Raw genomic sequence first — 54435 nt, forward strand, 5'->3', positions numbered from 1 at the left:
GCTGCACGGCGGCTGGACCATCGCGAAGGCGCTGCTGGGCTTCGAGCGCATCTTCCTCGGCAGCCCCAAGCAGTCGCAGTACGCGCTGGGTCAGCTCGCGCGGCTGGCGCAGGCGCGGCGCCTGTTCGCCGACCCGGTGTTCGCGCAGCGCTTCGCAGCGCTGCGGCTGGACGTGCTCGACCTGTCGGCGGCGTACACGGGCTTCGCGAACATCGTGCGTGCGGGCAAGCCGCTGCCGGCTTCGGTGTCGCTGCTGAAGATCTGGGCCAGCGAGACCTACCACCGCATCGGCGCGCTGCTGGTCGAAGCGGGCGACGAGCAGGGCGCCGTGGCCGGCGACCAGGTGCTCGACGGCCAGACCTTCAACGTGCTCGCGCCGCTCATCGGCTCCACGGCCGCAATGATCTACGGCGGCACCAACGAGATCCAGCGCAACATCCTCGCGCGGCAAGTCCTCGACCTGCCGGCGTGAGCGACGCAGCCGCCAAAGCAATTCATAACAGGAGACAACGCTCATGACCTCGATCGACTTTTCGCGCCGGCAATGGGTGGCCGCGCTGGCGGGCAGCGCGGCGCTGGCCGCCGTGCCCCATCGCGCCTTCGCGCAGCAGTCCTTGCCGTCCCTCATCAAGCTCGTGGTCGGCTATTCCGCGGGCGGCCCGGTGGACGGCGCCGCGCGCCTGCTCGCGCCCGCGCTGAGCCAGGCACTCGGGACGCAGGTCATCGTCGACAACCGGCCCGGCGCCAGCGGCTCGCTCGGCGGCGACGCGGTCGCGAAAGCACAGCCCGATGGCGCGACGCTGTTCTTCGGGGCGAGCCCGACCATCACCATCAACCCGAACGTGCAGCGCCACATGGCCTTCGATCCGATGAAGGACCTGACGCCCATCGCGCCGCTGGTGGACTACACCAACGTGCTCGTGGTCAACAACGAAGTCCCGGTGCACAGCGTGGCCGAGCTGCTGGCCTATGCGAAGGCACGGCCCGGCAAGGTGTTCTATGGCTCGGCGGGCGTGGGCGCGTCCAACCACCTGAGCGGCGCGCTGCTCGAGAAGATGACCGGCGTGCAGCTCACGCACGTGCCCTACAAAGGCAGTGCGCCCGCGCTCGCCGACGTGATGGCCGGCACCGTGACCATGATGTTCGACATCATCGCCACCTCGAAGCCCTTCATCCAGACCGGCAAGGTGCGCGCGCTGGCCGTCACCTCGCGCCAGCGCAACCGCATGCTGACCGAGGTGCCGACGATGATCGAATCGGGCGTGCCGGGCTACGACGTGGGCGGCTGGTTCGGCCTGTACGGTCCGGCGCGCATGGACCCGGCGCTGGTGGCGCGCATGAACGCCGCTGTGCAGAAGATGCTCGCGCGCGAGGACATCGCGAGCCGGCTGCGCGAGCAGGGCTACGACGTGTGGTCCGGCGCGGCCGACCTGCTGGCGGCCAAGGGCAAGTCCGACCGCCAGCTCTGGGCGACCGCGTCCAAGGGCATCGAGGCGGAATAGCCGATGCGCCGCATCCACAGCCTGCTGGAAGAACGCGCGACAAGCACGCCCGATGCCGTTTTCCTCTTCGAGCCTGCGGGCACGACGACCTATGCCGCGCTGCAGGCGATGGTCGACGTTGCCGCGCAAGACCTGCTGGCCGCCGGCGTGCGGCCGACCGACCGCGTGGTGCTGGTGGCCGAGAACTGCGCGGCGCACATCGCGCTGCTCATGGCCTGCAGCCGCGTCGGTGCATGGTCGTGCGGCGTGAATGCGCGCATGTCGCCGGGCGAGATCGCTGCCATCGTCGAGCGCGCCGATGCCCGTGTCTGCTGCTTCACGGCCGCCGCCTCCGAAGCCGCTGAAAAGCATGCGCAGAGGGCCGGTGCAACGGCCGCGGCGCTCGGTGGCGTGATGCGCTCGGCCGTGCGTGCCGAAGCGCGCACCGAGCCCGATCCGGCATTGGCCGACACGGCCGCCATCATCTTCACTTCCGGTACCTCGGGCACGCCCAAGGGCGTGATGGTGTCGCACCGCGGGCTGCTGCACTTCGGCCGCGTGTCGGCCCAGGTGCGCGCCCTGGGCGAGCGCGACCGCGTCTATGCCTTCCTGCCGATGACGCACATCTTCGGCATCGGAACGGTGTTGATGGCTGCGCTCACGGGCGGCGCGGCGCTGGTGCTGCGCGGCAGCTTCTCGCCGGCCGACGTGCTGCACGCGCTGGCGCACGAGCAGGTGTCGAACCTGCTCGGGCCGCCGACGATGTATGCGCGGCTGCTGGCGCACATCGAGGCGGAGGAGGCCGCGCCGTGCTTTCCGCAACTGCGCTACGTCTACACCGGCTCCGCGCCGCTCGACCCGGCGCTCAAGCAGCGCGTGGAGCAGCTGTTCGGGCAGCCGCTGCACTATGGCTACGGGCTGTCGGAGTACGCGGGCTCGGTGTTTCTCACACGCACCGAGTCGCCGCGCGCCGACACCGCGGCGGGGTATGCGGTGGAGGGGGGCGAGGCCCGTATCGTGACCCTCGACGGCAACGACGCCGCACCCGGCGCCACCGGCGAGATCTGGCTGCGCGGGCCCGGCCTCATGCTCGGCTACTTCCGCGACGCCGCCGCCACGGCGCAGGTGATGCGACCCGGCGGCTGGTATGCCACCGGCGATCTCGGCCGCTTCGGCGAGGACGGCGCGCTGTTCGTGGTCGGGCGGCTGAAGGAAATGATCATCCGCTCGGGTTTCAACGTCTATCCGGCGGAGATCGAGGCCGTCGTCGGCCGCTTCGACGGCGTGCACCTGTGCGCGGTGGTCGGCGTGCCCGAGGCCGATGGCAACGAACAGGTCGTCGCTTTCGTCGAGCTAAAGGCCGGCGCGGTGCTCGATGAAGCGGCGCTGCGCGCGTACCTCGTCGAACACCTGTCGCCCTACAAGCGCCCGGCCCGCATCGAGGTGATCGATGCAATGCCCACCACCGCCAACGGCAAGCTGCTCAAGCGCGAACTGCAGGCGCGCTGCGGGCCGGCCGCGGGCTGATTTCAGCTGAAGATCGCGGCCTGCGAAGGCCTGGAGGTAGGGGCCGGGCCCTGTGCCGGCGCCATCGTAGGCACGCTCCTACACCCGGGGGGGGAGGTGGGGCCGATACTTGTTATTCCCCCTCGTTTCAGGAAGTACCCGTGACCGTGCCGATGAACCCGACGCCCGTGGCCGCTGCGAAATGAAGTCCTCGCCGAGTGCGCGCAGCTGGATTGCCGCCGGTGTGCGCCACGAATTGCTCACGCGCGCGCTGCCCGCCCTGCGGCACGACATGGCGGCACCTGTCTCGGTGGTCCGCATGGCGCTGCTGATGCTCAAGCGGCAGGTCGGCGCAGCCACCATCGACGCCGCCGCCTGCGAAGAGCGCGTGGCGCTGATCGACAATCAGGTGTCCGAACTGGTCGAGGCCATCCGCTCCCTGCGCGACTGGGAGCTGGCCACCACGGATGACGGCATCACCCGCAGCGCGCTGGTGGCGCAGTGCGTGGCCCTGATGCGCTCTGCCTTCGACCTGCACGGCGTGACGCTCGATGCGGACGCCTCGCTGGACCCGCAGGAAGACGAGCATCGCTGGCCCGCCGCGGCTGCGCTGCGCTACCTGTTCCTCGGTGCGCTGGGCTACCTGCACGACGGCGCGGCCGAGGCCGGGGCGATCCGGGTCGAGGCGGACGGCGCCAACGCACTGCGCCTCACGGCCCTGCCGCGCGAACCCGGCGGCACGCATGCCGTGCTCGACGCGCACCGTGCGCCGCGTGCGCTGGCCATCGACGCCGTCGCATTGCAGAACCTGGCCGAAGACCTCGGCTACGCCGTGGCGTTGGAAGGCGACAGCGTGCGCCTCGTGCTCGCGACCGGCAACTGAGCCTTTCCGCGTTTGCGCGCCGCATGGCCGCGCCGCTGCGCGCGCAGGAAGGCCAGCAGCCGCCGCTCGGCCGCATGCAGCCCGCGCGAGGGCTTGGTGGTGCGGTGCGCGGCGATCTTCTCGAACAGCACACCCGTGGCCTCGTCGCCATCCGAGAGCGCGCTGCCCAACGCCAGCACCGCCGGATGCACGTAGGCCTTCTTGCAGACCGCCGGCGTGTTGCCCAACTGCCTGGCGACGGCAGCCAGGATGTCCTTGGCGCTGTAGCGGCTGCCGTCGGCAGCGACGCGGCCCGGTTCGCAGGCCAGCAAGGTGAGCTCCAGCGCCTGCACCGTGCCGTGCCAGGTGCGGAAGTCCTTGGCGGTGAAGCGCTCGCCCTGCGCGGCCTCGGCCAGGTAGTCGTTCACGTCGGTGGACGAGATGCCGCGCAGTTCGCCGTCCTCGTCCTCGTACTGGAACAGCGCCTGCCCCGGCAGCTGCTGGCATTGCCGCACCACCCGGGCCACGCGCGGATCGTCGAGCTTCGCCTCGTGCATCACGCCGCTCTTGCCCCGGAAGCGCAGCCGCAGCGCCTGGCCCTGCACGGCGGCGTGCCGGCTGCGCAGCGTGGTGAGGCCGTAGGAGCCGTTGCTGTTCGCGTATTCCTCGTTGCCCACGCGCAGCAGCGTGGTGTCGAGCAGGCGCACCACCGCCGCGAGCACCTGGGTGCGGCCGGGCGCCTTGCGGCCTTTCGTCGACCGCAGGTCGCGCGCCACGCGGGCGCGGATGCGCGGCAGCGCGAGCGCGAAGGCTTCGAGGCGATCGAACTTGGTTTCGTCCTTCATCGAGCGCCAGTCGGCGTGGTAGCGGTACTGCTTGCGCCCGCGCGCGTCGATGCCTGTGGCCTGCAGATGGCCGTTGGGCAGCGGGCAGATCCACACCTGGGTGTAGGCGGGCGGGATGGCCAGCATGCGGATGCGCGCGATCTCGTCCACGTCGCGCAGCCACTGTCCATTGGCGTCGCGGTAGCGGAAACGCTCGCCGTGCTTCAGGCGGCGGATGCCGGGCATGCCGGGGTTCACGTAGACGAGGCCGTTGGCGATGGGCGTCGGCTTCGAAGGCGGCTTGGCAGGAGGGGAAGAGGCCGGCATGGGGTTTGCGTGGTGGCGTGACATCGCGCTTTTGCCAGCATCGACAATCGCCGGTTGTAGGACGCCGCAAGCGCCCTCGGTGCGGCAGGCGCGCTTGTGCGCCTGCGCCGCCTTCTTCTTCTTTCCTCTTGAACGGGTTCCAGAATGACTTCTTCCAGGTCCACTCTTTTCACCGCCCGCTGGCTGGCGGTGCCTGCCGCAGCGCTGTTGTTCACGGCCTGCGCGTCCACCACTTCCACTCCGACCGCCTCGGCCCCGGGCGCGCCCGTGAAGGTCAAGGTCTTCGTCGCCGCCATGTTCGAGATCGGCCAGAACACGGGCGACCGCGCCGGCGAGTTCCAACATTGGTACGAACGCTACTGGAAGGGCGCCAAGCCCATTGCGGTGCCCGGTGCGCTGCAGCCTGTGTACTGCAATGCCGACGGCGTGTGCGGCGCGGTGCTCGGCATGGGCAAGGTCAACTCGTCGTCGTCGATGCAGGCGATCCTGCTGAACCCGCAGTTCGACTTCTCGCAGAGCTACTACGTGATTTCCGGCGTGGCCGGCACGCCGCCTTCGCGCGGCACCATCGGCGAAGTGAGCTGGGCCACCTGGCTGGTCGACTACGACCTCGGCCACCGCTGGGCCCCCGAGGAGAACAAGCCCGGCGAGCCGACATTCATGCCGCGCAAGGGCTACGAGGAGTACCGCCGCTTCAAGCTCAACCCCGACCTCGTGAGCTGGGCCATGAGGCTCTCGGCCGACACGCCGCTCAAGGATTCGGACGGCGCGCGCAAGTACCGCCTGCGCTACCCCGACGCCGCGGCCCGCCGCGCGCCTTTCGTCGGCACCGGCACGCACATGACTGGCGACACCTTCTTCCATGGCCCCGGCATGTCGAAGCAGGCGCAATACATCGCCGGGCTCTACGGCGCCGACGACTACGTCATCACCGAAATGGAAGCCGCCGCCATCACCCTCGTGATCAAGCGCACGCACGGCACCGACCGCGTGATGAGCCTGCGCGGCGCGGTCAACTTCGACCAGGGCAGCCCGAAGGAAACCACGCTGCAGCACCTGGACCCGGCGCCGGGCGAAACGGCCGGCGGCTTCGCGGAGACGGTGGAGAACATCGAGCTGGTGGGCTCGCGCGTGGTCGATCACATCGTGACCAACTGGCCGAAGTGGCAGGGCGGCGTGCCGAAGCCCTGAGCGGGTTCAGGGCCGTGAAGGCTTCAGGTGCCATGTCACCGTGAAGTCGAACGGCGTCCAGCGGCTGACGGTGACGCCTGCCTGCCGCAGCCCGCGGCCGGTCCAGGTGTTGCAGGTCTCGAAGAGGTGATAACCGCCTTCGGCTTCGTAGAAGGCGTCGTCGTCGCCGTAGTGCGCGCCGGCGATGGGTGAGGCATGGCCCGAGGGCAGGGCGGCGCGCACGTAGCCGACCAGTTGTGCGTACTGTGCGTGCGAGAGCGGCAGGCTGTAGGCCCCGCGCGCCAGCTGTTCGCGCCGCAGGTAGCCCACATGCATCAGCGCGCGGTTGCCGCCCGACAGCGCCCCGAAGGCGCGCGCCGCCGTCAGGTCGCCCCAGGTGGGCGTGTTCAGGTAGAACTCGCGGTCGCCCCAGCCGATGGCGATGAATTCGGCATCGGGCGGCGGCGCCCTGAAGTCTTTCAGCGGAAACACCTGCAGCCAGTCGATGGTGGCCGAGCGGATCGGGAACACGTAGTCGGTGTGCACGCCGTTGCTCAGCACCCAGGCCTGTACGTCGCCCGGTGCATCGCCCGCAGGCCTCGCATTGGCGGGCCAGAACACCAGCGCGCAGGCCACGATCAGGTAGAGGCCTGTCAGCGCGGCGAAGCCCAGCAGCGTGAAGGCGATGCGGCGCAGCCAGCGTTTCGCCATGGCGCCGTCAGAACAGCGACGCGGTGGTCGACGCGGGCTCCGGCGTCGCGCGGTGCGCACCGGTCCCCGTGGGCGCGAGCGCCTCAGGGCTGCCCGCCTTCGCCAGCGCGCCCACGCGCACGCCCAGGAGGCGCAGCGGGCGCTCCAGCGGCACGCGCTTGAGGCACAGGCCGCCCGTGTGGCGGATGGTCTTCGCGTCGGACGTGAAGCGCTCGATGGTCTGGTCGCGCGTGGCGATCTTGAAGTCGTCGTAGCGCAGCTTGATGCCGATGGTCTTGCCCACGTAACCCTTGCGCTGCAGGTCGGCGGCCAGCTGCTCGCACAGGTGGGTGAAGATCGCGCCCAGCTCGGCGCGGTCGCGCACGGCGTGCAGGTCGCGGTCGAAAGTGGTCTCGCGGCTCATCGACACGGGTTCGCTCTCGGTCACCACCGGCCGGTTGTCGCGGCCCCAGGCCACCTCGTGCATCCACGCGCCCGTGGCCTTGCCGAAGGTGGCAACGAGCCAGTCGCGGTCGCGCGCCGCGAGCTGGCCCACGGTCTCGATGCCGAAGCGCTTGAGCTTCTCGTCGGCCTTCGGCCCGATGCCGTTCACCTTGCGGCAGGGCAGCGGCCAGATGCGCGTTTCGAGGTCGTGCTCGTAGACCACCGAGATGCCGTTGGGCTTGTTGAACTCGCTCGCCATCTTGGCGATGAGCTTGTTGGGCGCCACGCCGATGGAGCAGGTCAGGCCGGTGGCGTCGAAGATGGCGGTCTGGATCAGCCGAGCCAGCGAGCGCCCGCCGTCGCGCTGGCCGCCGGGCACGTCGGTGAAGTCGATGTACACCTCGTCCACCCCGCGGTCTTCCATGAGCGGGGCGACCTCCAGGATGATGTTCTTGAAGGCGCGCGAATAGCGCCGGTACTCGTCGAAGTCCACCGGCAGGATGATGGCCTGCGGGCACAGCTTGGCGGCCTTCATGAGCCCCATGGCCGAGCCGATGCCGAACTGCCGCGCGGGATAGGTGGCGGTGGTGATCACGCCGCGGCCCGTGTAGTCCTTCAGCAGCGGAAAGGCCGCGACCGGAATGTCGGCCAGCGTGCCGCCCTCGGGCAGGTCGCGGATGGCCTCGTCCACGCGCCGCCTGCCGCCGCCGATCACCACCGGCAGGCCCTTGAGCTGCGGATAGCGCAGCAACTCGACGGACGCGTAGAAGGCGTCCATGTCGAGGTGGGCGATGCGGCGCATCGGCGGGGATGTCGGGGGCTCGGAACTCACGTTGACGATTGTCTCGCGCTCCGGCGGTGTTCGCCTGCCGGGCGACCGCGTGCAAGAATGCGCCCGATTGCAGATGGACCCTCCGATGGCATGGGAAAGGGAAATGGCATGGATGACGAAGTCGAAGGCTTGAGCATCGCGCTGACGCCGGTGCAGATGGCCGCGGTACTGGGCGGGCAGGACGTGCCCGAATCCGCGAGCTGGAGCAACCGGCTCTGGGGCACCGTGGGGCTGGTGGGCGGTGTCGTGGAACTGGTCGGCGCCGGCGTGCTCTGCGTCGCACCCGAACCCACGATGGTGACCAAGGCCGGCTGCGTGGTGCTGGGCGTGCACAGCTTCGACACCATGGCGACGTCGGGCCGCCAGATCTGGACCGGCACGCCGCAGCGCACGGCCACCGCCGTGACCGCCAGCTCGGCGGCCGAGGCGCTGGGCGCTTCGCGCGACACGGCCGATGGCATCGGGCTTGCGGTGGATGTGGCGGTGCCGCTGGTCGTGGCATCGGCGCTGGGAGCCGCACGCATCGTCGCCGTGATGCGCGGCGGCCGCATCCGGCTGGCCGAGCACGAGGCCGCAGCGGGATCGAGGCTGGGCGGCCACACCATGGCGCGGCATGTCGGGCAGACCGACGCCCAATTGCTGGCCAGGGTGCGAACCGCCACCCGGCCGGGTCCCAGGGCCGTGTCCACCTTTGGCGACCTTGCCACCGCGGAGCGCGCGATCACCGAGACGCTGCGTGTCAACGCCGCCGCGGTGCGCGCGTGGTCGCGCGGGGCGGCCGCGGGCAGCAAGTCGCCGGAGCTGGAGCACGTGCTGAGCTACGTGGTGGGGCGCGGCGTGCAGTTCGGCAGCACGGCCGTCAATGACCTCTCCGGCGTGCGGATCATCCTCAAGATGGAAAGCTACAACGGCAAGCCGTTCTACATCCTCACGGCCTATCCGATCTGAGCGCCGCGGCGCGGCGCAGCAGGCCTACGGGAAAGAAGGGGCTTCGCCCGTCGTCCACACGTCGGCGCCGAGCTCGCTTGCAAGACGGGCCACGAGCTTCGCGGTGCGCTCGCGCAGCGGGGCAATGCGGGCCTGCAGGCCGGCCCTGGGCAGCGCAACGGCCTGGCCGGGTTCTTCGGAATCGGGGTCGCTTTCGCGGATGTAGAGCGTGCCGTTGCGAGCCCAGACCTCCACCGCCCAGCCCTGGTCCTGGTCGTCGTAGATATTGCCCTCGTCGTGCCCGGCCACGGCGACGAGGAAGTGGTCCATGGAAGAGAAGGTGTCGTACCAGGGGAAGGACAGGTGCACGTCCGCCTCCTCGTTGTCGAGCCGCAGGTCCATCCAGAAATACTGGCGTACCTGGTGGAGTTTCAATGCGTGCTGCCGGGCCAGCGCGGCCACCTGGCCGTAGTACGCGGCAAGCTCCGCCTCGTGCCCGATGGCCTCCGAGGTGCGCACTCGCAAGCGCTCGGCGCGCTGGAATTCCGGCAATGCGAGCGGCTCGGGCCGCTGGTACGGCGCAGCGTTGAACGCGTCCCACAAATGAAATGCGATCTCGGGCTCCAGCGAGTTGATCGGCTTGGCATCGGCGAACCAGGGTTCCACTTGCGCGCTCCTCTGAATGGTCGAGCGGACGATGTTAGCCCGCGTCGAAGGTCGTGTGCCGCGCGTTGTGCGGCACACCGCGAGTGCTATCTCTCCTCGGGTGGCGTGGTGCTGTCGCCGGCGTCGGGCGGTGCCATCTCGCGCATCAGGCGGTCCACTGCTTCGTCGTTCATCGGCTCGGCCGGCGCGAGCGCGGTGGGCGAGGTGCGCAGCCAGCGCGTGGTGGCCGGCAGCGCCATCACCAGCGCGGTCACGGTGGCCAGCACCGCCAGGTAGGGCGCCAGCGCCCGTGCCACCGCGGCCACTGGCGGACGCGGCGCGGCCTGCCCGCGCGCCAGCACCAGCGCATAGCCGAAAGGCGGCAGCAGGAAGCCGGCCTGCAGCACCAGCAGGGTGAGCGTGGCGATCCAGGCCGCGTCGTCGAGCTGCGCGAGCACCGGCGGCATCACGATGGGCACGATCAGGAAGATCAGCTCGAAGGCGTCGAGCACGAAGGCGCATGCCAGCAGCACGGCAAGCACCACCAGGAGCCCGACCATGGGATGCCCCTGAAGCGCCAGCATGAGCCGCGCGATCAGCCCGTCGGTGCCGAAGCCGCGCAGCAGCAGCGAGAAGGTGGTGGCCGCCGCCAGCAGCGCATACAGCGCGCCGGTGAGCGCCATGGCGTCGTCGAGCACCTGCCACAGCACCGGTCGCGTGAGCTGGCGCGACACCACGCCCCAGCCGAGCAGCAGCACGCAGGCGGCGGCCGCGCCCTCGACCGCGCGCACCTTGCCCAGCGTGACCAGCAGGAGCAGCGCGCCGATCAGCAGGGGCACGAGCAGCAGCGTCCAGCCTTCGCGCCAATCCATAGGCTCGCGCGGCGCCACGGGTCGGGGCTTGCGCCGTGCGCCGAACCACGCGACCGCGAGCCAGCCGAGCAGCAACGCCGCCGCCGGCACCAGCGCCGCCTGCAGGATGTCCTGCGTGTTGACGATGCGGTTGGCTGCGCCGGCGGCAGCCGTGGGCAGCGCCAGCGCGCGCGCCATGTTCACGCCCTCGGTGTGGGCGCGCAGCATCGCGTCGCCGAGCAGCAGCAACACCAGCGAGGGCGGCACGATCACGCCCAGCGTGCTGGTCACGGCCACGAGCGCGGTGCGCCGTGCCGCGGGCAGGCCTTCGCGTGCCCAGCCCTTGCCGGCGGTGCGCGCGAGCATCAGCAGGCTGGCGCCGACCGAGCCGTTCATCGGCGCGAGCATCAGGCCCAGCACCATGCCGGCCAGCTCGGGTGCCGCGCGTGGCGCGACGAAGGCCAGCGCCTTGCGCAGGCCGTTGTACAGATGCTCGGCCAGCGCCAGCCGGTTGAGTAGCGCGCCCACCAGCGCATAGAGCGCCAGCGCCTGCAGCAGATCGTGCTCCAGCAGGCCGACGATGCGCCACGGCAGGTTCTGCAGCAACGCGACATCGAACGCGCCCAACGCCAGCCCGGCCGCTGCGCCCAGCGTGCACACGCCGAGCAGCACGGCATAGGTCGGCCAGCCGGTGGTCATCATCAGCGCCAGGGCCAGCGCGAGCAGGGCGAGTCCGAGCCAGGCCATCTATTGCCCGGGCAGTCGACGTTCGTGCCAGAGGTCGAGCACGCTTTGCACCGCCAGCAGCACCGCGAGCAGCAGCAGCGCCACCTTGATCATGAAATAGCCGGGGTTGAAGGTGTCGGGGAACAGTTCGAACGCGGCCACCGCGCGCAGCACCGGCACGGTGCCCGTCGCGATCAGGAACAGTGCCCACGGCAGCACGCACAGCGCCGCGCCGATGCGGCGCAGCCGCGCATAGCGCCCGGCGGTGTCGGCGGCCAGGTCGGGCCGCGCCACCAGATGCGCGCCGCGGCGCCCGGCATGCCGCAGCGCCACGGCCACGTACAGCGCGAACAGCCACTGCGCGAGGTCGTTGGCCTGCGTCGGTCCGTTGCCCGAGCCGGCAAGGTCGCGCAGCGGCCATTGCGCGAACAGCAGCAGCGCGATGGCGATGGCGAAGGGCATCGCCGCGCGGTCGACCCAGTCGAGCCCGCGCGGCACCGGTGGCGCGGGGCGGGTCTCTGGTGTTTCGGCCGGTGGCGTCATGCGTGGCGATCCTGTTCCCCGAACCTGACTTCCACCTGTGGGCGCCGCGGGTCATGGCTTGCGTGGTGGAGCATGCCGGTGCCATCATCCGCGCCATGCAAACCGTCGCCTCCATCCTCTGGCGCAGGCTCGATGTACCCGGCCACGACGCCTGCCGCCTCGAACGCAATGCTTCGGCCTGGCAACTCGATGGTGCGGCCGTGTTCCGGCTGGAAGACGGCCGCAACGGCCAGCTGCACTACCGCGTGCGATGCGACCTGCACTGGCACACCCAATGGGGCACGGTGCGCGGCTGGCTCGGCGATTCGGCCGTCGACCTGTCGATCGCCCGTGACGCGCACGGCCGCTGGAAGCTCAACGACGAGGCGGTGCCCGACCTGTCGCACTGCGTCGACCTCGACCTGGGCTTCACGCCCGCCACCAACCTGCTGCAACTGCGCCGGCTCAACCTGGCGAAGGGCGAGGGCGCCGATGCGCCGGCGGCCTGGGTCGACCTCGACGGCGGCGGCGTGCTGAGCGAGCTGATGCAGCGCTACGAGCGGCGCAGCGACACCGAATATGCCTACGAGGCGAAGCGCTTCGACTATGCGGCGACGCTGGGCGTGACGCAAGACAGCTTCGTGCGCGACTATCCGCGGCTCTGGGTCGCCGAAAAGTAATGCCGGAGCGCGAGTCGCGGTTCGCCTTCTCGTCGTCAGCTGGCGAAGCGCCTGCGGTATTCCACGAGGCTCACGCCCAGGCGGCGGCCGAACGCGCGCCTGAAGCCGTCCACGTTCGCATAGCCCACCGCATCGGCCAGCCGCTTGGCCGGCAGGTCTGACTCCTCGGCCAGGCGGCGGGCGGCGTCGATCCTCGCATTCTCGACAAACTCCGCCGGCGTGGTTCCGGTTTCGCCGCGGAAGATGCGCGCGAAGTTCCGCTCGCTCATGCCGGCGCGCAAGGCGAGGGCCGGCACGGACAGGTCGTCCTTGAGGTTCGCGAGCACGTGGTCCTGCACCTCGCGCATGTTGGAGCGCTCCGAGGTCTGTGCCGCCAGGTGGGCGCTGAACTGGCTCTGGCCGCCGGGCCGCTTGAGGAACATCACCAGCTGGCGCGCCACGCTCAGCGCGAGGTCGCGGCCATGGTCTTCCTCCACCATGGCCAGCGCGAGGTCCATGCCGGCCGTGACCCCGGCGGAGGTGAAGAGCTGGCCGTCCCTCACGTAGATCGCGTCCGCCTCGACGCTCGCTAGCGGGTAGTCCGACGCGAGGCGGCCAGCGAGCTTCCAGTGGGTTGCCACGCGCTTGCCGTCGAGCAGGCCGCTGGCGGCCAGCACGAAGGCGCCGCTGCACACCGAGCCATAACGCCGCACGGTGCGGGCCTGACGCCTGAGCCAATCCTGCAGTTGCATGTCGGTCGCCATGTCTTTCACGCGGGGGCTGCCCGCAACGAGCAGGGTGTCGATGGCGCCGCAATGCGTGGCCACCGTGGAATCGACACCCAGCCGCAATCCGCCGCTGCTCTTGAGCATGCCTTCCCCGGTGCCGATCACCTGGACCTGGTAGGCGCGCGGTTTGCCGAGCTGCTGCGATGCCTCGGCGAAGACGTCGGCGGGCCCGGCCACGTCGAGCAGCTGGAAACGGGGGAAAGCGAGGATGGCGACGCGCATGGCAGACAAGGCCCCGGGATTGGCGGAAAACGCCGTGAGTTGGCAAAAACGACGGTGGGAGTCTGGCGGAAAATACAAACTAATGCAAATCCAGACAAGGGCGTCCGACATGCAAAACCAAGCTCTGAATCCTTCTTCACCGGCCATTGCGTCGATCGCGCCTCGCGCGCAAGCCTCCGTGCGCAATCTCCCGGTCAACCTGTTCGCCTCGGTGATGGGCCTTACCGGACTGGCCCTCGCATGGCGGCTCGCGCACGACAGCCTGGGTGCGCCGGCCATCGTCGGCGAGACCGTCGGGGCGTTCGCGCTGGGCGTCTTCGTGCTCATCTCGATGGGCTACCTGGCAAAGCTCGTGAGGCACCCGCAGGCGGTGCAGGCGGAATTCCACCACCCCGTGGCGGGCAACTTCTTCGGCACCATCGCGATTTCCATCCTGCTGCTGTCGGCCGTCGTGGCGCCGTACAGCGCGCCCCTGGCGCACCTCGCGTGGACCGTGGGGCTGCTCGCGACCCTGGCACTGAGCTTCGTCGGCCTGTCGAGGCTGCTGAAGGGGCAGGTGGATGCCTCGCTCGCCGTGCCGGCCTGGATCATCCCGGGCGTGGCCACGCTCGACATTCCCGTCACCGGCGCGCACATGCCGATGGCATGGGCGCCCGAACTCAATCTGGCCGCCGGCGCGGTCGGCGCGGTGCTGGCGCTCGTGCTCTTCACGATGATCATCGGCCGGCTGGTGCATCGCGACCCGCTCGCTCCCGCCATGGAGCCGTCGCTGATGATCCTGGTGGCGCCCTTTGCGGTGGGCTTTCTCGCGTACACCAACATCGTCGGCGAGATCGACCGCTTTGCCTCGCTGCTCTTCTACTTCGGCCTCTTCATGTTCGCGGTGGTCGCGCCGAAGGTGTTCCGCCGCGGCGCCACGTTCTCGCCGAGCTGGTGGGCGATCGGCTTCCCGTTGGCCGCGCTCGCCAATGCCGCGCTGAAGTACGCCGGGTCGCGCGCGAGCGAGCCGCTCTGGGTGATTGCCGTGGCGCTGCTGGTCGCGCTCAACCTGGCGCTGGCGGTTCTCACGGTGAAGACCGTGCGGATTGCGCTCAACGGGAAGCTGTTCGCCTGAGCCTCAGACATGGGCGTTCGCCCCGCGCGCAACGACCATCCAGCAGGCCGCAGTCAGGCGGACCTCATCGCCGTGCACGTAGGGCTCGAAGGCGGCGTGCACCGTGTCGATGACCTGCACGCGCGTGCGCTCGTCAGCCTGCTGAAGGGCAAGGCCGACGGGACCGAGCCGGCTCAGGTAGCCGGGCAGCGCCGTCCCGGGCATCGTGCAGGGCACGTCGATGGGCTGGATGTCGATGCCGGCCCAGCCGCTCTCTTCGAGGATCGCCTGGACCCGCTGCCTGTCCGCGAAGGCGAACTGGCCTGGCGCGTCCGGCCGGCGGGCAGGGAGGTACGGCAGCAGTGGTGCGGCGGCGCGCTCCGCGGTCGTCATGAACGGGTTCTCCGCCGCACTGCGCCAGGCGATGAACCGCAGTTCGGCGCCTTCTCTCGCGGCCCGCAGCAGGTTCGCGAAGCCCTGCACGGGCTCGTCGAAGAACATGACGCCGAAGCGCGACATGATGCGGTCGAAGCTCGCGGGCTCCAACGCGTGGGTCTGCGCATTGGCGCAGATGAAGCGTGCCGGCGTGCCTTCGCGTTCGGCGCGGATCCGGGCGGCGGCGATCATCGGCTCCGAGATGTCGATGCCGACACAGCCGCCTTCGCTGCCCTGCCGCCGCGCGACGGCGAGCGTGGTGCTGCCCGTGCCGCAGCCAACGTCGAGCACACGGCTCGCGGGGTTGGCGGACACCGCTTCGACGAGCAGGTCTTCGAGCGGCTGGAACAGGCGATCGAGCGTGGCCTGCGCGTCGACCCAGGCGCGCCCGGCCAGGCCGTTCCAGAGCCTGGCCTGTTCGTCGCCGGGCTGTTGTGTGGCTTCCATGGTCGTTTCCTTGTGCTTGCCTTCGAGAGGCGGAAACCGCACTATGCAAGTTCAAGTCGACTTGAGGTCAAGAGGGTGATGAAGCATCTGGATATCGGCGAGGTCGCGCAACGCTCCGGCGTGCCCGCCTCCACGCTGCGCTACTACGACGAAAAAGGCCTCGTCGCCTCCACGGGCAGGCAAGGCCTGCGCCGCCTGTTCGATCCCGGCGTGCTGGAGCGGCTCGCGCTGATCGCGCTGGGGCGTGCCGCCGGCTTTTCGCTGGACGAGATCGCGCGCATGTTCGGGCCCGACGGGCAGCCGCGCATTGACCGGGTGATGCTCACGGCCAAGGCGGACGAACTCGACCGCACGATCCGCAGCCTGAGCGCCATGCGCGACGGCCTGCGGCACGCCGCTGTGTGCCGCGCGCCCAGCCACATGGAATGCCCGACCTTTCGCCGCATCCTCGAGGCTGCGGCGTCCGGGGCCATCGGCGGGCGAAGGAAGAAGGCCCCGAAGTAATCAGGCCGCGTTCGCCATCAACGACAGGTCGCGCGCCGCCTGCAGCATCAGCTCGCGCGCGCGGTCCAGCGACGGGATCGCATGGCGGTCGATGCGCCGGATGTACGGCGTGGTGAGCACCGCCAGCGCATGCCCGTGCGGGCCGAAGATGGGGCACGAGATGTCGATCACGCCGAAGTACTGCAGGCTCTCGCGCTGCCGGTAGCCCGTGGCGCGCACGGCCTCGAGCATGTGCTCCAGCTCGTCGGGCGGGATCTGCACCTCGCCGTCGAGCGCCACGTGCTCGGCCACCATCTGCCGGCGCCGCTCGTCCGATTCGCAGGCCAGCAGCACCTGGCCCGAGCCGGTGTCGAGCAGGTTCACGCGCGTGCCGGGCCGCACCGTCATGCTGCTCGCCGCCGGGCTGTTGACCTGCGCCACGATCTGGACGTTGCCCCGGTCGTACACGCCGAGGTGGCAGGACTGCTCGGCTTCCTTCACGTAGCGGTCCATCACCGGCAGCGCCTGCGTGACCAACCGGTGGTTCGGCGGGTAGCGGTGCGCCAGGTCGAACATCTTCAGGCTCAGGCTGTAGCGGTCGCCGGCGAGCGAACGCAGCACGTACTGGCGCGCCACCAGCCGTTCGAGCATGCGGTAGATCTCGCTCGGGCCACGGTCCAGCGCTTTCACGATCTCGCCGCGCGTCAGGCCCTCGGGTTGGTCCGCCAGCAGTTCGAGGATGTCCAGGCCCTTGTCGAGCGCGGGTGCGCGGTAGCGGTCCTGGTCTTCGGTCGGCTTGCTCAAGATGTCTGGATGGATAGATTTGTTCACGTATGAATTTCAACAGCAGACCTATCTTTTTGCAAGTTTGGTTCTACGGGTAAGCACTCATCAAGTGGGCTTGACGTCAAAAATTCGTCTGTAAATACTATGTTCACAAATGGACTAAGAGGCAAGACCTTCGGCAGGACTCCCGCTGCCCGCGACCCACATGATTCAGCGCATCGACTCGCATCAGCATTTCTGGCGGCCCGCGCGCGGCGACTACGCGTGGCTGCGTGCGGACGTGCCCGCCCTGGCGCCGCTGGTGCGCGACTTCCTGCCCGAGCATCTCGTGCCGCTGCTGCAAGCACATGGCATCGGGCGGACCGTGCTGGTGCAGGCGGCCGACTCGGAAGCCGAAACGGATTTCATGCTCGAACTGGCCGCTGCACACGACGTGGTCGGCGGCGTGGTCGGCTGGGTCGACCTGAGCCGGGCCGAGTCCGTCGCCTCGCTGGAGCGAATGGCGGCACAACCCAAGTTCAAGGGCGTGCGGCCGATGCTGCAAGACCTGCCCCAAGACGACTGGATCGCGCACGCGCCGCACCCCGACGTGCTGCGGGCCATGGTGCGCCTGGGGCTGCGCTTCGATGCGCTCGTGACGCCGCGGCACTTGGCGCCGCTGCTGCAGTTCCTGCGCGAATGGCCGCAACTGCCGGTGGTGATCGACCATGCGGCCAAGCCGCCCGTGGGCAGCGCCGATGGCGAAGCCGTCGCTGCGTGGCGCCGTCAGATGTGCGAGATCGCGGCGCTGCCGCAGGTCTGCTGCAAGTTCTCGGGCCTCTGGACCGAGGCGCCGCCCTCCATGCACCGCGATGCGGATGTCGTCACCTACGCCGTGCGGCCGCTGTGGGAGCACCTGCTCGAATGCTTCGGCCCCGATCGCCTCATGTGGGGCAGCGACTGGCCAGTGCTCACGCTGGCCGGCGACTACGCGGGCTGGATCGCCCTCAGCGAGGCCTGCATCGGCAGCCTCGCGACCGGCGAGCAGGCCCACGTGTGGCACGGTACCGCGCAGCGCTTCTACAACCTGCCATTGCATCGGGAAATCCCATGACGCAACCCATCGTCGTCCTGCGCGACCTGAGCAAGTCCTTCGCCGGCGTGCGCGCGCTCGACAAGGCGCAGTTCGACCTGCTGCCCGGCGAGGTGCATGCACTCATGGGCGAGAACGGCGCGGGCAAGTCCACGCTGATGAAGGTGCTGGCGGGCGTCTACCGCAAGGACTCGGGCGAGGTGCTGCTCGACGGCCAGCCCGTGGACATCTCGAGCCCGCGCGCGGCCCAGGCGCTGGGCATCGGCATCATTCATCAGGAGCTCAACCTGATGAATCACCTGAGCGCCGCGCAGAACATCTTCATCGGCCGCGAGCCGCGGGGGCGCCTGGGCCTCTTCATCGACGAGGAAGCGATGTGCGCCGAGACGCAGCGCATCTTCGAGCGCATGAACCTGCGCCTGGACCCGCGCACGCCCGTCGGCGAGCTCACCGTGGCCAGGCAGCAGATGGTGGAGATCGCCAAGGCGCTGTCCTTCGACTCGCGCGTGCTCATCATGGACGAGCCCACCGCCGCGCTGAACAACCAGGAGGTGGCCGACCTGTTCCGCATCATCGGCCAGCTCAAATCCCAGGGCGTGGCCATCGTCTACATCTCGCACAAGATGGACGAGCTCAAGCGCATCGCCGACCGGGTGACCGTGATGCGCGACGGCCAGTACATCGCCACCGTGCCGATGGCGGCAACGCCGATGGACTCGCTCATCGCGATGATGGTGGGCCGCCAGCTCACCGAGGTGGAGAACGACTTTCCCGACACCACGGGCAACGAGATCGTGCTCGAGGCGCGCGGCATCACGCGCGGCACGATGGTGCGCAACGCGAGCTTCGTGCTGCGCCGCGGCGAGATCCTCGGCTTCGCGGGCCTCATGGGCGCGGGCCGCACCGAACTCGCGCGCGCCGTGTTCGGCGCCGACCGCATCGACGCGGGCGAGGTGTTCGTGCACGGCAGGAAGGTGCACATCAAATCGCCCGAAGACGCGGTGGCCTGCGGCATCGGCTACCTGTCGGAAGACCGCAAGCATTTCGGGCTGGCCACCGGCATGGACGTCGAGACCAACATCGCGCTGCCGAGCATGAAGAAGTTCTTGTCGATGGGCCTGTTCATCGACCAGGGCGCCATCGAGGCGGCCGGCGAGCGCTACGTGAAGCAGCTCAGCATCAAGACCCCCTCCGTGCGCCAGCAGGTGCGGCTGCTGTCGGGCGGCAACCAGCAGAAGATCGTGATTGCCAAGTGGTTGCTGCGCGACTGCAGCGTGCTGTTCTTCGACGAGCCCACGCGCGGCATCGACGTGGGCGCCAAGGCCGAGATCTACCGCCTGCTCAACGAACTGGCCGCGCAGGGCAAGGCCATCGTGATCATCTCTTCGGAGTTGCCCGAGATCCTACGCGTGAGCCACCGCGTGCTGGTGATGTGCGAAGGCCGCATCACCGGCGAACTCGGGGGGCGCGAAGCCTCGCAGGAAAAGATCATGCAGCTCGCCACCCGGCGCGAAGCTGCCGCCACCGCATGACGACTGGAGACAACCCCTTGACGACCCCCACCGCCACCACCGCCGCGACGACCACCGATGCACCGGGCTTCTCGCTGAAGGCGCGGCTCTTTCGGCCCGCCACGCGCCAGAAGCTGCTGGCCTTTGCCAGCCTCATTGCGCTGATGGTGTTCTTCAGCTTCGCGTCGCCGCAGTTCCTGCAGACCGACAACCTCGTGAGCATCCTGCAGTCGACCGCCGTGAACGGCGTGCTCGCCATCGCCTGCACCTTCGTCATCATCGCCGCGGGCATCGACCTCTCGGTGGGCACGCTGATGACCTTCTGCGCCGTCATGGCCGGCGTGGTGCTCACCTACATGGGCATGCCGCTCGCGCTCGGCATCGCGGCCGCGATCTTCTTCGGTGCGCTGGCCGGCTTCGTCTCGGGTGTGCTGATCGCCAAGCTCAAGATCCCGCCCTTCATCGCGACGCTGGGCATGATGATGCTGCTCAAGGGCCTGTCGCTCGTGATCTCGGGCACCAAGCCGATCTACTTCAACGACACGCCTGACTTCCCGGCGATCTCGCAGGATTCGCTCATCGGCTACTTCATTCCGGCGCTGCCGATCCCGAATGCGGTGCTGATCCTGTTCCTGATAGCAATGGCCGCGAGCCTCGTGCTCAACAAGACCATCCTCGGGCGCTACACCTTCGCGCTCGGCAGCAACGAGGAGGCGGTGCGCCTGTCGGGCGTGAACACCGACTTCTGGAAGATCGTGGTGTACACGGTGAGTGGCGGCATCTGCGGCATCGCGGGCCTGCTGATCGCCTCGCGGCTGAACTCCGCACAGCCCGCGCTCGGGCAGGGCTACGAACTCGATGCGATTGCGGCCGTGGTCATCGGCGGCACCTCGCTCAGCGGCGGCACCGGCACCATCGTCGGCACGATCATCGGCGCCTTCATCATGAGCGTATTGACCAACGGCCTGCGCATTCTCTCGGTCGCGCAGGAATGGCAGACGGTGGTCACGGGCGTGATCATCATCCTGGCCGTGTACGCGGACATCCTGCGCCGCCGCGGCAGCAGCAAGCAGTGAACCACCCGGATTTCCACAACCACAGGAGACTTCGCATGATCCAGAGAAGAGCAGTCGCAACCACGCTCGGTGCAGCCCTCATCGGCCTGTCGGGATTCGCACAGGCACAGCAGGCGCAGGAGATCTACATCCCGCTCGTGTCCAAGGGCTTTCAGCACCAGTTCTGGCAGGCCGTGAAGTCGGGCGCCGAGCAGGCTGCCAAAGACCTGAAGGTGAAAGTCAGCTTCGAGGGCCCCGAGACCGAGGCCATGGTCGACAAGCAGATCGACATGCTCTCGGCCGCGCTCGCCAAGAAGCCGCAGGCCATCGGCTTCGCCGCGCTCGACAGCCAGGCCGCGATTCCGCTGCTGAAGAAGGCGCAGGCCGCGAAGATCCCGGTGGTGGCGTTCGACTCGGGCGTGGACAGCGACATTCCCGTGACCACCACCACCACCGACAACAAGGCCGCCGCCGCGCTCGCCGCCGACAAGATGGCCGAGCTCATCGGCAAGAGCGGCGAAGTCGCGCTGGTGGTGCACGACCAGACCAGCCGCACCGGCGTCGACCGGCGCGACGGCTTCGTCAACCGCATCAAGTCCACCTACCCGAACATCAAGATCGTGAGCGTGCAGTACGGCGGCGGCGACCAGTTGAAGTCGACCGAGATCACCAAGTCGATCCTGCAGGCCTCGCCCAACCTCAAGGGCATCTTCGGCGCCAACGAAGGCTCCGCCATCGGCGTGGTCAACGGCGTGAAGGAGATGAAGCGCAACGGCAAGGTCGTGATCATCGGCTACGACTCGGGCAAGCAGCAGAAGAACGCGATCATGGAAGGCAGCATGGCCGGTGCCATCACGCAGAACCCCGTGGGCATGGGCTACAAGACGGTCGAGATGGCGGTGAAGGCCATCAAGGGCGAGAAGCTGCCGAAGGTGGTCGACACGGGCTTCTACTGGTACGACAAGACCAACATCGCCGACCCCAAGATCGCCTCTGTGCTGTACGACTGATCGCCTGCCCGCGAAGACCCCATGACCATTGTTCGCTCCATGCGCGTGCTCGACGTGCGCTTTCCGACCTCGCAGCATCTGGACGGCTCCGATGCGATGAACCCCGACCCGGACTACTCCGCGGCGTATGTCGTGCTCGAAACCGACCGGCCGGGGCTCGAGGGCCACGGGCTCACCTTCACCATCGGGCGCGGCAACGAGATCTGCTGCGCGGCCATCGAGGCGATGCGCCATCTGGTGGTGGGGCTGGACCTGGCATGGGTGGCGGAGGACATGGGGCGCTTCTGGCGGCACGTTACCTCCGACAGCCAGCTGCGATGGATCGGTCCCGACAAGGGCGCGATCCACCTGGCGACCGGCGCCGTGGTCAACGCGATGTGGGACCTGTGGGCCAAGTTCGAAGGCAAGCCCGTGTGGCAGCTCGTGGCCGACATGAGCCCCGAGGAACTGGTGCGCTGCATCGACTTTCGCTACATCACCGACTGCATCGGGCCCGATGAAGCACTGGCGCTGCTGCGCGAGGCCGCCGCTGGCAAGGCCGAACGCGTCGCCACGCTGCAGGCCGAGGGCTACCCCTGCTACACCACCTCGGCCGGCTGGCTCGGCTACTCCGACGAGAAGCTGCGGCACCTCGCGCAGGAGGCGGTCGACGCGGGCTTCAACCACATCAAGCTCAAGGTGGGCCGCGACCTGCAGGACGACATCCGCCGCCTGCGCGTGGCGCGCGAAGTGCTCGGGCCCGAGCGGCACCTGATGATCGACGCCAACCAGGTCTGGGAGGTCGGCCAGGCCATCGACTGGGTGCGGCAGCTGGCGTTTGCCAAGCCGTGGTTCATCGAGGAGCCCACCAGCCCCGACGACGTGGAGGGCCATCGCAAGATCCGCGAGGGCGTCGCACCGGTGAAGGTGGCCACGGGCGAGATGTGCCAGAACCGCATCATGTTCAAGCAGTTCATCATGCGCGGCGGCATCGACGTGGTGCAGATCGACGCGTGCCGGCTCGGCGGCGTGAACGAGATCCTCGCGGTGATGCTGATGGCCGCGAAGTACAAGCTGCCGGTGTGTCCGCACGCCGGCGGCGTGGGGCTGTGCGAGTACGTGCAGCACCTGTCGATGATCGATTACCTCTGCATCTCGGGCACGCGCGAAGGCCGCGTGGTCGAGTATGTGGATCATTTGCACGAGCACTTCGTCGAGCCCTGCGAGATCCGCAACGCGGCGTACATGCCGCCGAAGGGTGCGGGCTTTTCGATCACGATGAAGCCGCAGTCGCTCGAGCAATACCGTTTCCGCGGATAGAGAAAGGCACCGCGCAACATGGACCTGAATCTGAAAGACAAGGTGGTGATCGTCACCGGCGGCGGCAGCGGCATCGGTGCAGCCATTTCGATGACGCTGGCGCAGGAGGGCGCGGTGCCGGTGATCTGCGGGAAGAATCCGCTCGACGCACCGTTCGAGGAGGCGCTGCTCGCCCTGCAGCCGCGCGCGCGCTTCTTCCAGTTCGAGCTGATGGAAGAGGCCGCCTGTGCCAAGGCCATTGCCGACACCGCCGCGGAGTTCGGCCGCATCGACGGCCTGGTCAACAACGCGGGCGTGAACGACAGCGTGGGACTGGAGGCGGGGCGCGAAGCCTTCGTCGGTTCGCTCGAACGCAACCTCGTTCACTGCTACGTGATGGCGCACTATTGCCTGCCGCACCTGAAGGCGAGCCGCGGCGCGATCGTCAACATCTCGTCGAAGACGGCCGTGACGGGGCAGGGCAACACGAGCGGCTACACCGCGGCCAAGGGCGCGCAGCTGTCGCTCACGCGCGAGTGGGCTGCATCGCTGTTGGAAGACGGGGTTCGCGTGAATGCGGTGATTCCGGCCGAGGTGATGACGCCGCTGTATCAACGGTGGATTTCCGCATTCGACGAACCCGACCGAAAGCTCGCCGAGATCACCGACAAGATTCCGCTCGGCCGCCGCATGACCACGCCGCAGGAGATTGCAGACAACGTCGTGTTCCTGCTGTCGGAGCGGGCCTCGCACACCACCGGGCAATGGGTGTTCGTGGACGGCGGGTATACGCACCTGGACCGGGCATTGACCTGATCTATTTCCTGATTCGACCGGAGCGACCCATGCGCCACTTCCTGGCTCTCGATTTGAAAGACGATCCTGCATTGATCGCCGAATACGAGGCTTATCACCGCGACATCTGGCCCGAGGTGCGAGCGCATCTGCATGCGCACGGTGTAACGGGCATGGAGATCTACCGGCTCGGCACGCGAATGGTGATGTCGATGGAAACGGACGATGCGCGCTACGACGCCCGGGCCATGGCGCTTGCAACGCGGAACAATCCAAAGATTCGGGACTGGGAAGAACTGATGTGGAAGTTTCAGGCACCCACGCCCTGGACACCTGAAGGAGAGAAGTGGACGGAGATGGCCAGGATCTTCTCGCTGTAATCAAAAGATTCAAGTTTTGATTCCGAGGAACTTAATAATCTTTCCCGCCGCTTACATTTGGTCGGCACAATGCCGCCATGCCAAATATCGCGTCCATCCTTAAATCCGAAATCTCCCGCGTCGCCCGCAAGGAAGTCCGCGCGGAAATCGAAACCCTCAAGAAGGCATCCGTCCATCACCGATCCGCCATCGCCGCGCTGCGCCGGCAGGTGGTTGCGCTGGAAAAGGAGCTGCGCAACGTTGCCAAGGGCACCGCCCGTGGTGCACGTGCAAGCGAGCCCGATGAAGAGGGAGACGGCGGGCCGAAGCGCCGGTTCAGCGCTGGCCGATTGGCTGCGCATCGCACGAAACTCGGTATTTCCGCCGCGTCTTATGGACAGCTGGTGGGTGTGTCCGGCCAGACCATCTACCACTGGGAACAGGGCAAGGCCCGCCCGAGGGCTGCGCAGCTGGAGAGCCTGGCTGCCGTGCGCGGGATGGGTCGGCAGGAAGTGGCGCAGCGGCTGGAATCCAACTAGCTGGCTGGCCCTTTCTTCAGGGCTCGGCAGGTCACGGTCACCGAATAGGCTTCAGGGGCAGCAGGCGCAAGCCATTGCGGGAGGCTCAGAAAGTGCCCGGCAGCAGGATGCTCGAATCGACCTCGTCGATGTTCGTGCGGCCACAGAAGGCCATCGTGATGTCGAGCTCCTTGTGGATGATCTGCAGCGCGCGCGTCACGCCTTCCTGTCCGTAGGCGCCCAGCCCGTACAGGAAGCTGCGGCCGATCATGGTGCCGCGCGCGCCCAGCGCGCGGGCCTTGAGCACGTCCTGTCCGCTGCGGATGCCGCCATCCATCCACACCTCGATCTCGCTGCCCACGGCCTCCACGATGGCCGGCAGCGCGGCGATGGACGAAGGCGCGCCATCGAGCTGGCGCCCGCCGTGGTTCGACACGATGAGCGCATCGGCGCCGCTGCTCGCCGCGAGGCGCGCATCTTCCACGTCCATGATGCCCTTGAGGATCAGCTTGCCGCCCCAGAGCTTCTTGATCCACTCGACGTCCGCCCAGCTCAGCGCCGGGTCGAACTGTTCGGCGGTCCACGACGACAGCGACGACAGGTCCTTCACGCCCTTGGCATGGCCCGCGATGTTGCCGAAGGTGCGGCGCTTCGTGCCCAGCATGCCCATGCACCAGCGCGGCTTGGTCGCGAGGTCGATCAGGTTCCTGATGGTGGGCTTGGGTGGCGCGGTCAGCCCGTTCTTGATGTCTTTGTGGCGCTGGCCGAGAATTTGCAGGTCGAGCGTGAGTTGCAGGGCCGTCACATTGGCCGCCTTGGCGCGCTCGATCAGGCGCTCGATGAAGTCGCGGTCTTTCATCACGTAGAGCTGGAACCAGAACGGATGCCGGTCGGTGTTGGCGGCGATGTCTTCCAGCGAGCAGATGCTCATGGTCGACAGCGTGAACGGAATGCCGAAGGCCTTGGCCGCGCGGGCGCCAAGGATCTCGCCGTCGGCATGCTGCATGCCGGTGAGGCCGGTGGGCGCGATGGCCACAGGCATGGCGGTTTCCTGGCCGACCATGGTGGTGCGGGTGGAGCGGCCTTCCATGTTCACGGCCACGCGCTGGCGCAGCTTGATCTTCTGGAAGTCGCTTTCGTTGGCGCGGTAGGTGCCCTCGGTCCATGCGCCGGAGTCGGCGTAGTCGTAGAACATCTTCGGCACGCGCCGCTTGGCGATCACCCGCAGGTCTTCGATGCTGGTGATCTTGGAAAGGTCTGACAAGGGCTGTCTCCTGAGCGGTTCTTGTGGGGGGCGAAGCGAATCGGCCATTATCTTCAGGCACCCCGACACGCCATCTGAAAAAAGCCGGCCCCGCTGCTGAAAAAATTTCAGTTCAGTCGCGCAGCGCCTCGCGCAGCCATTCGACGAAGGTTGCGCACTCCCGGCGCTCCATCGCGCCGGGCCGCCAGCACAGGAAGTAGGCGTTGGGCGAGGGCACGCTGCGCGGCGACAGCCGCACGAGCCGCCCGCTGTCCAGCCATGCGCTGCCCAGCCGCAGGTGCATCAGCACCACGCCGAAGTCTTCGGCCGCCGCGTCGAGCGCCAGCCCCAGGTCGTTGAACTGGTGGCCCGTGGCCGGCTCGGGCAGGCCCACGCCGCAAGCCTTGAACCACGTGCGCCACGACTCCAGCGGCGTGCGCAACAGCTGCGCGCGCAACACCTCGGCATCGGTGGCGAAGCCGTCGAAGGGACCGTGGCGCTTCAGGTAAGCGGGGCTGCACACCGGCGAGACCTCGTCGGCCAGCAACTGGAAAAACTCGCGGTCGTGAAAGGGACCGGTGCCGAAGCGCAGCTCGATGTCGGCTTCCTCGACCGTGGTGTTGCGCACCGGCGTGGTCACCTGAAGCATCAGCTCGATGTTCGGATACGCATCGCGAAACCGTGCGAGCCGCGGCAGCAGCATCTGGCGCGAGAAGGTCGGCGTGACCGCCACGCGCAGCCGTCGCACCTGCGACTCGGGCTCGCGGCCGGGCACCTGCTGCAGCGCTGCGATGGCCTCGCGCACGCGCGCCAGGTAGGCCATGCCGTCGGCGCTGAGGCCGAAGTCGCCGCCCACGAAGAACTTGAGGCCCAGCAGCAGTTCGAGCTGGCGGATGCGATGGCTCACCGCGCTGGGCGTCACGCTGAGTTCGTCGGCGGCCAGGTTCACGCTGCGAAGGCGCGCGACAGCCTCGAAGGCCTGCAGGCCCTGGGTCGAGGGGAGACGCGGAGAAACCATCTTTTGTTGGCGGAGGGAGGGGGTTAGGATGGTAGCGAACGCTCTCGGTCACTCCTGGCGGACTCGCTTTGCCTCGCGTTGCCGGCTCAAAAAGATTCCAACAACAAGGAGACAAGCGCATGGTCTGGCAACAGGTTTACAACCCGTTCGGCAACATGATCGTATCGACGGCACTGGCCGCGATACCGGTGGTGGTGATGCTGGTGTGCCTCGGGCTGCTGCACGTCAAGGCGCACTACGCGGCGGGGCTGGGCCTGCTGAGCGCGGTGGTCATCGCGGTGTTCGCATTCGGCATGCCGGCCGACATGGCAGGCAAGGCGGCCTTTCTGGGCGGGCTCTCCGGCCTGCTGCCCATCGGCTGGATCGTGCTGAACATCATCTTCCTGCAGCAGCTCACGCAGCAGAACGGCAGCTTCCAGATATTGCAGGACTCCATCGCCGGCATCACCGAAGACCGGCGCCTGCAGCTGCTGCTCATCGCCTTCGCCTTCGGCGCCTTCTTCGAGGGCGCGGCGGGCTTCGGCACGCCGGTGGCCGTCACCGCCGCCATCCTCATCGGGCTGGGCTTCTCGCCGCTGGCGGCCTCGGGGCTCTCGCTCATCGCCAACACCGCGCCGGTGGCCTTCGGCGCATTGGGCACGCCGGTCATCACGCTGGCCAAGGTGCATGGCTACGACCTGATGGCGGTCACCGCGATGATCGGGCGGCAGCTGCCGTTCTTCTCGCTGCTGGTGCCGTTCTGGCTCATCTGGGCCTTCGCGGGACGCAAGGGAATGATGGAGGTGTGGCCCGCCATCCTGGTGACGGGCGTGTCCTTCGCGGTTCCGCAGTTCCTGGTGTCGAACTACATCGGGCCGGAGCTGGTGGACATCATCGCGGCCATCGTGTCGATGGTGTGCCTGGTGCTGTTCCTGCGTGTGTGGAAGCCGAAGAAGATCTGGACCTCGGTGTCGCTCAAGGGGCACGAGACCGACGGCGGCGAAGCTGGTCCGGCCGTGACGCCCACGAAGCATGCGAGCGCGGCGGTGATCCGCGCCTGGACGCCGTGGCTCATCCTCACCGTGTTCGTGTTCATCTGGGGCCTGCCGGTGGTGAAGGCCTGGCTCAACGGCATCTTCGCGCCGAGCTTCCCCATCGACGGTCTGCACAACATGATCGAGAAGGTGGCGCCCGTGGTGCCCAAGCCCACGAAGGAGGGCGCGGTGTACCAGTTGCTGCTGCTCTCGGCCACGGGCACGGGCATCCTTGTCTCGGCCATCGTGGGCGGGCTGATCATGAAGTACAACCCCATCCAGCTCGTGGCCGCCTACGGCCGCACGCTGTGGCTGGTGAAGTTCTCGCTGCTCACCATCGTGCTGATGCTCGCGCTGGGCACGCTCACGCGCTACTCGGGCCTCGACACCACGCTGGGGCTGGCCTTTGCCAACACCGGCATGTTCTATCCCTTCTTCGGCACACTGATGGGCTGGCTGGGCGTGGCGCTCACGGGGTCGGACACGGCATCGAACGTGCTCTTCGGCGGCATGCAGAAAGTGGCGGCCGACCAGCTGGGCCTGAGCCCCAACCTCATGGGCGCGGCCAACAGTTCGGGCGGCGTGATGGGCAAGATGATCGACGCGCAATCGATCGTGGTGGCCTCCACCGCCACGCGCTGGTTCAACCACGAGGGCGAGATCCTGCGCTACGTGTTCTTCCACTCCATCGCGCTGGCCTGCCTCGTGGGCCTCTACGTGACGCTGCAGGCCTACGTATGGCCGTTCACGGCGATGGTCGTGAAGTGATCGAATCGCCCAGCGCCTGAAGCAGCCGGCGCAGGTCGCCGACCGCTTCGCGCGCCCCCGCCGCATCGCCCATCTGCGCCTTGACGATGGCGCCGTCGACACCCAGCGCGGCCGCCTGCGCGATGGCCATGCGCCGCGGCCCTCCAAGCGCTTCCGGCAGCAGGCCGGCGATCACCTCGACCATCTCGCGCTTGTGACCCCGCGCGATGTCGCTGGCGCCCGCCACGCTCGTGCCCACCTCCACCACCGAGTTGATGAACGCGCAGCCGCGGAACACCGGGTCGGCGAACCACTCGGCCATGACGTCGGCCAGTATCTCCAGCGCCTGACTGTCGCCGATGCGCCGCTGCGCCCCGCGGCGGCCGAGCGCATCGACGAACCACGCCATCCACAGGCCATGCCGGTGGTCGAGAAAGGCGCGCACCAGGTCGTCTTTCGACGGGAAGTGCCGGTAGAAGGTGACCTTGGTGACGCCCGAGGCGGCAATGACGCGGTCGATGCCGGTGGCGCGGATGCCGTCTGCGTAGAAAAGGTCGTGCGCGGTGAGCAGGATGCGCTCGCGTGCGGGCAGTGCGGAGATGTCCATGGCGCGATTGTAGGCATGTAGACAGGTCTGTCTACATGTGGCACATTGCGGCGCATTCCCTTCACCACAGCACTGAAAGATCTCCATGGAATCCCGCCCGCCGCTGCCGCCCTTCACCCTCGAATCCGCCACCCGGAAGGTGCAGGCCGCCGAAGACGCCTGGAACTCGCGCGACCCCGTGCGCGTGAGCCTGGCCTACACGCCCGACACCGAGTGGCGCAACCGCGCCGAGTTCGTCAACGGCCGCGAGCAGGTGGTGGAGTTCCTGTCGCGCAAGTGGGTGCGCGAACTCGACTACCGGCTGAAGAAGCAGCTGTGGGCCTTCACGGACAACCGCATCGCGGTGCGCTTCGAGTACGAATGGCACGACGACGCGGGCCAGTGGTATCGCAGCCATGGCAACGAGAACTGGGAGTTCGCGGAGAACGGGCTGATGCAGAGGCGCTTTGCGAGCATCAACGACCAACCCATTGCCGAGTCGGATCGCAAGTTCCGGTGGGCACGCCTGTTGCTTGCCTGAGCCCATTCAACAGGAGACCGCATGAACCGCAACGACGTCACGGAAAAAATCATCACCGTCAAGGTAAGCAAGGGCATCCAGTGGGCCGACGTGGCAAAGAAGGTCGGCCTCTCGAAGGAGTGGACCACCGCCGCCTGTCTAGGCCAGATGACGCTCGACGAGAAGCAGGCCAAGGTCGTAGGCAAGATCTTCGGCCTCACTCCCGAGGAGCAGAAGTGGCTGCAGGTGGTGCCCTACAAGGGCTCGCTGCCCACGCCCGTGCCGACCGACCCGCTGATCTACCGCTGGTACGAGGTCGTGAGCGTGTACGGCACCACCATCAAGGAACTGATCCATGAAGAATTCGGCGACGGCATCATGAGCGCCATCGACTTCAGCATGGACATCCAGCGCCAGGCCGACCCCAAGGGCGACCGCGTCAACGTGGTGCTGTCGGGCAAGTTCCTGCCGTACAAGACCTACTGAACGTACACCGCCGGGTGCGGCCTCTGCGCACCCGCCGGCCGCATCGTGCGGGCCGTGATGCCGTAGCCCTCGATGGCCCCGGCGATCGATCGCGCCACCGCATCCACGGGCACCGCGATGCGCCGGTTGGTGCGCATGCGCTCCCGGGCGTACGTGGCGGCGATGCGCTCTGCCAGCGGGTCGCCGGGGCCGTTCACGTCGGGGCTCACTACCGTCACGTGCAGGCGGCCGGCATGCTCCTGCCGCAGGCCTTCGGAGATCGCGTTCACCGCGTACTGCGTGCCGTGGTACACGGCCGAACTCGGCAACACGCCCTGCATCGCCACCGGCGCCACGTTCACGATGTGGCCCCAGCCCTGCTCCTGCATCGCCGGCAGCACGGCCGCGATGCCGAGCAGCGCGCCGCGCAGGTTCACGTCGATCATGAGTTCCCACTCCTCGATCTTGCGGTTCCACAGCGGCGACATCGGCATCACGCCCGCCGCGTTGACGAGCACGTCGATCTGCTCGTGCGTCTCGAGGGCGAACTCGGCAAAGGCTTCCATGTCGGGCCGATGCGTCACGTCGAGCCGCTGGAAGCTCGCGGTGCCGCCCGTGGCCTCGATCTCGGCCGCGAGTGCCGCGAGCCGGTCGGTACGGCGCGCACCGAGCACCACCTTGGCGCCGCGCCGCGCGAGCAGCCGCGCGGTTGCTTCGCCGATACCGCTGCTCGCGCCGGTGATGAGAACGACTTTTTCCTGGATTGCGCTCATGATGAAACTCCTCGTGCTGGTCGGTTGCCGTGGGGCGCACACAGAAGAGGGTGCACCGGGCATGGAGAGAAGTTTCGCGTCCGAGGGCCCCGAGGCGGTATCCGAATCGAACTCGGTTTTTGCCTGATCCTGCAAAACGCAAGGGCGGCGGGCACTTCCTACGGCGCGGCGTAGTGCTTTGGCTTTCGCGATGTAGCCACTGTGGCTTCTTGCTCAATCCGCCGGCTGTCGCGCAGAGCGGGCGGTGCTTCAGGGCTGCGCGGCGAGGATCTCGACCTTGGGCCAGCGTCGCGCGAATTGCTTCTGCTCCACGCGCTGCCGGTACGTAGCGGCATCCGCGCGCACGGGGTTGTGCCGAACGCGCAGCCCGAACAGATCTTCCAGGCCGTGCGGCGCCAGCACGCGGATCGAGTCGTCGGCAGCCAGGGACACACCGACGCAGGTCGCGAACTCCGGCCATGTCGCGATGCCTTCCTCCAGCGAGGTCAGCGCGGCCACGACCTGTCCAAGGCTTTCCCGAAACCAGTGATGCACATGCGCCTGGTTGGTCACTTCCCAGCGATGCTCCGGCATCCGCATCGACAGCTGTTCCTGCAGGGCGGCCTCACCGAGCCGCGGCGGCTCGTCGGCATTGAAGTACACGACGTCGATGTCTTCCAGGGCCGAGGGCTCGCTGAATCCATGAAGCGAATCCCAGACCAGGCTGCGCACTGCCCCCGCACCGATGCACCACGCGCCGAGGTCCAACTCGCGCACCGCCGCCAAGGCGGCCATCAGACAGGGCGCGCCGCGCACCAGTTCGACGAGTCGCTGCGCGTGGCCGGGTGAAGAGGTGCGATGCATGGGCCGGCGACTGTAGCTCACCGCGGCGTGTGCGCTGGCGCCGATCCATCGATCGGAAGATCTTCACGCATCGTGCTGGTGCATCTTGAGCCGAATCCAAAAAGCGAGGATGCTCGGCCGATGGAAAATAACCCCGATCCCTCGAGGCGCCCGCAGATCTACCTCGCGGGACCGGACGTCTTTCGTCCTGACGCGAGAGACCATTTCGTTCGGCTCGCCGCGGCCTGCGACGCACTCGGCCTCTGCGCACTGCTTCCGGCCGACGGCAACGAGGAGCCTGCGCCCGAAGCTCCGGAAATGCAGATCTGCAAGGCCAACATGCAGCGCCTTCGCAGCGCCGACGGCGTCGTCGCCAACCTCGCCTGCTTCAGAGGGCTGGAGCCCGATTCCGGCACGGTGTTCGAGGTGGGCGCGGCGGTCGCGCTCGGGATTCCGGTGGTGGCCTACGGCGTGCCCGATGGGAGCTATGCGGACCGCGCGCGGGCGGCACTGTCGTGTGAAGCCGATGCGAACGGCGTGCTGCGCGAGAGCGGCTCCGGTATTGCCGTCGAAGACTTCGGCCAGCCGCTGAACCTGATGCTGGCCTGCTCGATCCACATCGAGCCGACGCCGGAAGCGGCGTTGAAGAAGATGGGTGAGGTGTTGGCTGTCCTCCGTGCGACAAAGGCTGGAAACTCCTGAGCGAAACTCCGGCCGCCAACCCCTAGGATGACGTTCCCCTTTCACCGGAGCACCGCATGCCGACCACCGAGACACACTTCGAATTGACCGCCAACGACGGCGTCACGGTGGAGTCCCATCGCTGGCAGGGCGCGACGCAGCGCGCGGTCATCCAATTGGCGCACGGCATGGGCGAACATTCGCTGCGCTATCGGCACCTGGCGGACGCGCTGGTGCAGGCCGGCTACGTGGTGTATTCGAACGAGCATCGCGGCCACGGCAAGGGCGCCTCGGCGCGCGGCGAGCTGGGGGAGTTCGGCCCGCGCGGTTTCGCCGGGCTGGTGGACGACATGGCGCTGCTGAGCCGCCACGTGCGCGGCGTGCATCCGGGCCTGCCGCTGATCCTTGTGGGCCACAGCATGGGCTCGTTCGCCACGCAGTACTACCTCCTCGAGCACAGCGCACTGCTGGCGGGCGCGGTGCTCTCGGGCACTTCGGCGCTCGACTTGCTGGGTGCCGCATTGCAGTCCGGCTTCAAGCTGGAAGACATGAACGCCGCATTGCCGGACGTTCGCACGCCCTTCGACTGGCTCAGCCGCGATCCGGCGCAGGTCGATGCCTACATCGCCGATCCGCTGTGCGGATTCACGGTCTCGGCCGAGGGCCTGGGGTCGATGTTCGCGAAGCTGGCCGAGCTGGCGCCGGACGCGATGCGAGGGCGCATCCGCCCCGAGCTGCCGCTCTATCTGTTCGTGGGCGACCAGGACCCGGTCAGCAACAAGGCCGAATGGTTCTACCCGCTGGTGCAGCGCTACCGCGAGGCGGGGCTGCGCGATGTGTCGTGCCACGTGTTCGGCGGCGCGCGCCACGAGGCGCTGAATGAAGTCAATCGCGATGAGGTCGAGGCGGTGCTGCTCGCGTGGATCGCACGGGTGGTGGGCAAGGGCTGAGCGCCGTTGCCGTCACCCCGTTGGCTGCTGCTACTTCCTGCAGTCGCCGCCGACGGACACGGTGCCGTCCTTGCACTCGGTGAGCATCGGCTCGCCCGGCCTGGGTGCCGGGGCGGAGCCTGCGCCGGACGCGGGCCCGGCGTCCTTCAGGTAGACGATCTTCTTGGTGCCGAGCTCGCAGCTGCCCACCACCTGCCCGTTCGCCGATGCGTTGGCATCGACGACGGTGACGGTGAAGCGCGCCACGCCGGCCGCAGCGATCTTCGACTCGATGCCGGTGCGCAGGGCCTCGCAGTCTTCGGCCCCGTGGGCCGCGCCAGCCAGCAGGGCGAGCGCGGCGGGGAGCATCGTGAACCAAGGCTTCATGGCTGCCACCCGCTCGATGCCCATCAGCCCTGGGCCGACGCCAGCGCCGCGTTGAGCGTGGGGCTCGGGCGCATCACGGCTTCGAACTTGGCGGGGTCCGCCAGGTAGTAGCCGCCGATGTCCACGGGCTTGCCCTGCACAGCGGCGAGCTCGTCGACGATCTTCTGCTCGTTGCTGGCAAGCGTGCCGGCCAGCTTCACGAACTGGGCCTGCAGTTCCTTGTCTTCCGTCTGTGCGGCCAGTTCCTGTGCCCAGTACATGGCCAGGTAGAACTGGCTGCCGCGGTTGTCGAGCTGGCCGGTCTTGGGCGACGGGTTCTTGTTGTTGTCGAGCAGCTTGCCGGTGGCGGTGTCCAGCGTCCTGGCCAGGATGGCGGCTTTCTTGTTGCCGGTTTTCAGGCCCAGGTCTTCCAGACTCACGGCCAGCGCGAGGAATTCGCCCAGCGAGTCCCAGCGCAGGTGGTTTTCCTCCACCAGCTGCTGCACGTGCTTGGGGGCCGAGCCGCCCGCGCCGGTCTCGTACATGCCGCCGCCGGCCATCAGGGGAACGATGGACAGCATCTTGGCCGAGGTGCCCAGCTCCATGATGGGGAACAGGTCGGTCAGGTAGTCGCGCAGGATGTTGCCGGTGGCGCTGATGGTGTCCAGGCCGCGGACCACGCGCTCCAGCGTGTAGCGCATGGCGCGCACCTGGCTCATGATCTGGATGTCCAGGCCCGTGGTGTTGTGCTCGTGCAGGTACATCTTGACCTTGGTGATCAGCTGCGCCTCGTGCGGACGGTAGGCGTCGAGCCAGAACACCACCGGCATGCCGGAGTTGCGGGCGCGGTTGACGGCCAGTTTCACCCAGTCGCGGATCGCGGCGTCCTTGACCTGGCACATGCGCCAGATGTCGCCTTGCTCCACGTCTTCGCTCATCAGCACTTCGCCGGTGTCCAGGTCGGTGATGTTGGCCACGCCGTCTTCGGGGATCTCGAAGGTCTTGTCGTGCGAGCCGTATTCCTCGGCCTTCTGCGCCATCAGGCCCACGTTGGGCACGGTGCCCATGGTCTTGGGGTCGAAGGCGCCGTGCCACTTGCAGAAGTTGATGATCTCCTGGTAGATGCGGGCGAAGGTCGACTCGGGCATCACGGCCTTCACGTCCTTCAGGCGGCCGTCGGCGCCCCACATCTTGCCGCCGTTGCGGATCATCGCGGGCATGGAGGCGTCCACGATCACGTCGTTGGGCGAGTGGAAGTTGGTGATGCCCTTGGCCGAGTCGACCATCGCCAGCTCGGGGCGGTTCTCGTGGCAGGCGTGCAGGTCGCGCTTGATCTCGTCCTGCGTGCTCTGCGGCAGCGTGGCGATCTTGTTGTAGAGGTCGACCATGCCGTTGTTGACGTTGATGCCCAGCTCGTCGAACAGCTTGCCGTGTTTCTCGAAGGCTTCCTTGTAGAAGATCTTCACGCAGTGGCCGAACACGATGGGGTGCGAGACCTTCATCATGGTGGCCTTGACGTGCAGCGAGAACATCACGCCGGTCTTGCGCGCGTCCTCGATCTCCTTTTCATAGAAGGCCAGCAGCGCCTTCTTGCTCATGAACATGGAGTCGATGACCTCGCGGTCCAGCAGGGCGACCTTGGGCTTGAGGACGATGGCCTTGCCGCTCTTGGTGAGCAGTTCCATCTTGACGTTGCGCGCGCGGTCCAGGGTCATGGACTTCTCGCCGTGATAGAAGTCGCCGCCGTGCATGTGCGAGACGTGCGAGCGCGAGGCCTGGCTCCACTCGGCCATGCTGTGCGGGTTCTTGCGCGCGTATTCCTTCACGGCCTTGGGTGCGCGGCGGTCGGAGTTGCCTTCGCGCAGCACGGGGTTCACGGCGCTGCCGGTGCACTTGTTGTAGCGCGCGCGGATGTCCTTGTCCTCGTCCGTGGTCGGGTTCTCGGGGTAGTCGGGGATCTTGTAGCCCTTGCCCTGCAGTTCCTTGATGGCGGCCTTGAGCTGGGCCACCGAGGCGCTGATGTTGGGCAGCTTGATGATGTTGGCCTCGGGCTTGAGCGTGAGCTTGCCCAGTTCGGCCAGGTTGTCGGGCACCTTCTGGTCGTCGCCGAGGAACTCGGGGAACTCACCCAGGATGCGGGCCGCCACGGAGATGTCGCTGGTGGCGACGTTGATGCCGGCCGGGTTGGTGAAGGCGCGGATGATGGGCAGAAACGCGTAGGTCGCCAGCAGGGGCGCCTCGTCGGTGAGGGTGTAGACGATGGTGGGTTGCTTCGAGCTCATGCGCTTGCTTCCGTAGATCCTGGGTTGTCGGGTTGGCTGGAACTTCCGGCAAGGACGAGGTGGATGTGTTTTCGCCGGAATCCCCGATTGTCGCCGGACCGGGAGCCGGTTCCGGCCCGGCCGGCCGGATGTCCCGGCTCGGCGGGCGTCTTAGCCGGGAAGCGAAGGCGCATGGCCGCCGGTTTCGGCGCTCTTCTCCAGCATTTCCCGCGCCAGGTCGACGAAGGCGCGCAGCTTGGGCGCCTGCGCCGCGCGGCGCGGAAAGTACAGGAACAGGCCCGGTTCCCCGAAGGCAGAGCACGGCAGCAGCTGGCGCAGGCGGCCCTCGCGCAGATCGGCACGCACCAGCGGCTCGAAGATGTAGGCGATGCCCACGTCAGCCAGCGCCAGGTCGCGGGCATAGAGCGCGTCGGTGACGCGCACCGTGCCCGGCACCTCGACCGAGACGTGGGCACCTTCCTTGTCGCGCAGGTCCCAGGCGTACACGCCGCCCGAGGTCACGAAGCGAAAGCCGATGCAGTTGTGCTGCTGCAGCGACTCGATGCTGTGCGGCTCGCCGGCGGTGGCCAGATAGCGCGGCGTGGCCACCATGATGGCCTCGAAGGGCGGCGTGAGCCGCACCGCCACCATGTCCTGCGCCACGGTGTGGCCCAGCCGGACGCCCGCGTCGTGGCCGCTGGCCACGATGTCGGCCAGGCCGTCGTCGCAGGTGATCTCTATCACCAGCCCGGGATGGCGCAGCGCCATTTCGGCCACCAGCGGCGTCATTGCCAGCGGCAGGGCCACGTGGGGCACGTTGATGCGCAGCACGCCGCCCACGCGCCCGAGCGCTTCACCGAAACGGTCCACCGCATCGCCGATCTCGCCCATCGCGGGTGCCAGCACGCCGACGAAGCCGGCGCCCGCCTCGGTGAGCCGTACGCTGCGGGTGGTGCGCGCGAAGATCGGCTGGCCCAGGTGGTCTTCAACGGCCCGCACCGCGTGGCTCACGGCCGAGGCGCTCATGCCGAGTTCGGCCGCGGCGGCGGCAAAGCCGCCGCGCCGGTGCACCGCCAGAACGATGGCGAGATGCGGGAGCAGGTTGCGGTCCATTCATGCATCGTATTGCATAGTGCATTCGATTTGGCCCATCTAGTCGATGAGTGGCAATGCTGGGACAGTCACGCCATGCCTTCAAGGCAACCCTTCCACCCTCAAGGAGCCAGCATCATGTCCATCCCCGTCAGCATCTCTTCGCAAACCCGCCAGACCTGGTTCATCACCGGCGCCGCCTCCGGCTTCGGCCACGCCTTCGCCGAGCACGCGCTCGCGCGGGGCCACAACGTGGTCGCCACCGCCCGCGATGCCGGCCGCCTCGCCGACCTCGTGGCGCTGGCGCCCGAACGCGTGCTGGCCACGCCGCTCGACGTGGACGTGGCCGGCGCCGCCGAAGCCGCCGTCGAAGCTGCGGTGGCCCGCTTCGGCCGCATCGACGTGCTGGTCAACAACGCGGGCTACGGCGTGGTCGGCGCGCTCGAGGAAACCTCCGACGCCGATCTGCGCGCGCTGATGAACACCAACTTCTTCGGTGCCATGGCCGTCACGCGTGCCGCGCTGCCGGTGCTGCGTGCGCAGAAGTCGGGCGCCATCGTGAACATATCGAGCCTTGGCGGACAGCTGTCGTTCGCGGGCTTCAGCGCGTATTCGGCCTCCAAGTTCGCGCTGGAAGGCGCCTCGGAAGCGCTGGCGCAGGAGGTCGCTCCCTTCGGCATCAAGGTGCTGATCGTCGAGCCGGGCCAGTTCCGCACCCAGCTCGCGGGCAGCGGCATGCGCCACATGCCGGTGATCGAGGCCTACCAGCCGGTGGTGGGCGCCACGCGCGAGTTCGCGCACAGCATGCACAACACGCAGGCCGGCGATCCGCGCAAGGCCGCGGCGGCCATCGCGAAGGCGCTGGAGGCCCGGCACACGCCGCTGCGGCTGCAACTGGGCGGCGATTCGGTCGACGCGGTGCGGGCCCATGCGCAGGCGATGCTCAAGGAAATGGAAGCCTGGGAAGCCGTGAGCCGCAGCACCGACTTCGACACAGCCGCCTGAAGGCAGGCGTCAGGCCAGCGGCAGTTCGATGGTGGCCGCTAGCGGCACGGTGTCGATGCGCGCCGCGCTGGCCACGATCACCGCTTGCCTGGCCTGCGCCGAGAAGTCCGAGAGCGTGGCCCACAGGCATCGCGTCGAGGGCATGTCCAGGCCGGCCGTCGGCTCGTCGAGCAGGACGAGCGGCCGGCCCGATGCCAGCCCGGCAGCCATCCACACCTTGCGCTTGGAGCCGGTCGAGAGCATGAACATCTTCTTGTCCAGATGCGGGGCCAGCGAGAAGCCGTCGGCGATGGCCTGCCACTTCGCCTCGTCGAAGCCCGCGTCGCCCTCGACGAGCGAAGCCGTGCATTCGCGCGCGCTGAGCTGGTCGAAGCGGTCGGTCAGGGGATCGACGAAGAACACCTGGCGGCGGTACGCCTCCGGCACGGCGTCGAGGCTCGCGCCCGCCAGCGTCAGCCGGCCGGATGCGGGCAGAGTGCCCGCGATCACCTGAAGCAGCGCCGACTTGCCCGAGCCGGTGTCGCCATACAGCAGCGTCACGCCCGGGCCAACGGATGCGTTCCAGTTCGACACCAGCGCGGGCTGATCGGGATAGGCAAACCGCAGCGCATCGATCTGGAGGAGGGGAGAGGATGGGTTCATGGTCGCGCCCGACTTTATCAAGCGACGCGTACGAAACCCGCCCGGCGCCCCCGGGCCATGGCTACCATTCGGCTCCATGAAAAAGCTGCTGCTGCTTACGCTGTCGTTCGCCGTCCCCGTGCTCGCCGCGCCCTCGGCCCAGGTGTTCGACGCCGTGAAAAAACCCGAATCGCTCGATGCGCAATGGCGCGCGCGCCTGTGCGCCCTGCTGCCACAGCCCTGCGACGTGCAGCAACTCGGCCTGTACCGCCCGCGCGGCGCCGCGCCCGGCGACTACGTGGTGCTGTCGGCCGAGCCGCTGGCCATGGCGCGCATCAAACGCAGCACCGATGCGGCGGGCTGGCAGCTCGACCGCCTCCACGATTTCTCGGGCTACGCGCAGTCCCTGAAGAAAGACAGCGGCGCCGAGCAGCCCGAGGCGCGCCTGTCGCTCGCGCCCGCGCTCTATCCGCTGGCCGAAGGCAAATGGGCCGTGGCAGTGCTGCAGACCGTGTCGGAGATGTACTCCGGCGGCGGCGCCTCGTTCGACACCGCGGACTTCGTGCCGCTGGAAGGCGGCAAGGCGGTGCATGAGGACATTCCGTTCTCGTGCTTCAAGATGATCCGCGCCTGCTTCAGCGAGAAGGAATACAAGACCTCGAAGCACTGCCACGACGAGAGCAACGGCAGTCTGCGCATCGCCTACGGCGAGGCCGCGAAGCCGGGCGCGCCCTACGAGTGGCAGTACACCTGGCTGCAGAGCAAGTGGCCGCAGAACGAGCCGCAGAGCGTCGCGACCACCACGCGCATCCGCTTCACCGCGAAGACCACCGAGCGCGCGGATTTCTGCGGCGGCCCGCAATGAGGCTGTTCAGCGACTGGGCACGGTCGTCGCGCCCACATGCATCGTGCGGCCCGCGCCCAGCCCCGCGGCCACGAGCGCCACGCCCAGCCCGATGAACAGCCACGACGAGGCGCGGAAGCTCCCCGTCCAGCCGTGCAGCAGCCCGGCCACCAGCGGCCCGAAGGCGGCCACCATGTAGCCCACGCCCTGCGCCATGCCCGAGAGATGCGCGGCCACGTGCGAATCGGGCGAGCGCAGCACGATCATCGTGAGCGCCAGCGCGAAGGTGCCGCCCTGCGCAATGCCCAGCAGCACGGCCCAGGCCCACACGCCGCCCACACCGCCGAGCGGAGCGAACAGCATCGCCAGCATCGCGCCCACCGTGAGGAGTGCCAGCGCGACCGCCAGGCCGCGCTGGTTGCGCAGCTTCACCGCCAGCGCGGGCACCACGAGGCAGGTCACCACCTGCGTCATGACCGACAGCGACACCACGTAGCCGGCCGTTTCGCTGCCGAGCCCGCGCTCGCGCAATATCGGCGCGAGCCAGCCCATCACGATGTAGGCGAGCGCGGACTGCAGGCCCATGAAGAAAGTGACCTGCCAGGCCAGCCTGTCGCGCCACAGGCCGCGCACCGTGAAGCCCGATTCGCTCGCCACCGGCTTCAGCGGCAGCGCCTGCGGCGCCCAGATCAGCGTGACCAGCGCGGCCGGCAGCGCCCACATCGCGAGCGCCATGGTCCAGCCGCCGCCCAGCGCGTGCTCGATGGGCACCGTCAGGCCCGCGGCGCTGGCCGCGCCGCCGCACACGGCCATGGTGTAGAGGCCCATCATCAGCGCGGCCTGCTTCGCGAAGTCGCGCTTCACGAGGCCCGACAGCAGCACGTTCGACACCGCGATGCCGCTGCCCGCGATGGCCGAGGCGAGGAACAGCAGCGGGATGCTGCCGGTGCCGCGCAGCACCGTTCCGGCCAGGATCAGCACCATGCACGCGAGCAGCGTGCGCTCGGTGCCGAAGCGGCGGCCCAGCCCAGGCGCGAGCGGCGCGAACACACCGAGGCAGACGATCGGCAGCGTGGTCAGCAGGCTCGCGGCCGTGGCCGAGAGCCCGGTGGCCTTGATGATCTCCGGCAGCACCACCGAGAGGCTGGCGAACACCGGGCGCAGGTTGAAGGCGATCAGCACCACGCTGGCGGCGAGCAGGATGCGGCGCGCGAGGGTGGGCGCGGGCGTGGGGCGCGGGGCGGGTTGGCTGTCGACTTCGGCGTCGATCAGCAGGTCGTCGGCCGTGGTGTGGCCTGGGGCGAGCGTGAGCGAGGTCATCGCGTGCCCAGCGCCAGCGCGTTGATCATCGGCGCCATGAAGGCGCGCACCGCCGCGGCGGCCACGTCGGGGTCGCGGCTGGCAATGCCTTCGACGATCGCGCGGTGTGCGGCGTCGTCGGGCTCGGGCAGGTTGGTGCCGCCCATCGAGCTCGCGATCGTCTCCTTGATGTAGCCCGTGATGAAGCGGCAGGTTTCGGCCAGCGCGAGGTTGCCCGATACGTCGACGATGGCGAGGTGAAAGGCGAGGTCGCGCTCGATGAAGCTCGCACCGTTGTCGTTGGCGTCGGGCACGCCGCGCTTGTCGAGCAGGGTGTGGAGGCGGCGCAGGTCGCGCGAGGTGTGGCGCACCGCGGCGAGCCGGGCGGCTTCCACCTCGAGCGCGCGGCGCACTTCGAACTGGTCGCGCAGGCTGGCCAGGCGCAGCTTCTGCAGGCTGGACGAGGGGTCGAAGCCCGAACGAACATAGGTGCCGGAGCCTTGCCGCACTTCGAGCAGCCCGCGCGACACCAGCGTCTTGACCGCCTCGCGCACCGTGCCGCGGCTCACGCCCAGCAATTGCGCGAGCTGAGGCTCGATGGGGATGCGGGAGCCGACGGCCCAGCGGCCGGCAGAGATCTCGGCGCGGATGCTGTCGGCGGCGGTGTCCGCCAGGGAGGTTCGGGGGGCTTGGGCAAGCATCGGGAGGGCCTGGGTCATTCAATGATTGGACGAATTTTGCCGCCAAACAAAGCCCGGACTGTACATGTGGTGGTTGGCCTGGACAGCATCTTTACCAAGCGCCGGCCCTCTCTTCGCGCCCCGAAGCGCGCCGTCCGCGGTCTTTATCGGCGCGCGCTTTTCGTCACCACGCCGGCGCCGCGCACTTCGAGCCGGCGCTGGTCGACCACCTTGCCGCCGGCGTCCACCAGCTCGATCACGTGGCGCCCCGGCCAGGGAAACCACTGCACGCTGTTGCCGCGCTCGAAGGGCTTGCCGTCGATGCGCCACTGCACGCCGCGGCCTTCGGAGTCGAAGCGCACGCGCTGGCGCTGCGGCGGGATGTCGGGGTCGAGCGCGATGATGGTGCCGTCGGCCGGCGCGGTGATGCGCGCCGAGGCGGCGTCGGTCGCCATGCCGGCGTCGAGCGCGAACAGCGTCTGCTCGGTGCCCTGCAGGAACCACTCGCTGCGTGCCGCTTCGAGCGGGTTGCCGTCGGCGCCGTTGCCGAAGCTCACGCGCGCTTCGACGAGGCCGGGCGGCGGCGCGGGCGCGCGGCTGGGCTCGCGCGCGTGCAGGAAGCGCATCACCTCGGCCCACACCGGCGCGGCGCCGCTGGTGCCGCTCACGTCCCACATCGATTCGCCGCTGGCGTTGCCGACCCACACGCCCACCGTGTAGCGCTGCGACCAGCCCACGGCCCAGTTGTCGCGCATGTCCTTGCTGGTGCCGGTCTTCACGGCGGTCCAGAAGCGGGTGGAAAGGATGCTGTCGAGGCCGAAGGTGCGGGTGCGCGCGTTGGGGTCGGAGAGGATGTCGCCGACGATGAAAGCGGCGCGCGGGTCGAGCATCGGCGGCTTCGATCTTTCGGCCGGGACGGGTGGCCGCATGGTCAGCGTCGTCGTGCCGTAGCGCCCGCCGTTGGCCAGCATGCGGTAGGCGTTGGTGAGCGACAGCAGCGACACCTCGGCGCTGCCGAGCGCGAGGCTGTAGCCGTAGTAGTCGCCGCTCTCGCGCAGTGGCAGGCCGGCGGCGCGCAGCTCGCGCGCGAAGGCTTCGGGCGACACCATCACCAGCGTGCGCACGGCCGGCACGTTGAGCGAGGCGGCCAGCGCGGTGCGCGCCGACACCGGGCCCTTGAAACGGCGGTCGTAGTTCTGCGGAATGTAGAGGCCGCTGGCGGTGCTGATCTGCGCCGACGAGTCCTCGATCAGCGAGGCCGCGGTGATGCGCCGCTCGGCAATCGCCTGGCCATAGAGCAGCGGCTTGAGCGTGGAGCCGGGCTGCCGCAGCGCGGTCACGCCATCGACCTCGGCCGCCTGGCTCAGCGGGCCGGAGGAGCCGACCCAGGCAAGCACCTCGCCGGTCGCGTTGTCAAGCACGACGAGCGCGCCGTCTTCCACGTGGCGCTCGCGCAGTTCGCGCAGGTGGCGCTGCAGCGTACCCAGCGCAAAGCGCTGCAGCGGCGCGCGCAGCGTGGTGCGCACACCGGTTTCCTTGCTGTCTTTCTCCCTCCCCCTCTGGTGGAGGGCCGGGGTGGGGGCTGCCACCGCATTCGCATCCCGAATCTCGCGCAGCACGCGCCGAGCCGCATGCGGCGCAATCCCTTCGTTCGTCTCGAAGGCGCGCCGCTGCACCGCTGCGCTCGTGAACATGTCGAGCGCCTCGCAGTCGACCTTCTGCTGCGGTTCCATCGCGCGCAGCACCTCGCAGGCGCGCTGCGCCACCGCGGCAGGTTTTGCATTCGGCGCGCGCACCAGCGCCGAGGCCACGGCGGCCTCGCGCGCATCGAGCCCGCTTGGTGCCTTGCCGAACAGCGTGCGCGAGAGCGCATCGATGCCCACGATCTCGCCGCGGAACGGCACGGTGTTGAGGTAGGCCTCGAGGATCTGGTCCTTGCGCCAGTTGCGCTCCAGCTGCGCGGCCGCCACCGTCTGGCCGATCTTCTGCGTGAAGCTGCGTCCGCCAGAGGCGCGGCGCAGGTCGTCGTCGAGCAGGCCCGATAGCTGCATCGTGATGGTCGAGGCGCCGCGCGTGCGCGTGTTCCACACGTTGGCCCAGGCCGCGGCCGAGACCGCGCGCCAGTCGATGCCGCTGTGTTCGTAGAAGCGCTTGTCCTCGCTCAGCACCATGGCCGTGCGCAGCGCGGGCGACACGTCGGCCAGCGCGGTCCACCGGCCGCGCCGCACGGTGGGATCGGTGCGCACGCGCTGCAGCAACTCGCCGTTGCGGTCGAGCACCTCGGTGTCGGACGAGCGGAAGTCGCGCTTGACTTCTTCGAAGCTCACGAGGGCCCAGGCCGGATGGACGCAGGCCGCCGCCAGCAGGGCTGCGGCGAGGGCCTTGCGGGCGGGAACGAAGAGGGGCGCGGATTGCATCGAAAAGGTCGGTGTCCGGAAGCGTGGGCGCCGACATTCTCTGCGATGCACCACGGGAACGGCGCCTACTCCGCGACGGGCGGCTTGCCGCCTTGCGGGCATGAAGACTTCAGCCCAAAGTTCTCGCCATGTTCCACATCCGGTAACCAACTTCACACAAGCGCTTCACTGGAGAAACCCGATGCGTACCGGCGTGGCCTTCAATGCAGTACCGGCTCGCAGGAGGCGAAGCCCGGTTCCACAAACACTCCAAGGAGAACTCACATGACGAAGACATTGGCGATCCTGCTGGCCGCGTCGGCCATCCTGGCCGGCTGCGTGGTCGCGCCTTACGACCGCCCGCCGCCGCGCGGCCACTACTACGGCGACCGCGACCGCGACGGCGTGCCTAACCGCTACGACAGGGACCGCGACAACGACGGCGTGCCCAATCGCTACGACCGCGCCCCGAACAATCCGTACCGCTACTGACTGCCGCAGGCAAAGGCCGCGAAGGCATGGCGCTTCGCGGCCTTTTTCATGAGCACGCGCGGGCCGCTCAGCCCGGCCGGCGCGCCATCAGCGCCCAGATGCCGGCCGCGCCCAGCAGCGAGCCACCCGCGAAGTTGAAGCGCCGCTGCGCGCGCGGCGATGACAGCAGCCTGCGCGCCGAGCCCGCGAACACCGCATAGAGCGTGGCATTGGTCGCTGCCATCACGACGAAGGTGACGGCCAGCACCCACAACTGGTACGTGACATTGGCCGCCGGGCTGATGAACTGCGGCAGGAAGGCCACGAAGAACACGATGCCCTTCGGGTTCAGCGCCGTCACCAGGTAGGTGTTGGCGAACAGGCGCAGCCGCGAGGCGGGCGCGGCCGGCGCGGCGATTTCGGTGGACGAGATGCCCGCGCGCAGCAGCTTGATGCCGAGGTACAGCAGGTACAGCCCGCCCACCCACTTGACCACCGTGAACCAGAAGGCCGAGGTGGCCAGCAGCGCACCCAGCCCCAGCAGCGACACCACCAGAGCGGTCGAGTCGCCGAGCGCCACGGCCGCCACCAGCGGCACGTTGGCACGGCGCCCGTGCGACATCGAATAGCTGATGACAGTGAGGATGGTCGGCCCCGGAATGACCAGCATGACGGCGGAGGCCGCGACGAAAGCGAGCCAGAGTTCGATAGGCATGGGTTGTGTTCCTGTGTGGCTGTTGGTTGGATGGAGGCTGTCGCTTGTCTTCTATCATGCAGGGCTGTTGCCGAAGCGCAGGGCCGCGCGGGCCTTGGCGCGTTCGGCCTCGACGTCCCGGTCGCGCGGCTCGGCCGTGGTGACCAGCGATTCGATCAGCCGAGCCGCGGTGGCGGCCACTTCATCGACCGCGCGCCCGAAGGCTTCCTCATTGGCCTTGGACGGCACGCTGAAGCCGCTGAGCTTGCGCACGAATTGCAGCGCCGCGGCACGAATTTCCTGCTCGGTGGCGGGCGGCTCGAAGTTGTAGAGGGTCTTGATGCTGCGGCACATGGGTGCTCTCCATTCGACGACGCCATCCAGTCTAGCGAAGGAGGGCCATGGCGTGAGAGTCGTAGTAGATGCCATCGATGTGGCGCAGCACGGGCTCGGCAGCCAGCGCCGCCGCCGCCAGCCGCGCATCGTCGCCGTGCACCGACGCCAGCATCAGCCCCACCGGCAGTTCGCCCGGCGCATGGCATGGCAGGCTGAAGGCGCAGCCGTCAAGCAGGTTGATCGCGAAGGTGTTGCGCAGCAGCAGGCCGTTGGCCTTGAAGAAGGCCGCGTCTTCCGCCAGCGCATCGATGGGCGGCGCGACGATGGGCACGGTCGGACACACGAGGGCGTCGAAGCCTTCGATGGCGCGTTCGACGCGGCCGATCCAGTCGCGCCGGCGGTCTTGCATGGCGATGTAGTCGGCGGCGCGTACTTCAGTGCCGAGCGCGATGCGGGCGGCCACGCGCGAATCGAAGCCGCTGCGCTTTGCGGCGAAGCGCTCGCGATGCACCGCGGAGGCCTCGACCGGAGAGAAGCCGCCGGGCGCGTTGACGGTCGCGATCTCGGCGAGTTCGGCCAGCGTGATGTCCACGATCTGCGCACCCGCCGCCGAGAGCGCCTGCAGCGCGCGGTCGAAGGCGCGCGCCACCGCGGGCTCGATGTCGTCGAACATCAGCGTGCGCGGCACGGCCAGGCGCATGCCCTGCAGCGGACGGCGGCGCACCGCGAGCGGCGCGTCGGCAATGGCGGCATCGGCGATCAGGCAGTCTTCCACGCTGCGTGCCATGGCGCACACCGTGTCGAGCGAGCGCGCGAGCTCGAAGGCGCCCGTGCGCGGCACGCGCGACTGCGTGCTCTTGAAGCCGACCAGGCCGCACAGCGCGGCGGGGATGCGGATCGAGCCGCCCGTGTCCGAGCCCAGCCCAGCCACCGCGAGCCCGAGCGCCACCGACACTGCAGCGCCGGACGACGAACCGCCCGGAATGCGCGGCGTCTGTGCATCGGCCGGGTTGCGCGGCGTGCCGTAGTGCGGGTTGATGCCCACGCCGGAAAACGCGAACTCCGTCATGTTGGTCTTGCCGACGATGGCCGCACCCTGTGCGCGCAGCCGCGCCACGGCGGTCGCGTCGTGCGCCGCCGGCGCTTCGCCCGCGCAGACGGCGGAGCCCGCCATGGTGGTTTCGCCGGCCACGTCGTACAGGTCTTTCACCGACACCGGCAGCCCGGCGAGCGGGGCGGTCTCGACGCCGGCCTTGCGCGCCGCATCGGCATGGCGCGCGGCGGCGCGGGCTGCGTCGGCGTAAAGGCGCGTGAAGACATGCTGTGCAGCAGGCTGTTCAGCCGCTTCGAGCACCTCGTCGATCAGCGCCTCGTGCGACAGCTCGCCGCGCGCGATGCGCTCGCGCAGCGCCGTGATGGTGTTGCCGTTCTTCATCGTCATGCCACCACCGGCAGTGCTTCCACCGCGTAGCGATGCACGATGCGGCGCTGCAGCTTCGGGTCGTGCAGCTCGATCTCCATCTGCGTCGCGGGCCGGATGCCTTCGCCCTTGGCGTTGGGCAGCGCGCCCAGTGTGCCGCAGGTCATGAAGAGGCCCTCGGGAACCGCATCGGCACCGGGCATGCCGTCGCGCAGGCCCGCCAGCGGGCGGATCGATGCAAGCGTGCCGCGCTGGTAGTCGACCCAACGGCCGTCCTCCAGGATGCGCGAGCGCAGCTCCAGCGTGTCCTGGTGCGCCTGCACGTCGCGCCAGCGCCATGCGGTCTCGGCCACGGGCTTGGCGCACATCTGCTTCGACACCGCCACCGAGTAGCTCTCGACCTGCCGGTCGGTGTGGTCCGAGGCCACGCTCAGCCACCACTCGCCCTGCGAGAAGAAGAGCACCGGCTCGGCCTCGCCGGAGCTCTGGTCGCCCAGCGCCTCGATGGTGGGCGATTGCGTCAGCAGCTGGGCTGCCACGCGGTAGTACAGCGGCACGCTCGAAGGACGCGGCACGCCGAGCGCGGCCAGCTCCTCGATGTGGTGCTCGATGGCGGCGATGTCGCGCCCGGTCCAGCCCGCTACCACCAGCGCGCGCGGCGCGACGAGGTGCAAGGCGGTGGAGCGCGTGCCGTCGTCGGCGATGCTCTCGCAGGCGAAGCGCAGGCGGGAATTCGTATTGCTCGTCGTCATCGGTCAGCTCTCCAGCGGGCGCTTGGCGGTTTCGCGCGCCACCACCAGGGCGATCAGCGTCACGCACAGCGCGGCCACGACGTAGAACGACACGGCCACTGTGCTGCCCCAGGACTTGAACAGGCTCGCGATGATCAGCGGCGCGAAGCCGCCGCCCACGATGCCGGCCAGCGTGTAGGCCAGCGAGGCGCCCGCGTAGCGCACGCGGCCGGGGAACTGCTCGGTGACGAAGGCGGCCTGCGGGCCGTACATCATCGCGTGGATCAGCAGGCCCACCACCACCGCCGCGCAGATCGCGACCGGGTGCGCGCTGTTCATCAGCACGAAGAACACGAAGGCCCAGACCATGCCCAGCAGCGCGCCGGCGATGTAGACCGGGCGGCGGCCGATGCGGTCGGAGAGGCTGCCGAACCACGGCACCGCGATCGCGTTGCAGGCCGCGCCGATCATCGTGGCGGTGAGCGCCAGCGGGCGCGACAGGTGCAGCACCGTCGTCACGTAGGTCAGCGTGAACACCACCACCAGCGCATACAGCACGTCGGAGCCGATGCGCGAGCCGCCGGCCACCAGCAGGCGGCGCCAGTGCTGCGTGAGCACTTCCTTGATGGGCGTCTTGGCGGTGGCCTTCTTCTCTTCCATCTCGCGGAAGACGGGCGTCTCGTCCACGCCCCGGCGCAGCCACAGGCCGAACAGCACCAGCGCGACGCTGGAGATGAAGGGAATGCGCCAGCCCCAGCTCTGGAAGTCCTCAGGGCTCAGCCAGGCCGACACGATGGCGATGAAGCCGGTGCCGATCAGCGTGCCGCACGACGGGCCGACCTGCGTGAACGAGGCATTGCGGCCGCGCTCGTCGGGCTTGCCGTGCTCCATCGACAGCAGCACCGCGCCGGCCCATTCGCCGCCGAGCGCCACGCCCTGCACGAAGCGCAGCGCCACCAGCGCGACGGGTGCCCAGATGCCCCAGTTCGCATAGGTGGGCAACAGGCCCATCAGGCCGGTGGACACGCCCATGATGACCAGCGTGGCCACCAGCACGAAGCGCCGGCCCAACCGGTCGCCGAGGTGGCCGAACACCACGCCGCCCAGCGGGCGCGAGATGTAGCCGACCGCGTAGGTCGAGAACGCGAGGATGGTGCCGGTGAGCGGGTCGAACGAGGGGAAGAACACCGCGTTGAAGACCAGCGCCGCCATGATGTTGTAGACGGTGAAGTCGTACCACTCCAGCGTGGTGCCGATGGAGCTGGCCATGGCCAGCCGGCCCATCTTCGCGGAGGCCGGCGCGGCCTGCCCGGGTGCCACGGAAGCCGCGGCGGGAAGAACATGTTCGGTCATTGGATGCCTTTGTTCGGTGAGGGGGGATGTGTGGGGGACAGAGGTCTGCTGTTTCAGGCCAGCTCGGCCGCGGTCAGCTTCCAGCCGAGCGCGAGCAGCCAGCCGCTGGCGGGATCGGCGTCGAATGCGGCGGCGGCCGTGGCGCGCGCGGCGCGGGCCGCGCCTTCGCTGCTGGTTTCGATCACCAGCAGCGGCTGAAGGACGCGGCCTTCGGTGGATTCGCGCGGCAGCGGCGTGCTGAGCGCAGCGTCGGGCACGAGCAGGTACGACTGCACGAAGCCTGCCTGCTCCTTCTTCAGCTGCGCGCTGGTGCTGGCGGCGGCTGCCACCTGGGCTTCGGCATCGGCGGCGGGCGCCAGGGGGAGCACGGCCACGTGGCTGCCGCTGCCGAAGCCGGTGACGGCACGCACGGCGCACACGCGGCGCATCGGCTGGCGCATGCGATCGAGGTTGGAGACCGACCACGGCGTCTGCTTCTCGAATGCGGCGCGGTAGCCGGGCGAGCCGAACACCGCCAGCGACTCGGTGCGGTACAGCCCCAGGTACTTGCGGCCGCCTTCGAGCGAGAAGTAGCGCGCGCCCGAGAGAAAGCCGGGAATGCGCACGCGCTCTTCCACATGCTCCAGGTCGTACCAGCGGTTGAAGTCGGCCTCGTCGGCGGGCTCGACGTCGGAGGCGACGAACAGCAGGCCGTTCACTGCTGCTGCTGCTGCTGTTGCGGAAGAAAGGGAGTCAGGGGGGGCATGACGGCGAAAGAGGAGCGGGCCTTCGAAAAAATGAAGGCGCGATCTTCCGCCGCGTGGTCGGGCTGTCACAAACGAGTTTTTCTGGGCGACAGCCACAAGAATTACTGGCCCCTTTTCGGGGCCGAAATGCGCCATCTCGAGGGTTAAGCCTCTGTGGTCGCGCTCCAGGTTGGTGCGATGGCCGAGGTGGTGAACTGGTCGGAGGCCCGGCAGGCCAGCTCGGCCACGAGCCGGATGGCGTCGGAGTCGGCGGCTTCCAGGTGGCTCACCACGATGCGCTGGGGCGAGATGAGCGCGTCGCACTCGATGATCTTCACGTCGCCGATGGCCACGTATTCGTAGCAGGGCGGCAGCGGCACCAGCGCGTTGCCGAAGCCCGCCTTCACCAGCCGCGCCAGCGCCGAGATCGAGCTCACGCAGTGCACCTTGCCCAGCGGAATGCCCGCCGCGCGGAACAGGTTCTTCAACGCCTCGTGCGGCTGCGAGCCGGGGCTCATCGTGAGCACAGGCTGGCGCAGGAGCTGCTCGACGGTCTGCACGGGCTCCGCACCGGGCGCGCCCACCCAGCCCATGGACATCGGCAGGCAGGGTGTGCTCACGATGCCCGCGCCGGCGATGTGGTCGGTCTGCAGCGCGATGTCGAGCGCGCCCTCGCGCAGGCCGCGATGCAGCGCCAGAGTGGTCTCGGAGGTGAGCTGCACCTCGATGCCCGGATAGGTGGAGCGCAGGTTGGTGAGAAAGCCCAGCAGCCAGGTGTGGACCACGGTCTCGATGGCGCCGATGCGCACCAGCCCGAGGATGTCTTCCCGCGGCCGGCCGAGCGAGACGATCTCGCGCCGCAGCTCCAGCAGGCGCTCGCCGTAGTCCATCAGCCGCACGCCCACGGGCGTGAGCCGCAGTTCGCGCGCGTCGCGTTCGAACAGGCGCGCGCCGATGTCTTCTTCGAGGGAGGCGACGCGGTTGGACACCGCCGCTTGCGTGATGTGGAGCCGGTCGCTCGCCGCGCGGAAGCTGCCGAGCCGGGCGGCCCAGAGGAAGGCTTCTACAAATCTTGTGTTCATGAGGGCACCTGCGGGGCATTCTGCCCGCATCGCGCCCACAGGAGAACTTGCTTCCTACTTGTGCCTGCGTGTGGAAGGCTGCCGGCGCGGCGCCATCGGCGCTTATTCGCCGGTGTCGTAGAAGAACTCTTCCCGCACGATCTTCCCGTCCCTGACGGTGTAGAGCGCCATTTCTTCCATCGTGAAGCGGTGGCCATTGGACTTCATGGTCACGTCGAAGCGGAAGCCGACAATGAAGCGGTCGCCATGCGGCCATGGGCCTGCGACCTGCGCGGAATGCACCTCGTGGTTGGCGACCCACCAATCGCCCTTGGCCTTGATGGCCGCAAGGCCGGCCGCCTCGCGCGCCTGGCCGGGCGGCGCGCCGGCCTCGACGCTCACGGCCTCGGGTGCGTAGAGCACCTTGGCATCCTCGTATTTACCTTCCTTGCACAGCGCCACGAGCTTGTTGGCGATCTCCAGGGTGTCCATGCGTTTCTCCTGCACTGATCGAGGCGCGAGTGTAGGCCGGTGCGCCTGCCGAAGCTACATGCGTGTGTGTGTCTTCAGCAGGGGCCGGCTCGCTTCAGGTGCTGCTCCACCCCCCACCCAGGGCCTTGTAGAGGTTGACCATGTTCACGGCTTCCTTGAGCTGCAGCTCGATCAGCTGCTGCTGCTCGGAATAGAGCTCGCGCTGCGCATCCTGGCTGGAGAAGTAGTCTTCCAGGCCGCTGCGAAAGCGCGTGCGCGAGATGCGGGCCACGTTTTCCAGCGCCTGCACGCGGGACTGCTGCGCCTGCAGCTGCGGGCGCAGGTGGTCGCTGGCGATCAGCGCATTGGCGGTTTCGCGGAAGGCCACTTGCGCGGCGGATTCGTACGAGGCCATCGCTGCCGCAAGCCGCTCTTCGCTGCCCGTGATGTTGGCCGAGCGGCGTCCCCAGTCGAACAGAGGCAGCGACACGCCGAGCACGCCGGCCCAGCTCCGGCTGCCGCTGCTCAGCAGCGTCGACAGCTCGCCGCTGACGCCGCCGGCGAGGGCCGTCAGCGAGATGGTCGGCAGCATGGCCGCCTTGGCCGCGCCGACGCCCGAGTTCGCAGCCTCGACGCGGGCATAGGCCGCGAGAAGGTCGGGCCGGCGCTGCAGCAGGCTGGACGGCAGGCCCGCCGCCACGGATTCCGTCGACTGTTCGGGCCAGGGGCGCGCGGCGCCGGTGTCCGGCGACACGGGCTGGCCCACCAGCACGTTGAGCCCCTGCAGGTCCTGGGCAACGCGCATGCGGTATTCCTCCTGCCGCACGCGGGCGTTCTGCAGCAGCGACTGCGCGCGGAAGACGTCCAGCTGCGCCGCACCGCCCGCGGCCTTGGCGCGGCCGATCATGTCGGCGTTGGAAGACAGCGAGGCCTCGTTGGCACTGGCCAGGGCGAGCTGGGCGCGGTCGGCGCGCAGCGTGAGATACGCATTGGTCACTTCGCCTACCAGGCTCATGCGGGCTGCGGCGTAGTCCTTGTCGCCGGCCTCGGCGAGGGAGCCGCTTTGCTGGGCGGTGCTCTGCTGGCGGCCGAAGAAGTCGAGCTCGTACGACGTGACGCCGGCCTGCACGTCGAAGCTGTTCGAGATCCGCCCGTCGGACGGCACGTTCCCCACCGGGCTGAGCGAACCCTGTGTCGTGGTCTGGGCGCGCTGTGCATGGCTCGACAGCCCGATCTGCGGGAACAGCGAGGCACGGCTGCCCGCGTAGGCCGCGCGGGCTTCGCGCGCACGGGCCGCATAGACGCGCAGGTCGCGGTTCTGGTTCAGGGCAGTGGCGATCAGGCCGCGCAGTTCATCGTCCCGCACGAAGCTGCGCCAGTCCGCGGGCTCCGATGCCGGCACCGCTTGGCCGGCGGGCCAGCTGGAAGGCACCGCCAGGTCGGGCTGCTTGAGCGGCGGCGTGAGGTTGCAGCCGCTCACCACCAGCAGGAGGCCGGCCGCCAGGACGAGCAGCGACAGCCGCAGGAACAGGCGCACGAAGCCGGCGCCAGGCGCACGGAACCCCGCACTCGCGAGCAGCGCCGAAGCCGCCCCCCACGGGCGCACCTGCACCGCGACGTGGCTCGGCAGCACGTTGAAGACATGGCTCACCAGTTGCTCGCGCTGCGTCTCGGTGCCGGCGAAGCGCAGCTCCGCGCTGGTGCGCCTGCGACCGGCGACGAGCGCGGGCAGCCAGCCCACCGCATCGACGTAGACCTCCAGGGCCTGCCCCACGCGCAAGCGTTTCAGCAGGGCGCCGCCTTCGAGCAGCGCCCCGTCCACGGCGATATTGACGAAGCGCGAATCGCCTTCGCCCGTCGCCGTGCGGACCCGCGTCGCGGCACGCCAGGGGAAGCGCTCTTCCTGGTCGGGCCGCGGCAGGTCGACGCAGGCGATGAGCGCGCCAAGGCACAGGATGAGCGCGATGCCGGTCCACACCAGATTGAGCTGGTCGCCCGGCGTGAGCGCAGCGCCGCTCATGACGGCCGATGCACCGCCGCCCTGCAGTGCGACGAGCAGCCCGCCGAACACGGCGACCAGCTTCCAGTGCACCACTGTCTTGGAGCGGTCCAGGCCCTTGGCGGTCACCTTGAAGGGGTGGCCGAAGGGCTTCAGCATCGCGGCGAGCAGCGTGCTGGTGACGGCCATCGCCGCCACGAGCTGGCTCACCTCGCTGAACACGGGCAGGCAGCGCCGCTGGCTGATCCAGTAGCTGTAGGCCCAGAACATCACGAGCGGCGGCAACCCGTAGGTTGCGAAGGCCTGCGGCGTCGCGTGGAAGACCGAGACGCCGGCATACCAGTACAACGCCGGCGCCACCATGATCATCGCCATGAACGGCTTGCCCAGCCAGTGCAGGAGCCCGTGCAGGAAATGCAGCCGCGCCGACAGGCTGTAGCCCTTGCCGCGCAAGGGTCCCTGGGGCAGCAGCGCAAGCTGCACCGTGCCGAGGCACCAGCGGCTGCGCTGGTTGATGTAGTCGACGATGCTCTCGGCCGACAGGCCGTGCGAAAGACGTTCGCCCAGCCAGCGCGTGATGTGGCCATGCCGCAGCAGCAGGTAGGTGGTGTGGATGTCCTCGCAGACGCTGCCGACGGGGAAGCCGCCCGCGGCCGTGATCAGGTCGCGTCGCACGATGAACGAAGTGCCCACGCAGAAGGCCGAGTCCACGGCATCCTTCGCGGGCTGCAGCACGTCGAAGAACACGCGCTGCTCGTCGACCCAGCTGTTGGTGGCGCGCAGGTTGTGCTGGATAGGGTCGGCGTTGTAGTAGAACTGCGGCGTCTGCACCAGGCCCACCTTGGGATCGTCGAACAGGCCCAGCATGCGGTAGGCGATCTGGCGCTGCGGCGCGAAGTCCGCGTCGAGCACCAGGATGAAAGGCGCGTTGGTCACCTCCGCCGACAGGCGCAGGCCGTTGTTGAGGTTGCCGGCCTTGGCGTGGCTGTTGTCGGGCCGCCGCGCGTAGTGCACGCCCCGGCGCTCGCAGTAGTCGCGCAGCCAGTCGCGGCGGGTGTCGTCCAGCACCCAGACCTTCAGTTGCGGGTAGTCGATGGCCTGGGCGGCGATGATGGTTTTCTCGAGCACGTCCAGCTCCTCGTTGTACGTGCAGATGAACACGTCCAGTGCCGGCACCTGCTCGCCGCGTCCGCGCAGCGCGGCCTCGCCGCGATCGGCCAGCCCGTGGTTGTCGCGCCGCCGCAGCAGCATGTGGATGGACATCAGCGTGTAGACGATGGCCGTCAGCTCGAAGACCAGGAAGACCCAGGCGAACAGGGTCTCGAAGCCGAGGTCCGAGGGCGGCATGGTCGCCACCACGCGCCAGACGGCGTAGCGCATCAGCAGCAGGGCGGTGAGTGCCCCGAACAACGCGCGGTGGCCGATGCGCTCGACGCGGCCCCACGTCATCAGGAGAAGCGCGAGCCCCGCCACGAGGGCATTGAGCTGGAACTCC

55 protein-coding genes (2 of these 55 running past the window's edge) are annotated in these 54435 nt (G+C 68.6%); 25 read left to right on the top strand and 30 right to left on the bottom strand.

Features of this window, described 5'->3' with window-relative positions; translation table 11 throughout:
* From PMI12_RS06465 to PMI12_RS06480, 4 genes are all read left to right on the top strand, one after another.
* Positions 1-472, top strand: the end of a protein-coding gene (locus PMI12_RS06465; protein ID WP_042672959.1) for an acyl-CoA dehydrogenase. The gene continues 1856 nt to the left of window position 1, outside the view; the window shows 472 of its 2328 coding nt (coding positions 1857-2328); the start codon falls outside the window, past its left edge; its stop codon occupies positions 470-472.
* Between the two features lie 43 nt (positions 473-515).
* Positions 516-1502: a Bug family tripartite tricarboxylate transporter substrate binding protein gene (locus PMI12_RS06470; RefSeq protein WP_007830341.1), complete on the top strand. Its 987-nt coding sequence runs from the start codon at positions 516-518 to the stop codon at positions 1500-1502.
* A 3-nt stretch (positions 1503-1505) separates the two neighbouring features.
* The gene (locus tag PMI12_RS06475) at positions 1506-3008 is read left to right on the top strand and encodes a class I adenylate-forming enzyme family protein (RefSeq protein ID WP_007830342.1); all 1503 of its coding nucleotides are present in this window, start codon (positions 1506-1508) and stop codon (positions 3006-3008) included.
* Between the two features lie 181 nt (positions 3009-3189).
* A complete protein-coding gene (locus PMI12_RS06480) occupies positions 3190-3870 on the top strand; it encodes a hypothetical protein (protein ID WP_007830343.1) in 681 nt (226 codons plus the stop codon).
* On the opposite strand, the gene PMI12_RS06485 is transcribed toward PMI12_RS06480, so the two are convergent.
* Entirely contained in the window at positions 3813-5000 is a 1188-nt protein-coding gene (locus PMI12_RS06485; protein ID WP_007830345.1) for a DNA topoisomerase IB, read from the bottom strand. The genes PMI12_RS06480 and PMI12_RS06485 overlap by 58 nt on opposite strands.
* Before the next feature lie 144 nt (positions 5001-5144).
* Between PMI12_RS06485 and PMI12_RS06490 the strand changes: the two genes are divergently transcribed.
* Complete coding sequence (locus PMI12_RS06490; RefSeq protein WP_007830348.1) at positions 5145-6191, top strand: purine-nucleoside phosphorylase; 1047 nt, start codon at positions 5145-5147, stop codon at positions 6189-6191.
* 6 nt (positions 6192-6197) lie between these two features.
* Here the strand turns inward: PMI12_RS06490 and PMI12_RS06495 are convergent, their stop codons facing one another.
* Positions 6198-6881 carry a TIGR02117 family protein gene (locus tag PMI12_RS06495; RefSeq protein WP_007830350.1) on the bottom strand — a complete coding sequence of 228 codons (684 nt, stop codon included), beginning with the start codon at positions 6879-6881 and terminating at the stop codon, positions 6198-6200.
* 7 nt (positions 6882-6888) lie between these two features.
* Positions 6889-8106 (bottom strand): DNA polymerase IV, encoded by a 1218-nt coding sequence (gene dinB / locus PMI12_RS06500; RefSeq protein ID WP_007830351.1) that lies wholly within the window; start codon positions 8104-8106, stop codon positions 6889-6891.
* A 138-nt stretch (positions 8107-8244) separates the two neighbouring features.
* Here dinB and PMI12_RS06505 point away from each other — a divergent pair, with 138 nt between their 5' ends.
* Positions 8245-9084, top strand: coding sequence for an RNase A-like domain-containing protein (locus PMI12_RS06505; protein WP_007830353.1), 840 nt, complete (start codon positions 8245-8247; stop codon positions 9082-9084).
* A gap of 24 nt (positions 9085-9108) precedes the next feature.
* Here the strand turns inward: PMI12_RS06505 and PMI12_RS06510 are convergent, their stop codons facing one another.
* The 3 genes from PMI12_RS06510 to PMI12_RS06520 all read right to left on the bottom strand — a co-directional run bounded on the left by PMI12_RS06510 (position 9109) and on the right by PMI12_RS06520 (position 11828).
* Positions 9109-9729 (bottom strand): hypothetical protein, encoded by a 621-nt coding sequence (locus PMI12_RS06510; protein ID WP_007830355.1) that lies wholly within the window; start codon positions 9727-9729, stop codon positions 9109-9111.
* Positions 9730-9815: 86 nt separating this feature from the next.
* On the bottom strand, positions 9816-11306 hold the full coding sequence (locus tag PMI12_RS06515; RefSeq protein ID WP_007830357.1) for a TRAP transporter large permease subunit: 1491 nt from the start codon (positions 11304-11306) through the stop codon (positions 9816-9818).
* Positions 11307-11828 (bottom strand): hypothetical protein, encoded by a 522-nt coding sequence (locus PMI12_RS06520; protein ID WP_007830359.1) that lies wholly within the window; start codon positions 11826-11828, stop codon positions 11307-11309.
* 2 nt (positions 11829-11830) lie between these two features.
* Between PMI12_RS06520 and PMI12_RS06525 the strand changes: the two genes are divergently transcribed.
* Entirely contained in the window at positions 11831-12487 is a 657-nt protein-coding gene (locus PMI12_RS06525; RefSeq protein ID WP_237726052.1) for a putative glycolipid-binding domain-containing protein, read from the top strand.
* Positions 12488-12522: 35 nt separating this feature from the next.
* Here PMI12_RS06525 and PMI12_RS06530 read toward each other — a convergent pair whose 3' ends face one another.
* Complete coding sequence (locus PMI12_RS06530; RefSeq protein WP_007830363.1) at positions 12523-13476, bottom strand: GlxA family transcriptional regulator; 954 nt, start codon at positions 13474-13476, stop codon at positions 12523-12525.
* A 109-nt stretch (positions 13477-13585) separates the two neighbouring features.
* Between PMI12_RS06530 and PMI12_RS06535 the strand changes: the two genes are divergently transcribed.
* Entirely contained in the window at positions 13586-14590 is a 1005-nt protein-coding gene (locus tag PMI12_RS06535; RefSeq protein WP_007830365.1) for an SLAC1 anion channel family protein, read from the top strand.
* A gap of 3 nt (positions 14591-14593) precedes the next feature.
* On the opposite strand, the gene PMI12_RS06540 is transcribed toward PMI12_RS06535, so the two are convergent.
* Positions 14594-15451 (bottom strand): class I SAM-dependent methyltransferase, encoded by an 858-nt coding sequence (locus PMI12_RS06540; protein WP_007830367.1) that lies wholly within the window; start codon positions 15449-15451, stop codon positions 14594-14596.
* 78 nt (positions 15452-15529) lie between these two features.
* Here PMI12_RS06540 and PMI12_RS06545 point away from each other — a divergent pair, with 78 nt between their 5' ends.
* Positions 15530-15955, top strand: a complete 426-nt coding sequence (locus PMI12_RS06545) for a helix-turn-helix domain-containing protein (protein ID WP_007830370.1) — start codon at positions 15530-15532, stop codon at positions 15953-15955.
* Here PMI12_RS06545 and PMI12_RS06550 read toward each other — a convergent pair whose 3' ends face one another.
* On the bottom strand, positions 15956-16738 hold the full coding sequence (locus tag PMI12_RS06550; protein WP_007830371.1) for an IclR family transcriptional regulator: 783 nt from the start codon (positions 16736-16738) through the stop codon (positions 15956-15958).
* A gap of 187 nt (positions 16739-16925) precedes the next feature.
* On the opposite strand from PMI12_RS06550, the gene PMI12_RS06555 reads away from it, so the two are divergent.
* From PMI12_RS06555 to PMI12_RS06590, 8 genes are all read left to right on the top strand, one after another.
* A complete protein-coding gene (locus tag PMI12_RS06555; RefSeq protein ID WP_007830381.1) occupies positions 16926-17813 on the top strand; it encodes an amidohydrolase family protein in 888 nt (295 codons plus the stop codon).
* Positions 17810-19324: a sugar ABC transporter ATP-binding protein gene (locus PMI12_RS06560; protein WP_007830382.1), complete on the top strand. Its 1515-nt coding sequence runs from the start codon at positions 17810-17812 to the stop codon at positions 19322-19324. Before PMI12_RS06555 ends, PMI12_RS06560 begins: the two co-directional genes overlap by 4 nt.
* Before the next feature lie 17 nt (positions 19325-19341).
* Positions 19342-20379 (top strand): ABC transporter permease, encoded by a 1038-nt coding sequence (locus PMI12_RS06565; RefSeq protein ID WP_007830383.1) that lies wholly within the window; start codon positions 19342-19344, stop codon positions 20377-20379.
* Between the two features lie 35 nt (positions 20380-20414).
* The gene (locus tag PMI12_RS06570) at positions 20415-21368 is read left to right on the top strand and encodes an ABC transporter substrate-binding protein (protein WP_007830384.1); all 954 of its coding nucleotides are present in this window, start codon (positions 20415-20417) and stop codon (positions 21366-21368) included.
* Between the two features lie 21 nt (positions 21369-21389).
* Positions 21390-22667 carry an L-fuconate dehydratase gene (locus PMI12_RS06575; RefSeq protein WP_007830385.1) on the top strand — a complete coding sequence of 426 codons (1278 nt, stop codon included), beginning with the start codon at positions 21390-21392 and terminating at the stop codon, positions 22665-22667.
* Positions 22668-22685: 18 nt separating this feature from the next.
* Positions 22686-23462, top strand: a complete 777-nt coding sequence (locus PMI12_RS06580; RefSeq protein ID WP_007830386.1) for an SDR family oxidoreductase — start codon at positions 22686-22688, stop codon at positions 23460-23462.
* Between the two features lie 29 nt (positions 23463-23491).
* Positions 23492-23821, top strand: coding sequence for an L-rhamnose mutarotase (locus tag PMI12_RS06585; protein WP_007830388.1), 330 nt, complete (start codon positions 23492-23494; stop codon positions 23819-23821).
* A gap of 77 nt (positions 23822-23898) precedes the next feature.
* Positions 23899-24339 (top strand): helix-turn-helix domain-containing protein, encoded by a 441-nt coding sequence (locus tag PMI12_RS06590; protein WP_007830390.1) that lies wholly within the window; start codon positions 23899-23901, stop codon positions 24337-24339.
* Between the two features lie 85 nt (positions 24340-24424).
* Here PMI12_RS06590 and PMI12_RS06595 read toward each other — a convergent pair whose 3' ends face one another.
* Both PMI12_RS06595 and PMI12_RS06600 read right to left on the bottom strand, forming a co-directional pair.
* Positions 24425-25582: an alpha-hydroxy acid oxidase gene (locus tag PMI12_RS06595; protein ID WP_007830393.1), complete on the bottom strand. Its 1158-nt coding sequence runs from the start codon at positions 25580-25582 to the stop codon at positions 24425-24427.
* 112 nt (positions 25583-25694) lie between these two features.
* Positions 25695-26579: a LysR substrate-binding domain-containing protein gene (locus tag PMI12_RS06600; protein WP_007830396.1), complete on the bottom strand. Its 885-nt coding sequence runs from the start codon at positions 26577-26579 to the stop codon at positions 25695-25697.
* Between the two features lie 119 nt (positions 26580-26698).
* On the opposite strand from PMI12_RS06600, the gene PMI12_RS06605 reads away from it, so the two are divergent.
* Entirely contained in the window at positions 26699-28360 is a 1662-nt protein-coding gene (locus PMI12_RS06605; RefSeq protein WP_007830398.1) for an L-lactate permease, read from the top strand.
* On the opposite strand, the gene PMI12_RS06610 is transcribed toward PMI12_RS06605, so the two are convergent.
* Positions 28338-28946, bottom strand: a complete 609-nt coding sequence (locus tag PMI12_RS06610) for a TetR/AcrR family transcriptional regulator (RefSeq protein WP_007830399.1) — start codon at positions 28944-28946, stop codon at positions 28338-28340. The two genes, PMI12_RS06605 and PMI12_RS06610, sit on opposite strands and share 23 nt — an antisense overlap.
* 85 nt (positions 28947-29031) lie before the next feature.
* On the opposite strand from PMI12_RS06610, the gene PMI12_RS06615 reads away from it, so the two are divergent.
* Entirely contained in the window at positions 29032-29466 is a 435-nt protein-coding gene (locus PMI12_RS06615; protein ID WP_007830401.1) for a nuclear transport factor 2 family protein, read from the top strand.
* A 21-nt stretch (positions 29467-29487) separates the two neighbouring features.
* Positions 29488-29931 (top strand): cyanase, encoded by a 444-nt coding sequence (gene cynS / locus PMI12_RS06620; protein WP_007830404.1) that lies wholly within the window; start codon positions 29488-29490, stop codon positions 29929-29931.
* On the opposite strand, the gene PMI12_RS06625 is transcribed toward cynS, so the two are convergent.
* Both PMI12_RS06625 and PMI12_RS06630 read right to left on the bottom strand, forming a co-directional pair.
* Positions 29925-30683: an SDR family oxidoreductase gene (locus tag PMI12_RS06625; RefSeq protein ID WP_007830405.1), complete on the bottom strand. Its 759-nt coding sequence runs from the start codon at positions 30681-30683 to the stop codon at positions 29925-29927. The genes cynS and PMI12_RS06625 overlap by 7 nt on opposite strands.
* 249 nt (positions 30684-30932) lie before the next feature.
* Positions 30933-31526: a nucleotidyltransferase family protein gene (locus PMI12_RS06630; protein ID WP_007830406.1), complete on the bottom strand. Its 594-nt coding sequence runs from the start codon at positions 31524-31526 to the stop codon at positions 30933-30935.
* A 120-nt stretch (positions 31527-31646) separates the two neighbouring features.
* Between PMI12_RS06630 and PMI12_RS06635 the strand changes: the two genes are divergently transcribed.
* Both PMI12_RS06635 and PMI12_RS06640 read left to right on the top strand, forming a co-directional pair.
* On the top strand, positions 31647-32207 hold the full coding sequence (locus PMI12_RS06635) for a nucleoside 2-deoxyribosyltransferase (RefSeq protein WP_007830407.1): 561 nt from the start codon (positions 31647-31649) through the stop codon (positions 32205-32207).
* Positions 32208-32263: 56 nt separating this feature from the next.
* On the top strand, positions 32264-33136 hold the full coding sequence (locus tag PMI12_RS06640; RefSeq protein WP_007830408.1) for an alpha/beta fold hydrolase: 873 nt from the start codon (positions 32264-32266) through the stop codon (positions 33134-33136).
* A gap of 30 nt (positions 33137-33166) precedes the next feature.
* On the opposite strand, the gene PMI12_RS06645 is transcribed toward PMI12_RS06640, so the two are convergent.
* The 3 genes from PMI12_RS06645 to PMI12_RS06655 all read right to left on the bottom strand — a co-directional run bounded on the left by PMI12_RS06645 (position 33167) and on the right by PMI12_RS06655 (position 36855).
* Positions 33167-33502, bottom strand: a complete 336-nt coding sequence (locus tag PMI12_RS06645) for a DUF1161 domain-containing protein (protein ID WP_042672985.1) — start codon at positions 33500-33502, stop codon at positions 33167-33169.
* A 23-nt stretch (positions 33503-33525) separates the two neighbouring features.
* Positions 33526-35763, bottom strand: coding sequence for an NADP-dependent isocitrate dehydrogenase (locus PMI12_RS06650; protein ID WP_007830410.1), 2238 nt, complete (start codon positions 35761-35763; stop codon positions 33526-33528).
* 150 nt (positions 35764-35913) lie between these two features.
* The gene (locus PMI12_RS06655; protein WP_007830411.1) at positions 35914-36855 is read right to left on the bottom strand and encodes a LysR family transcriptional regulator; all 942 of its coding nucleotides are present in this window, start codon (positions 36853-36855) and stop codon (positions 35914-35916) included.
* 117 nt (positions 36856-36972) lie between these two features.
* On the opposite strand from PMI12_RS06655, the gene PMI12_RS06660 reads away from it, so the two are divergent.
* Positions 36973-37839 (top strand): oxidoreductase, encoded by an 867-nt coding sequence (locus PMI12_RS06660; RefSeq protein WP_007830412.1) that lies wholly within the window; start codon positions 36973-36975, stop codon positions 37837-37839.
* 9 nt (positions 37840-37848) lie between these two features.
* On the opposite strand, the gene PMI12_RS06665 is transcribed toward PMI12_RS06660, so the two are convergent.
* Complete coding sequence (locus PMI12_RS06665) at positions 37849-38481, bottom strand: ABC transporter ATP-binding protein (RefSeq protein WP_007830414.1); 633 nt, start codon at positions 38479-38481, stop codon at positions 37849-37851.
* Positions 38482-38557: 76 nt separating this feature from the next.
* Between PMI12_RS06665 and PMI12_RS06670 the strand changes: the two genes are divergently transcribed.
* A complete protein-coding gene (locus PMI12_RS06670) occupies positions 38558-39325 on the top strand; it encodes a hypothetical protein (RefSeq protein ID WP_007830415.1) in 768 nt (255 codons plus the stop codon).
* Positions 39326-39331: 6 nt separating this feature from the next.
* Here PMI12_RS06670 and PMI12_RS06675 read toward each other — a convergent pair whose 3' ends face one another.
* From PMI12_RS06675 to pbpC, 3 genes are all read right to left on the bottom strand, one after another.
* Positions 39332-40624, bottom strand: coding sequence for a CynX/NimT family MFS transporter (locus PMI12_RS06675; RefSeq protein WP_007830416.1), 1293 nt, complete (start codon positions 40622-40624; stop codon positions 39332-39334).
* Positions 40621-41304, bottom strand: a complete 684-nt coding sequence (locus tag PMI12_RS06680; RefSeq protein WP_007830417.1) for a FadR/GntR family transcriptional regulator — start codon at positions 41302-41304, stop codon at positions 40621-40623. The genes PMI12_RS06675 and PMI12_RS06680 overlap by 4 nt, the downstream gene beginning before the upstream one ends.
* Before the next feature lie 143 nt (positions 41305-41447).
* On the bottom strand, positions 41448-43700 hold the full coding sequence (gene pbpC / locus PMI12_RS06685) for a penicillin-binding protein 1C (protein WP_007830419.1): 2253 nt from the start codon (positions 43698-43700) through the stop codon (positions 41448-41450).
* A 264-nt stretch (positions 43701-43964) separates the two neighbouring features.
* Between pbpC and PMI12_RS06690 the strand changes: the two genes are divergently transcribed.
* Positions 43965-44171: a thrombospondin type 3 repeat-containing protein gene (locus tag PMI12_RS06690; protein ID WP_007830422.1), complete on the top strand. Its 207-nt coding sequence runs from the start codon at positions 43965-43967 to the stop codon at positions 44169-44171.
* Between the two features lie 67 nt (positions 44172-44238).
* Here PMI12_RS06690 and PMI12_RS06695 read toward each other — a convergent pair whose 3' ends face one another.
* The 9 genes from PMI12_RS06695 to PMI12_RS06735 form a co-directional block, all read right to left on the bottom strand.
* Positions 44239-44865 carry a LysE family translocator gene (locus PMI12_RS06695; RefSeq protein WP_007830424.1) on the bottom strand — a complete coding sequence of 209 codons (627 nt, stop codon included), beginning with the start codon at positions 44863-44865 and terminating at the stop codon, positions 44239-44241.
* A gap of 54 nt (positions 44866-44919) precedes the next feature.
* Entirely contained in the window at positions 44920-45198 is a 279-nt protein-coding gene (locus tag PMI12_RS06700; RefSeq protein WP_007830425.1) for a DUF2277 domain-containing protein, read from the bottom strand.
* Positions 45199-45229: 31 nt separating this feature from the next.
* Positions 45230-46621: an amidase gene (locus tag PMI12_RS06705; RefSeq protein WP_007830426.1), complete on the bottom strand. Its 1392-nt coding sequence runs from the start codon at positions 46619-46621 to the stop codon at positions 45230-45232.
* Positions 46618-47352, bottom strand: a complete 735-nt coding sequence (locus PMI12_RS06710; RefSeq protein WP_007830427.1) for a DUF2848 domain-containing protein — start codon at positions 47350-47352, stop codon at positions 46618-46620. The genes PMI12_RS06705 and PMI12_RS06710 overlap by 4 nt, the downstream gene beginning before the upstream one ends.
* Before the next feature lie 3 nt (positions 47353-47355).
* Positions 47356-48684: an MFS transporter gene (locus PMI12_RS06715; RefSeq protein ID WP_007830428.1), complete on the bottom strand. Its 1329-nt coding sequence runs from the start codon at positions 48682-48684 to the stop codon at positions 47356-47358.
* A 53-nt stretch (positions 48685-48737) separates the two neighbouring features.
* Positions 48738-49382, bottom strand: coding sequence for a DUF4286 family protein (locus PMI12_RS06720; RefSeq protein ID WP_007830429.1), 645 nt, complete (start codon positions 49380-49382; stop codon positions 48738-48740).
* Between the two features lie 191 nt (positions 49383-49573).
* Positions 49574-50491, bottom strand: a complete 918-nt coding sequence (locus PMI12_RS06725; RefSeq protein WP_007830430.1) for a LysR family transcriptional regulator — start codon at positions 50489-50491, stop codon at positions 49574-49576.
* A gap of 102 nt (positions 50492-50593) precedes the next feature.
* Positions 50594-50962, bottom strand: coding sequence for a nuclear transport factor 2 family protein (locus PMI12_RS06730; RefSeq protein WP_007830431.1), 369 nt, complete (start codon positions 50960-50962; stop codon positions 50594-50596).
* A gap of 94 nt (positions 50963-51056) precedes the next feature.
* Positions 51057-54435: the 3' portion of an efflux transporter outer membrane subunit gene (locus PMI12_RS06735; protein ID WP_007830432.1), read on the bottom strand. Its footprint extends 23 nt past the window's final position; 3379 of the gene's 3402 nt are visible here — the last part of the coding sequence; its start codon lies off the right edge, out of view; the stop codon is at positions 51057-51059.

The organism is Variovorax sp. CF313 (assembly GCF_000282635.1).
Classification (GTDB): domain Bacteria; phylum Pseudomonadota; class Gammaproteobacteria; order Burkholderiales; family Burkholderiaceae_C; genus Variovorax.

Excerpts from the sequence above, each read along its gene's own strand:
- PMI12_RS06470 (WP_007830341.1), top strand. The coding sequence starts at position 516 with ATGACCTCGATCGACTTTTCGCGCCGGCAATGGGTGGCCGCGCTGGCG.
- PMI12_RS06475 (WP_007830342.1), top strand. The coding sequence starts at position 1,506 with ATGCGCCGCATCCACAGCCTGCTGGAAGAACGCGCGACAAGCACGCCC.
- PMI12_RS06480 (WP_007830343.1), top strand. The coding sequence starts at position 3,190 with ATGAAGTCCTCGCCGAGTGCGCGCAGCTGGATTGCCGCCGGTGTGCGC.
- PMI12_RS06485 (WP_007830345.1), bottom strand. The coding sequence starts at position 5,000 with ATGCCGGCCTCTTCCCCTCCTGCCAAGCCGCCTTCGAAGCCGACGCCC.
- PMI12_RS06490 (WP_007830348.1), top strand. The coding sequence starts at position 5,145 with ATGACTTCTTCCAGGTCCACTCTTTTCACCGCCCGCTGGCTGGCGGTG.
- PMI12_RS06495 (WP_007830350.1), bottom strand. The coding sequence starts at position 6,881 with ATGGCGAAACGCTGGCTGCGCCGCATCGCCTTCACGCTGCTGGGCTTC.
- dinB (WP_007830351.1), bottom strand. The coding sequence starts at position 8,106 with ATGCGCCGCATCGCCCACCTCGACATGGACGCCTTCTACGCGTCCGTC.
- PMI12_RS06505 (WP_007830353.1), top strand. The coding sequence starts at position 8,245 with ATGGATGACGAAGTCGAAGGCTTGAGCATCGCGCTGACGCCGGTGCAG.
- PMI12_RS06515 (WP_007830357.1), bottom strand. The coding sequence starts at position 11,306 with ATGGCCTGGCTCGGACTCGCCCTGCTCGCGCTGGCCCTGGCGCTGATG.
- PMI12_RS06520 (WP_007830359.1), bottom strand. The coding sequence starts at position 11,828 with ATGACGCCACCGGCCGAAACACCAGAGACCCGCCCCGCGCCACCGGTG.
- PMI12_RS06530 (WP_007830363.1), bottom strand. The coding sequence starts at position 13,476 with ATGCGCGTCGCCATCCTCGCTTTCCCCCGTTTCCAGCTGCTCGACGTG.
- PMI12_RS06535 (WP_007830365.1), top strand. The coding sequence starts at position 13,586 with ATGCAAAACCAAGCTCTGAATCCTTCTTCACCGGCCATTGCGTCGATC.
- PMI12_RS06540 (WP_007830367.1), bottom strand. The coding sequence starts at position 15,451 with ATGGAAGCCACACAACAGCCCGGCGACGAACAGGCCAGGCTCTGGAAC.
- PMI12_RS06545 (WP_007830370.1), top strand. The coding sequence starts at position 15,530 with ATGAAGCATCTGGATATCGGCGAGGTCGCGCAACGCTCCGGCGTGCCC.
- PMI12_RS06555 (WP_007830381.1), top strand. The coding sequence starts at position 16,926 with ATGATTCAGCGCATCGACTCGCATCAGCATTTCTGGCGGCCCGCGCGC.
- PMI12_RS06560 (WP_007830382.1), top strand. The coding sequence starts at position 17,810 with ATGACGCAACCCATCGTCGTCCTGCGCGACCTGAGCAAGTCCTTCGCC.
- PMI12_RS06570 (WP_007830384.1), top strand. The coding sequence starts at position 20,415 with ATGATCCAGAGAAGAGCAGTCGCAACCACGCTCGGTGCAGCCCTCATC.
- PMI12_RS06575 (WP_007830385.1), top strand. The coding sequence starts at position 21,390 with ATGACCATTGTTCGCTCCATGCGCGTGCTCGACGTGCGCTTTCCGACC.
- PMI12_RS06580 (WP_007830386.1), top strand. The coding sequence starts at position 22,686 with ATGGACCTGAATCTGAAAGACAAGGTGGTGATCGTCACCGGCGGCGGC.
- PMI12_RS06585 (WP_007830388.1), top strand. The coding sequence starts at position 23,492 with ATGCGCCACTTCCTGGCTCTCGATTTGAAAGACGATCCTGCATTGATC.
- PMI12_RS06590 (WP_007830390.1), top strand. The coding sequence starts at position 23,899 with ATGCCAAATATCGCGTCCATCCTTAAATCCGAAATCTCCCGCGTCGCC.
- PMI12_RS06600 (WP_007830396.1), bottom strand. The coding sequence starts at position 26,579 with ATGGTTTCTCCGCGTCTCCCCTCGACCCAGGGCCTGCAGGCCTTCGAG.
- PMI12_RS06605 (WP_007830398.1), top strand. The coding sequence starts at position 26,699 with ATGGTCTGGCAACAGGTTTACAACCCGTTCGGCAACATGATCGTATCG.
- PMI12_RS06610 (WP_007830399.1), bottom strand. The coding sequence starts at position 28,946 with ATGGACATCTCCGCACTGCCCGCACGCGAGCGCATCCTGCTCACCGCG.
- PMI12_RS06615 (WP_007830401.1), top strand. The coding sequence starts at position 29,032 with ATGGAATCCCGCCCGCCGCTGCCGCCCTTCACCCTCGAATCCGCCACC.
- cynS (WP_007830404.1), top strand. The coding sequence starts at position 29,488 with ATGAACCGCAACGACGTCACGGAAAAAATCATCACCGTCAAGGTAAGC.
- PMI12_RS06625 (WP_007830405.1), bottom strand. The coding sequence starts at position 30,683 with ATGAGCGCAATCCAGGAAAAAGTCGTTCTCATCACCGGCGCGAGCAGC.
- PMI12_RS06630 (WP_007830406.1), bottom strand. The coding sequence starts at position 31,526 with ATGCATCGCACCTCTTCACCCGGCCACGCGCAGCGACTCGTCGAACTG.
- PMI12_RS06635 (WP_007830407.1), top strand. The coding sequence starts at position 31,647 with ATGGAAAATAACCCCGATCCCTCGAGGCGCCCGCAGATCTACCTCGCG.
- PMI12_RS06640 (WP_007830408.1), top strand. The coding sequence starts at position 32,264 with ATGCCGACCACCGAGACACACTTCGAATTGACCGCCAACGACGGCGTC.
- PMI12_RS06645 (WP_042672985.1), bottom strand. The coding sequence starts at position 33,502 with ATGAAGCCTTGGTTCACGATGCTCCCCGCCGCGCTCGCCCTGCTGGCT.
- PMI12_RS06650 (WP_007830410.1), bottom strand. The coding sequence starts at position 35,763 with ATGAGCTCGAAGCAACCCACCATCGTCTACACCCTCACCGACGAGGCG.
- PMI12_RS06655 (WP_007830411.1), bottom strand. The coding sequence starts at position 36,855 with ATGGACCGCAACCTGCTCCCGCATCTCGCCATCGTTCTGGCGGTGCAC.
- PMI12_RS06660 (WP_007830412.1), top strand. The coding sequence starts at position 36,973 with ATGTCCATCCCCGTCAGCATCTCTTCGCAAACCCGCCAGACCTGGTTC.
- PMI12_RS06665 (WP_007830414.1), bottom strand. The coding sequence starts at position 38,481 with ATGAACCCATCCTCTCCCCTCCTCCAGATCGATGCGCTGCGGTTTGCC.
- PMI12_RS06670 (WP_007830415.1), top strand. The coding sequence starts at position 38,558 with ATGAAAAAGCTGCTGCTGCTTACGCTGTCGTTCGCCGTCCCCGTGCTC.
- PMI12_RS06675 (WP_007830416.1), bottom strand. The coding sequence starts at position 40,624 with ATGACCTCGCTCACGCTCGCCCCAGGCCACACCACGGCCGACGACCTG.
- PMI12_RS06680 (WP_007830417.1), bottom strand. The coding sequence starts at position 41,304 with ATGCTTGCCCAAGCCCCCCGAACCTCCCTGGCGGACACCGCCGCCGAC.
- pbpC (WP_007830419.1), bottom strand. The coding sequence starts at position 43,700 with ATGCAATCCGCGCCCCTCTTCGTTCCCGCCCGCAAGGCCCTCGCCGCA.
- PMI12_RS06690 (WP_007830422.1), top strand. The coding sequence starts at position 43,965 with ATGACGAAGACATTGGCGATCCTGCTGGCCGCGTCGGCCATCCTGGCC.
- PMI12_RS06695 (WP_007830424.1), bottom strand. The coding sequence starts at position 44,865 with ATGCCTATCGAACTCTGGCTCGCTTTCGTCGCGGCCTCCGCCGTCATG.
- PMI12_RS06700 (WP_007830425.1), bottom strand. The coding sequence starts at position 45,198 with ATGTGCCGCAGCATCAAGACCCTCTACAACTTCGAGCCGCCCGCCACC.
- PMI12_RS06705 (WP_007830426.1), bottom strand. The coding sequence starts at position 46,621 with ATGACGATGAAGAACGGCAACACCATCACGGCGCTGCGCGAGCGCATC.
- PMI12_RS06710 (WP_007830427.1), bottom strand. The coding sequence starts at position 47,352 with ATGACGACGAGCAATACGAATTCCCGCCTGCGCTTCGCCTGCGAGAGC.
- PMI12_RS06715 (WP_007830428.1), bottom strand. The coding sequence starts at position 48,684 with ATGACCGAACATGTTCTTCCCGCCGCGGCTTCCGTGGCACCCGGGCAG.
- PMI12_RS06725 (WP_007830430.1), bottom strand. The coding sequence starts at position 50,491 with ATGAACACAAGATTTGTAGAAGCCTTCCTCTGGGCCGCCCGGCTCGGC.
- PMI12_RS06730 (WP_007830431.1), bottom strand. The coding sequence starts at position 50,962 with ATGGACACCCTGGAGATCGCCAACAAGCTCGTGGCGCTGTGCAAGGAA.